Source organism: Danxiaibacter flavus, assembly GCF_041060425.1.
GTDB classification, from domain to species: Bacteria; Bacteroidota; Bacteroidia; order Chitinophagales; family Chitinophagaceae; genus Danxiaibacter; species Danxiaibacter flavus.
In genome coordinates this window covers 373400-431070 of the sequence record NZ_JAULBC010000007.1, presented here as the reverse complement: position 1 = coordinate 431070, position 57671 = coordinate 373400, and the positions used below count along the sequence as shown (strand labels likewise).

Genomic DNA, 57671 nt, shown 5'->3' with positions numbered 1-57671 from the left:
GGCAATAGCTTTGTTACCTACAGAGTCTTCATGTACCAGGCTGCCTTTAAGCGGTATGCTGATAATTTCCATGTTATCATGTGGGTGCGACCCGAAACCTTTTCTCCCGGGCAGCGTATCATCGTTTAGTACCCGCAATGCGCCAAAACCCATGCGTTCAGGATTGTAATAATCGCCAAAGCTGAATGTCTTTTTGCTATCCAGCCATTCGTGGTGATCATGTCCACGAGTGTCTGCCTTATGATAAATGTATTGTGCCATCGTGTATATGTTTTAATACCCGGATGGGTAATGATAAGTGATGTGCTGTCTGGAAAGTTGCTGTGCAGCATAACGAACAGAATACAGGCCGCCGGTATCAACTACCGGCGGCCCGATCGCAGCATGGTTATGCTTTAATAAATGCCAGCAGGTCACGGTTGATCGTTGCAGCCTCTGTTGTCGGCATTCCGTGTGGGAATCCCGGGTAAGAAATCAGCTTCCCGTTTTTTAACAGCTTAACCGCCTTAGCGCCTGAGGCAGCAAACGGAACGATCTGGTCATCTTCGCCATGCAACACAAGCACCGGGATGTCTACGCTCTTTAAGTCTTCTGTAAAATCTGTTTCTGAAAAAGCCTTGATACAATCATAGTGCGCTGTTATAGCTCCCATCATGCCCTGGCGCCACCAGTTGTCGCGAACACCCTGAGACACGTTCGCACCTTCGCGGTTATAGCCATAGAATGGGATAGTAAAATCCTGGAAGAATTGCTGCCTGTTTGTAGCTGTGCTATTGCGTATATCATCGAACACAGACAGCGGAACACCGTCAGGGTTGTTTTCATTTTGAACCATAATAGGCGTTACCGCGCTTACCAGTACTGCTTTTGCAACACGGCCTTTGCCATATTTGGCAGCATAGCGAATAACTTCACCACCACCAGTCGAATGTCCGATATGCACGGCATTCTTTAGATCGAGCGCTTCTGTGAGTGCTGCAACGTCGGATGCGTAGGTATCCATGTCGTGGCCAACAGCCGTTTGGCTTGATCTGCCATGTCCCCTGCGGTCAAGCGCAATAACACGGTATCCCTGGTGTAAAAAGAAAATCATCTGTGCGTCCCAATCGTCGCTTGACAGCGGCCATCCATGGTGGAATACGAGTGGTTGTCCGGTACCCCAATCTTTGTAATAAATTTCTGTTCCGTCTTTTACTGTGATCCTGCTCATAACTGTGTTTTTTATTTGGATTAAAAATGAGGAGTAAAAAATGCGTTTATGATGTACTTTCTTCTTTTACCATGTCAAGTTTTCCGGAAGTAAATGCCCAATAAGTCCAAAGACAGGCGCATACCAGTAATGCAATGACAGGATAAAAAAATGACAACAGGCAGGCCAGCACATGAATGGGTATACCATAGAGATAGTTTCTTTTGATGGCCCTGATATGTTGGCTGGTAAGACCCGGACGTAGTAAACTGCTGTCTTTGGACGCAAGCCACCACAGCAGGTTAAAAGAAAGGTTGATACAAACAAATAAGGCTGTATATAACGCAACAGCCGTGTTGATATAGGATGTGTTGATATATTCCGCCAACAATGCAGTTGGGAAGGATATGCAGGTAGCTAAGAACAAAATAAGGCCATTTGCAAACATCAGCGGCGAACTGCGTTTGTAGATCTGCTTAAACAATTTGTGATGGTTCACCCACATAATATAAATGCTGAAAAAAGACAGGCCGAAGGCAAGATAGGAGGGCCAGAGTGTTGTCAACGCTGCTGTCAGCCCGCCGGGTTGATGGCTTGCAGCCTCTATGGGTGGAACATGTAGTTCCAGCACCAGCAGAGTGATCGCAATTGCAAATACTGCGTCGCTGAAAGCTTCTATGCGGGATGTTTCTTTTTCCATGATATTTTTTCACAATTAATCGACGGTAATTATTTATAGGCTGCGGTGATGCCGAGCCGTTTCATTTTAGAATAGACCGTTTGGACAGGCATGTCTAATAGTTCTGCCGCGCCACCTTTGCCGGCTACCTTTCCTTTAGCAAGTGTGAGTGCGCGCATGATATGGTTTCGCTCCATTTCTTCCATTGTCTCGAGCATGGAAGTGGGCATCTTATTATCCAGGTGAACAGGTAACTCAACATGCTTCACTTCATCTTCTTCTGCCAATAGCACAAGGCGTTCAACCATATGTTCGAGCTCACGTATATTACCCGGCCACTGGTATTCGATCAGCGCGTCCATGACTTCGGAATTAACGCGTGGCTGAGGCCTGCCTGCGGCTTTGGAAAACTTTGCCAGGAAATGCTGTACCAGTGGTTCGATGTCTTCTTTGCGTTCACGTAAAGGCGGCAGTTCGATGGGGAAAACATTCAGGCGATAGTAGAGGTCTAATCGGAATCTGCCATCAGCCACTTCTTTTTCAAGGTTTCTGTTGGTGGCTGCTACAATACGCACGTCCACTTTTTCTGTAGTGTTGCCTCCAAGTCGCTGTACTTCTTTTTCCTGTAGCACACGAAGTAGTTTTACCTGTGCTTCCAATGGTAACTCCCCAATTTCGTCGAGAAAGATGGTCCCACCGTCAGCGAGTTGAAACTTGCCTGTACGCCGTGTATTGGCACCAGTAAATGCGCCTTTTTCGTGACCGAAGAGTTCTGACTCCAACAGCGACACCGGTAACGCGGCGCAGTTAACGATAACAAGGACATTGTTCTGTCGGTTCGAATTCCGGTGAATCGCCTGGGCGAACCGTTCTTTGCCGGTGCCGCTTTCTCCGAGCAGCAGTACCGACGTATTTGTCGGCGCCACAGTTTTTACCTTGCTCAGTGCCTTCATTACCGCTGGTCCGCGTCCGATAATTTCAGAAAAGTCGATATTCCTGCTGTCCGTAGCATTACGTGTAAGTATGCTGCCTGTTTCGATACCGTACCTGTAGCGGGCAATATCAAGCATCACCAGCAGGTCTTTTTCCCTGAACGGCTTTACAAGAAAGCCATACGGTTGGGTCGTCTTCGCTTCCTCAAGTGTAGCCTGGCTGGTATTAGCAGAAATGTATAAAAAAGGCTTTTTTTGTTCCGAGAGTTCTTTCCCCAGTTCAATACCTGACAGTGCGGTCTTCAATGTAATATCCAGCAGCACCCAGTCCGGTTTTTTTGCATCGATCAGCTTGCGCGCACCTTCCACGGAGGAGGCTATGCCGCAAACTGTATAGCCCGCCCTCATAAGCATAATGCGTAAATCGTTGGCAACGATAAATTCATCTTCGACAATTAGTATTTTTCCTAAAGACATCTATTACGCAATTTGAAGGGTGTTTGTTTGTAAAAAGCGACATTTAAAAGCCAGCGTAATCCGAACGCCGTTTTCTCCGGTTGTTAGTTGCAGTGTTCCATCCAGTTGGTCAGCCAGTCCATGCATCAGGCTCATGCCCAGGGAATCGCCTTGTTCGACATCGTAGTCCTGCGGCAATCCCACGCCATCATCTGAGATTTGCAACAAACAACCTCCCTCAGCAGCATGTTTCAACGCAAGGGTTATGGTTCCCGGTCGCCCGTTCGGGAATGCATATTTGATTGCATTGGTTACCGCCTCATTGATGATGAGCCCAACAGGCACCGCCTGTGCTGAATCCAGGCATACCTGCTTTACGTCTACCACGAAACGGATCTTATCGGTATATTCAAAGGATTCTTTCATGTATGTAATCAACTCCCGTACATACCATTCCATATCAATTTTACCCAGATTTTCCACCTGGTAGAGTCGCTGGTGGATAAGCGACATCGCATGCATCCTGTGCTGACTGTTGCGTATCGCGGCGATTGCATCGGCGTTGTTGAGATATTCGGACTGGGTATTGAGTAAACTGATCACGATCTGTAAATTGTTTTTAACGCGATGATGCACCTCCTTTAATAGCCATTCTTTTTCGTCGACCAGTTTTTTAAGTACCTCATTCTGCTGGTTAATTTTCTTCTGTTTACTCTCCAGTTTTTGATTGGAACGTGTCTTATACCGGTAGCGGTTATAGAGGAGAGATGACACTACGGCCAGCATACATACACCTACGACAAAAACATTGCGAAACATTTTTTCTTTTTGAAGAGATGCGTCCTGCAGCTTACTTTTTTGTGTCAGTATCTCGATATTCTTATCTTTTTGCTGTGTTTCAAACTGTAATTGCAACACACCAAGTTGCCGGGCCTGGTTGATGTTTGTCAAAGAATCAGATAGCATTTTGTATTGTTCGTGCCGCGTAATAGCAGCAGACAAATGACCGAGCGCAGAGTCTGTTCTAAAAAAAAGATAGGCGGCTTCGACTTTACGGGCGAGCGGCAGGAATGCACTGTCTTTGTCACGATCAAAGGCAGCCAGAAGTGGAATTGTTTCTTCAAAACGTTCACGCGCCTGTAAGTAGGCGACTGCCGACATACGTACAACCTGGTTCATGGTGCCGGACAGTTTATCATGCTGGTAAATCTGCAAGAGCTTCTTGCTATACTTATCAGCGTTGGCGTACCCCTTCAATGCCAGGTAGTTTTTCAGATAGGTCTGGTACACGTGTATTTTGTCATCATCCTCTGTTGTCGGGCCATAGGTTGCAGCCATAGCGAGTGTGTCCAGGCTTCGCCTGTGTTGTCCTTTACCACGAAGTGCATCGGCGATATTAACCAGCATATTCTGGATAACAGGTGTATCTCTGTTGTAGTGTGCGCCGGCAAGCGCTTTATTAAAATAGTCCAGCGCCTGGTCGAAATATTGAATGCTATAATAGTTCAACCCAACACGATTATACACCGTTGTCATCAGTTCGCCTGTGTCCTCCAGTTTTTCTCCGACATCAACGGCCATCAGGTTATAACGCAACGATTCAACAAAATCGTCCAGTCGGTGGTAGCTTTCTGCCATTACGGAATAGAGACCATGGAGTCTCGGGTACCCCGCTGACTGGTAAATAGCAAGTGTTTCATTCAGCATCGCGATTGATTCCCGGTTGCTGCCATTTAACTGCAGCAGCTCGGCGATAAACTCTTTTAGTTTTGCTTCTGAAAGCTTGTCACCCATCTGGCCGAGCATTTCTGCTCCCTGGCGATAGTAGTCTATTTTGACCGGCAGGTCTTGCTGGGTATTGGCGTAAGTTCCGCCAAGTTCAATAATCGCCTGGGCATAAAGCTGGCGAAGATTACTGTTCCGAAGCATAGCTACCGCTTCTTCACATAATTGCCGCCCTTGTTTTGAACCCGCTTCCCGGTACGCCTGTGCATGCAGCAATTTGCCCATTGCTTGTCCTTTGAGGTAATGTATGCCGGCGCTTATGGATTCGATCTTCGAGGCAAAGCGGTGCACCATGCCCATGTCATCAGGATTGGCCCCCGGTTTATATAGGAAAAATTCACCGGCACGTTGCAGTTCGCTGACGGTAGCCGTGTCCGCTTTTGCAGTCTCCAGTAAACGGCTGATATATTCCGGGTTGGCTTGCTGCTGCGCACCTAGGCTAAGCGGCAGGAGCAACAGGATGACAATCCGTATTATGAAGGAATAGTAACTCATTGATCAAATTTAGACGCATCCGATTCCCCATGCAAATAACAAATGATAATAGCGACAGCCGGCACGATAAGCACACTTAAACCCAACCACCCGGCAAGCAGTGCACCGGCGACACAGCCCACAAGAAAACCACCAATGGTAACCGACAATTTCTTTAAACTTTCCTGCGTGGATGGCTGGCTTGTGAAACCCTTGCGTAGCAAGCTTCCAAGATCAAGAGATGCTTGTGTAACGTTACCTGTCATCATCGTTGTCGGCCCATGCGTTTCTTTGGCAAATAACCTTCCGAAAGCATTTTGAAAACCCATCGCGACAACCGTACTCATTACAACAAAGTACATCAGCAATTTTTCTGTGCCGGCCGGGAACAACGGTAAAAACATGGCAGCGATACCGCATAGCATTAATACAATACTTTCTACCAACAGCAGGTTATACCTGCGGCTTGTATTGTCGGCGAGCCAGCCGCCGGCCATAACAGCCAGCACAAATACAGGGAAGGTCAGCAACTTTAACCAACCCCCTGCATGATACCCATTGCCTGCGATCTGTGCAGCAAACACGATAAAGTTGCCCGTTACATGCGCGGAGAAAATAGAATCACCCGACACAAATGTGACGGTATCACAAAAGCCGGCGACCGACGCCAGTAAAAAAGTTACCCGGTTAATATGTAGGCCTTGTTCTGCCATTGCCCTTTAATTTTAAAGTTCTGAAAATTGATACGCCATTGCGCTATTCGAGATGCGCGCGAAGCATCCATGCCATCTTCTCGTGCTGTTCCATCAGCCCGGTAATATAATCACTAGTGCCTGCGTCATGGAAAGCTTTTGCATATCCGTCGATATTTTCTCTTAGATGAATCAAAATGCTTTGATGATCTGATAATAGTTCTTTGATGAATCCCGCAGCATCGTTTTTTTCTCTTGTCTGCTCTGTCAAATGTGTTAATGCGAGAAATTCTTTCAGCGTAGCCGGTGGAAAATGCCCAAGCGTTCTGATGCGCTCAGCCACCTCATCTACCATCTCTTCCAATTGCTGGTACTGCGCTTCAAAGAAAAGATGTTTGCTGTGGAAATCCGGGCCGGTAACACACCAGTGTGCTTTACGTGTTTTAGTATATAGCACGAATTCATCTGCAAGTATTTTTCCGAGTGAATGCGCTACCTCGGCAAGGTGTTCTTGTTTGATGCCTATTTCTGTCTTCATTGTTTTAGTTCGTTAAATGGTTAAAAATTAAATGATCAATTGAGTATGTACCGGCGCCGAGCGCGAGGATCAGCAACAGGGAAAGAGTATACATGTATGGTACATCGCGTACTTCGATGTCATCTTTGCGGTGTACGACAAAGTAGCCAATGGCTGTTACTCCGATCGTTGGCAAGATCACCAACCGTGTTGCGATACCCAACATCATTAAAAAAGGAACAACGGTATCGGAGAAGGTGGCCACTGCCTTATTCAGTTTTTCGGGCAGATGCAATGGGTTGGGTACTTTTTCTCTTTGTCCCCCAACAACACGAAATTTCTTTAACCCATGCACCCGGAAAAGTTCCAGGCCGAGCAGGCAGCGGAATACCAGCAATGCAATATTGTTTACATCGTTACCGATATTCGAATAAAACACCCATTTGATTATATCGTTCATAGTGGTTTGTTTTAAAATGCAAAGCAGGAACAACCGAATGCACCCCAGAAAGCTGAATAGTTGTTAACCGGAATCGTGCTTTTGCGTGCAATATCATGATGGTGGCCATGCACGTCACAACTGCCCGCGCAGCAATGAATCTTATCACTTACATCAGCAGCATTCAGCGAAGCATTTTTTGCCCCTGGCAACGCGCCATTGTAATAACCAGGATAGTTGTGTACGGGTGACCAATCTGGCAAAATCGGAAGTGGAGGCGGCCCGTATGTCGCGAAATCATCTTTGCCATACACTATTTTTCCTCCAATGATAGTAAGTACCGACTCAATGTGTTTGATCGCTTCCCTGTCTACAGTAAAAAAGTCCCTGTCCAGTACGGCGAGATCGGCAAACTGGCCCGCTTGAATACTTCCTTTTTTATGTTGTTCACTTGAAAACCACGCGCTGCCCTTTGTATAGAGTGCAAGTGCGGTTTCTCTGCTAATTAAGTTACTGTCATCGTATAATTGCAAACCACCCACTGTTCTGCCGGCCGTAAGCCAGTATAGCGCTACCCATGGATTGTAACTACTCACCCTCGTGGCATCCGTTCCGGCACCAACAGGTACTTCCATCTCCAGCATGCGTTTTACAGGCGGTGTATGTGCTGCTGCTTTTGCACCATAACGGTCAGCAAAATATTCTCCCTGGAAGGCCATCCGACTTTGTATGGCAATACCTCCGCCAAGTGCCTTGACACGTTCTATGTTGCGTTCGTCAATAGTCTCAGCGTGATCAAATATCCATGGCAGGCCTGCGAATGGAATATCCCTGTTTACTTTTTCAAATACATTGAGGAAACGTGTAATGCTTTCATTATACGTTGCGTGTAATCTAAAAGGCCATCTTTTCTCTACCAGCAGCCGGACTACTTTTTCAAGATCGGCTTCCATTGTTTCAGGTAGGTCCGGCCGTGGTTGCAGAAAGTCTTCAAAGTCCGCTGCGGAGAATACGAGCATTTCACCTGCACCGTTATGGCGGTACATATCGTCACCCTGGTGCAACTTTACGGAACCCGTCCATTGTTCAAAATCTTCGTATTCCTGCTTTGGACGTTGCGTAAAAAGATTATATGCGATGCGCACGGTCAGCTGCTTTTTTTCGTTCAGCTCACTGATCACTTTGTAGTCATCAGGGAAATTCTGGAAGCCTCCACCTGCATCAATGACGCTGGTAATGCCAAAACGGTTGAGCTCACGCATAAAAAGCTTTGTCGAATTTACCTGATGCTCATAGGAGAGCCTGGGACCTTTGGCCAGCGTGGAATACAAGATCATGGCATTGGGTGAGGCAAGTAGTAAACCTGTCGGCTCACCTGATGCATTGTGTTGGATCTGACCACCTGGTGGAGCAGGGGTATCTTTAGTAAAACCTACGGCCCTGAGTGCTGCACGATTGAGCAATGCACGGTCGTAAAGGTGCATGATAAACACCGGTGTGTCCGGTGCAATCGTATTCAACTCATCAAGCGTCGGCATTCTTTTTTCGGCGAACTGGTGTTCAGTCCATCCACCCACCACACGTACCCACTGTGGGGATGGTGTGCGTGCAACCTGTTCTTTCAGCATGCGCAAGGCATCTGCTAAAGAGGGCACACCATCCCATCTGAGTTCAAGGTTATAGTTGAGTCCGCCGCGTATGAGATGTATATGAGAATCGTTCAACCCGGGAATGACGGTTTTATCTTTCAGGTCTATTACCTGCGTGGTTTTGCCTTCGTATTGGCGTAAAACAGGTGCGTCATCACCCACTGCAATGAACAGCCCGTCTTTAATTGCTACTGCTGTGGCAAAAGGGTTTGATTCATTTACCGTATGTATCCTTCCGTTATGTAAAATCAGGTCTGCGTAGTTCATGATACCTCCCTCTTGCTTTAATTATGAAATGATGCGATGGCTTCTTTGATACCTTCACCTGCCGTTGTAAAGAAGGCCGGGCCTGCCAGCAGTGTTATTTTTGTAACAGGCTTGTAGGTTGCCATCTTTTTGCTTTTTAGAAATGCCTGTGTGCGGTAGGCCGCAACGATTCCTTTAGTAACATTGCCTGCTACTAATGCTGTGGGAGAATCAATGCCTGCATCTTTGATGTCACTTGCAAAAGCAAAATGTGTAACACCGATATTTAATGCTTCACGCAGGGCTACACTACCAATTTGTATCATTAAATCTGCATTGAACTTGTTTCGGTCGCCGAGACCAATCAGTAATAATTTTTTTGCTTTAAGCGTTCCTGCCGGCGGTGTGATGAGTATTGTCTCCAGTGCATGCCCTGAAAATTTCCCGCTTTTGCGAATGTCTGTGATAAGGCCATTTAGTGCATGATCAAGATGCACCATGCCGTTCAATGGTTCAGGTAATGCGGGCGCATTGAAGATATCTCCTTCGGTATATTCAAATACACAAGCAACCTGTAGTTCGGCTTCTGCTGCCGATGGACCTTGAACCAACCCTTCTATGGCCATGCCGTCAACAGTGCCCCATGTTTTAGCGGTACCAACCGCTGTTGTTGCTGCGGGAGTTGAAGCTGTTTGTTGCGCATGTACTGTTGTTGCACATGTTATAACACAAAACATTGCAATAATGCTGAAGGCACGGATCAACATTTTGGGTGACGTTGCTGTATTACTTTTTGTATAGAACATAGTTTTAAAATTTAAAAGCGATTCTTGAATTAATAAATACACCGTTTTTATGATTGCTTATGACGTCATTGATAAAGGCACCTGTTTGGAAGTATTGTATGCCGCTCATAAGCGACAAGAATTTATTGAGGGTATAGCTCACGCTTGCCAGGTATGCAGTTCCGATGTATCGTTTATCTGAACTTGCACCCGGAAGATTGAGTGTGCCGCTTGGCCGGTAAACGCCATCCTGTAATGAATAACGCCAGTTGAAAACAATATCAGCCTGTATCAGCCATTTGCTTGTGAAATTGATCGTGGCATACGGATGTATGTCGATCAGGTTGACCGGTCCTATCTGCGGGTTAAAGCCAAAGTAGCCGCCTTTCGGATAAAGAGGATTGAAGGTTTCGAGGTTGCCGTCACCTTGTTTTTTATCCCCCGAAATATAATCGTTACGCAGGTTGATTGTTGGTTTCCCTTTTACATTTTCAAACATATAACCAATGTCTGCCGAGGCAGTCCAGGCGCGGATATTACCATCGCCAAAACGACCGAACTGGTACGCGGCTTCAAGATTGTAAATAAAACCACCGCCGTATTTCCAGAAGCGCCCGCCGATGGTGTGTCTCGTTTCCTTCGCAATGCCTTCTTCGAAAAGACTGGCTGGTCGTTGGATGCCGAGATAGTAAAAATCCAGGTTGCCCATCCGTTGGATGATTTGCCGTCCATAAACGCCCCATAGGTTAATCGACTTACTGGTTTTGTTGTCAAAACTGCCGGGGTTGATAGTATCGGCTTTCATCACGAAGGCTTCAATCGAAAGAGATGTTGCGTTATACATCATCTTCGCGCCCGTGAAATACAACCTGAGGTTAGGCCCTTCTCTTACAGAGATCAACCTGCCACTTCCATAGTCTAATTCTTGTCTGCCGATACGGGCGATCAATGTCTGTTTCTCTTTTTTTATGAGAGCAACATCTGCAAAAAGATTTTGCACGTTGAGCTTATCTTCATCAATAGGGCGCGGGCCATTTTTTCTGCCGCTTTCCCATGCGCTGCGTAGTTGTGCAAATACGCGTACCCGGTCACCCAAATGAATATCGCTGTGAAGATCGTAGCGCTGCAACAGGAAATTATTATGCCCGATGTTTAGCCTGCCCCAATCTTCATTGTTGAAGTCTACATACTCGATACGTGCTTCGCCTCCAAAAGACAGGTATATCCGCCCACGTTTTGTGAGCGGCATATACTTGATTTTTTCGTATACATTGCGCTGTGAGTCGGCGAGAGATACATAGCTTTCATCAAAGCGCATCAGTTTAAAGCCCTGTGCTGACGCAGGTTGCGCGGAGCAAAAAACACCACTCACAACTAATACAAACATGATAACCTTACAGGTAAGGCGCAAAAATTTGTCAGGCAAGCTGGTAGTGTTTAATGTTTGAGCATGTTGTGTGCATAATGGATGCCGATACCGTAAGCGCCACCGTATTTTTTCATGAGGCTGCTCACAGGAACGTATGTTTCTGTTCTTGCCCAGTCACGTTGTAGTTCCAGTAAATATTGGATGGAAGTAATCGGTTTTACGCCGGCCTGTATCATGCGTTGAACAGCCCTTTCATGCGCTTCTGTGCTTACATCTCCGCATGCATCTGTTATCACATACACTTCGTGTCCTTCTTGAAGCGCTGACAGCGCAGGGCCAACAATACACACACCAGTCCAGAGACCCGCCATGACCAGTTTTTTCTGTCCTTTCGCCTTTATGGCTTTATAAGCCGCTTCGTCCTCCCAGGTATTCATGGACGTACGGTCGATATAACCGGATGTGGCTTGCGGGTAGAATTCTTCAATTTCGGGAAATACAGGGCCGGAAAAAGTTTGTTCCGCTACAGTTGTGACAACAGTAGGAACATTGAAGATGCGCGAAGTGCCCGCAACGATAGCAGTGTTGGTTCTTAATTCGCTTAAAGCAATGCTTTTGGTTGCAAAGCCCATTTGGCCTTCAAAATCGATTAAAACCAATGCATGGTTATCCGGTGCTAAAAGGTCTGGAGATGGTTTCATAAATTTTGTGTTTGTACAACAGTATAGTCAATTGATGTGCCATTGGGTTAATGTATTGACAAACACTTGGTTATGGTTTTATTTCGTCTCTTCTTTTTTACGATATACCGTAAATTTATGAATAGGCATAATAATGAAAGCGCTTAAGTGCGTTTAGGGATGTTGATCTTTTGTTGCTTCAATCCTCTGCCGACGAACGGACGATATGCTCTTTTTGTATGCCGAGTTTCTGCATTCTTGATATGAGCGTTGTGGGAGGTATTTGTAGTTTGAGTGCTGCTCCATGTGGTCCGGAAATCCTGCCGTTATAGTGTTTTAAAACCGTAAGGATATACTCGCGTTCTACTTCTTCCAGTGACCGGACTTGAAACTCGCTGTTGTGTCCTGTCAGCGTTATGCTGCTTTTTTCGGGCAACTGGATATTCCGGATGATATGGCCGTTGGTCAAAAGGATGGTTCGCTCGATCATGTGTTCAAGCTCACGGATATTGCCGGGCCACGCGTAAGCTTCTAATTTATCCATGGCTTTACGCGATAGACCGTGTATTGTTTTGCCGTTACTGCGCGCGAATCGTTCGATAAAATGAGCCGCCAAAGAAGGAATATCTTGTTTTCTTTTGCGAAGGGGAGGCAACGTAATCGGAAACACATTGAGGCGATAGTACAAGTCAGAACGAAAACGCTGCTGGGTTACTTCTTTTTCAAGGTTCCGGTTAGTGGCTGCGATTACCCGTACGTCGACTTTGATAGTTGTTTTACCGCCGATTCTTTCAATCTCTTTTTCCTGTAGGGCCCGCAAAATTTTTGCCTGCAACTCCAACGGCAGTTCGCCTATTTCATCAAGAAAGAGCGTGCTGTTATGGGCCAGTTCAAATTTTCCAATCCTGCGCTCCGATGCACCGGTAAAACTTCCTTTCTCATGACCGAACAACTCACTTTCAATCAGGCTTGCCGGCATTGCTGCACAGTTCACCTTTATCATCAGGTTGCCATTTCTCGGAGACGCCTCGTGAATAGCACGCGCGACCAACTCTTTACCTGTTCCTGTTTCGCCGAGTAACAAAACAGTTGTCGATGAGTCCGCAACTTTCGATATAAGTGAGAAAACCTTTTGCATTTCCGGAGAGGTGCCAATGAGTTCTGCAAATCCTTCGGCGGCACGCTGCTCCGCTATCAGGTATGCTTTTTCCTCTTCCAGCTGTTGTTTGTAGCGATTGATTTCGGCAATCTGCTCTTCGATTTTTTCATTTGCCAGGATGTTGCAAATGCCCGTTCCGATCAAATCGGCGATTCCGCTCAGTAATCCAAATTGGCCTTGCGAAAAGGCACCTGTTTTATTTGCGTAGAGATACAGTACGCCTCTGTCTTCGTCGCCATTAGTGATTTTAACGACTAACATTTCCTGGATGCCCATCTTGGCCCAATATGGAATATAAACCGGGAGAGAAGGTTGTTTGAGCAGTGTTTCCATTTGGAATTGCACGGGTCCCGACGACTTTAGCGCATAGTCAAAAATGCCATCTTCGACCGGGTGATCATTGCGGATAATAGGATTTCCCGGATTGTCAACATCAAACTGTTCGTCTTTGCTATGAATGAAAGGGGAATGAAACCGACGGTCTTCATGCAGGAGGCATAAAGTATAGTAAACCCCGCCAAACAGCCCAAGTATGTCTTCGTTGATTACGTTCCATAAATCGGCACGCGTCCTGGCCGCCGCAATTCGCGCCGCTACGCACAGCAGTATTGATTGCTCATTTTCCTTCTGGTTGAGCAATTTCGCCAATATCGTGCGGTTTTCATTTGGTTTCTTCTCCGTAGCGGTAATTTCCTTGGCTGGGGCTTTTTTGCTCATTGCCGAATTTACGAAAATCGTAATCAAAATGACACGGTAGGTTGTAATAAATTACGATATATCGTAAGCTGTTTTATTTGAATTAAAATGCAAAGTGTTTACAATCATGTAATTGCAAAGTGGTATGTCGTCTGGTTTTCCAGTTTGCATCTCTCGGTTTTCACAGAGGTTTTAACCAGTCTATTTTTTTACTCCAAAAAATAACAATGAAACAAACGTCGAAACTAATTGCCGTTATGTTGCTCGTGACAGTGGGTGTGACAGAAGCCTGCACAGAAAAAAGTACGAACCATTTAAATACCGCAATAGGTACGATAGACAGTGCTCACGGTGCCAGAGCCGGGTATATTGAAGTAGAACCTAATTTTCGTTTACACTAAATGATCATGGAGAAGGTACCCCATTGTTTTGATCCACGGTTATCCTTTAAGTGCTGCCTGTTGGGAATATCAGTATCATGCTTTAGTGAAGGCTGGTTACCGCGTAATCGGAATCACCGTGCGGGGATTCGGACAGTCTGATAGGCCTTATGGAAAATATAACTATAATTAGTTTGCGGCTGATATCAGAGTTGTACCGGATAAACTTGACATTGAAGATGCCGTTCTCGGCGGACACCTGATCTTCCAATATTATCAACAAGCCAATTGATCGATATACTCAGCGTAAAATCGACCAACCTAAGGCAATAACAACGCTTTGCTACGTTGAATTTTAAAGGCAATACCCCTGATTTGACGAGGTATTATTTTGTCTTAACATAAGTATTTTCAAATTTACAATACGCCAGTTCATCAAATACGTTTGCTCCAGATGGAAGTTGTTTATACTTTCATCCAACTGATTTAGGCTTATATATAAAGGTTCGGCTCAATCAGCCGGGCCTTTGTCATTGTCACATAATAAGTAGAACGCGGCAACAATCAATACACAAATGATAGATGATTTTATAATAATTTCATCGGTGGCTAAGGTTCCCAATCGGATGGCGACAGTTATGAATATCATACAAGCGATACCGATTAGGATAAAGCTCATAATCTTAATCATAATTGAAAGTTTAAGGAGTACAAATTTAAGAAGTAGATAAAATTTAAACACATTGCGAATAAAGGGATCTATATCCTTATGATAATTTTTCTGTTGTTATGCTAGATGGTCCGCCTTAATTAGTCGGGCCATTTTTATGCATATTGATAGGCTGTTGTTATCATCTCACATTGGTAAACGGTTTTTATTTCCAAATGCTGTATATGGAAGTGACTCTTCATTGAATGCGCAATTGCAGCAATGACTCCCGGAATTTTATGGGATTTTGATCCTCTTATTTTTTCGGTTTCTACGCTGAGTATTATGCCCTGTTTTGTTTTTAAGTAATTAAAAAGAAAGCAATTAACAAATAAAAAATAATCAAAATGAGAAAGACAATTTATCTCCTGGCAATAACCGCAGCTACCATGTTCACATCAGCAATGGCCCAGGAGAATTTTCCTGAAAATGTGAAAGCGGCTTTTTAAAAAAATCCGAATGTGAAAGATGCCACCTGGAAAAAAGAAGAAGGAATGTACAAATCAAAATTTACTGAAAATGGAAAGAAGGTGACCGTTCATATGGATAAAAGTGGCAACGAAATGGAGAAGGGGTATTATATCGAACAATCTGAGTTGCCGCAGTTAGCTCAAGATTATTTAAAAAAGAATTGCACCGGAGCTAAATTCGAGGAAGTTTCAAAAAGTGGTTAGCCCGAAGGGAAAAACGCACTATGAAGCCGAAACTAAAGGAAAGGAAATTTATTTTGATGAAAAAGGAAGTTTTATCAAAGTTCAAAAGGAAAGAGATGAATAGTAACGGGGGTATGTTGTAAATTGGAAATATAAATCGGGCAACGACGGCTGTATGTTAACTACTGACCAGGGAAATTAAATGAAGTAAATAAAAGGGACTATTTCATTAAGTATGTAAACGTTTTAATTGGGTTTTGGAGGTGTTTGGACTGTACACAAAAGCAACAAAGATCCGTTTCCTTCCAAATCCTCTCGCCCATGACTATGATAACAACCTGAAATTGCACCTGGGCAATGGAAGTATATTCCGCCGGAAGCGCATTGCCGGCACGATGGGTAAGGGAATTTGATTAAATTCCGGAAGGAAGTTGAGGATAAAATAAAACGTATCAGCCTTCCGGCATTTGAAGATAATTTGTCTGCTAACGATTATATCGTTAGCTGCACGCTTATAGTTTTTCAACAAAAGCAACAATTAAGCAAAATGGAAGATGTTATTTATCAGGAGGGGCACCCTTTAATACTGAAATACATCATTTTTGGCCATAATAGATTCCAGGCAACTTATTCATTATAAGTCCGGTCCAACCTTTCTTTTCTTTAAAGGCTGAAGCAAAACTTTTAACCTGATTCCCCAGGAATTTGACTTGATCTTTAAATTCGGATCGGCTAAATCAACTTAGTTTTCTCCGGGCACTGTTCCCTCTTTTGTCTTCCGGTAATCTTTTGTTTCCTACCGTTTTTGTCCTGAAATCTAAAAATAACTGGTTAATTAACGCTGTCATCTTGAAAAAGATTGTCTGCCGAAACAGGTTAATTTCCACCCCAACAGACCGGTTAAGACGTTATAATTTGGAAATTATTGAATAATTAAACGCTTAATTAATCCTTTTCCTGATAAAAATGAGGATTAATTTCCTTATTAATCTTCTGGATATACCTAATGTTAACCTCACGGATGTTTCTTGCATTGTCTTTTATTAGATCAAAGCTTGTCAATGAAATACCCACATCGAGGCAAAACGCCCATCCATACCATCCCTGCAATGCAATTTGTAAGGAGAAACTATCTGCATCAAGTCTTCAATCAATTAAACTTTTTCAGAATATCTAAGTATTCAACGACTGCAATGGCACTCGTGCTATTGCAACGTTGACTATTGAATTCTTATTATTTACTACACCAAAAAGCTTCAAGAATGAAAAAACTGCTTTTTACGAATTTTAACCGTTCGTATCATGACTGGCGAGCACGAGGGTATATAAAACCCGCCGCGGTCATGTTGATTCTTTTCTGCTCGGCGCTTGCCCAGGCCCAGGCTCCTGTTAGGGGAAAGGTAACAGGAGACAAAGGAGAACCTATCCAGGGCGCAAGCGTTCAATTAAAACATTCAAATAAGGGCGTGGCGACTGATGCCAACGGTAATTTCTCTTTATCACTTAAGGTAGGTGATACCCTGATCATTTCTTCTTTAAGTTACAACCCTTACGAATATGTGGTTAGGAACACTAACTCAATAGCGGTATCCATGACCGGTCAGCCAAATGCCTCCAACCTTGGCGATGTGGTAGTGGTAGGTTTTGGTACGCAAAAAAGGGTGTCTGTCACCGGATCTGTTTCTACCTTAAAGGCAACAGAAATTGTAACTACCAAGAATGAGAATGTTGCAAACATGCTTACCGGTAAAATTCCCGGCTTGCGTATGGTGCAAAGAACTGCTGAACCTGGTGCTTACGAAAACTCATTCGATATCCGTGGTTATGGCGGAGCTCCATTGATAGTGATCGACGGTGTTCCAAGAGGCGGGTTTGAAAGAATGGACCCAAGTGAAATCGAAAGCATCTCTGTATTGAAAGATGCGTCTGCTGCGGTTTACGGTGTAAACGGAGGTAACGGTGTTATCCTCGTTACTACAAAGAAAGGTGGAAGTAAAGATGGCAAGTTTGACATTAACTATTCGTTCAACCAGGGCTGGCAGCAATTTTTGGGAATGCCTGAAGCGGTAGGTCCGGTTGACTACATGATGCTGACCAACGAAAAAACCAAGCGCGATTTTGGTAATAACTTTATCTCCAATGTGCCTCCTTCTTATTCTTATGATAACATTAAACCGTGGATGGATGGTACATATGCGGGAGCGAACTGGCCGGATGCTGCGTTTACAAAAGTATCTCCGCAGGTTCAGCACAACATCAACATTTCGGGAGGCACTGATAAGGTGAACACCTTCATCAGCCTGGGGTATATGAAACAAAGCGGTTTGTTGCAAACCAATAGTCTTAACTACGACAGATGGAACATTCGCTCCAACGTGAATGTGAAAGTTACCAATAACTTAAGAGCACAGTTATTGTTGTCCGGTGTATCCGATACCAAGAATGCCCCATACCAGGATCTGTGGACGATTTTCAAATATGCATGGAACCAGATTCCTATTAACCAGATCTATGCTAACAACAATCCGGAGTATCTGAATGTAATGCCGGATAATGTGAACCCGGTGGCGGTTGTGGATGCCTCAAAAGTTGGGTTTAAAAAGAATACTACCAAAAATCTTCAGGCACAAGGTAGCCTTGAGTGGGAGATTCCCTGGGTAAAGGGTTTGAAAGCAAAAGGTATGTACAATTATGGCTATACCATAAATGACAATACCGCGTATGCAAAAATGTATAACCTGTATGCTTACAATGCAGATGACAGCACCTACAAACCTACAACGGTAAGCGCAACAGGTTTGGCTGTACCTACATTGAACCGCGCTTACTATAGTGGAATAAGTACTTTGGGGCAATTATCATTAACCTATGCCAACTCATTTGCGGGCGTGCATAATATAAGTGGATTGTTTGTATATGAAGAAAGTCATAGTAAAAATGACAACATTTACGCGCAACGCAATATGCCTATTCCCACTCCTTATCTGTTTGGCGGTGTTTCCGGCACAGGTGAGCAGGGTGGCACGTACTCAAATGGGGTTGGGGAGTTTGCGACAAGAAGCTATGTTGGTAGAATAAACTATGACTATAGAGGAAAATATATTGCAGAATTCAGCTTCAGGGAGGATGCGTCAAACCGATTTAAACCAGGTGGTAAACAATGGGGCTTTTTCCCCGGGTATTCTGTAGGTTATCGCATCAGCGAAGAGTCATTCTTCAAAAACCTTGTTTCTCCCAATATCATTAGCAGTTTAAAGATCAGAGCTTCTTATTCTGCACTCGGTACATCAGATGACAGAGCTCAGTTCCAATATGTCTCCGGTTATACTTATCCCACGGTTGATCCCGCTGATAACAAGGTGTTGGGGTATATGATGGGGGGACAGTTTGTGACAGGTTTACAAAGCCGCGGCTTAACAAATCCGGATCTTACATGGTACACAAACTACATTAGTAACCTTGCTTTAGACTTCACATTACTGAAAGGTAAATTAGACGGTACCATTGAGGTATTCAGAAGGAACCAGGAAGGTTTGCTGAACAAAAGAACGGCTCAATTGCCAGGGACAGTGGGCTCTCCTTTGCCGTATGAAAATCTTGACTCTAGAAGAACACAAGGTATAGAAGGTATACTTACCTATAAAGACAGATTCGGCGCTTTGGGTCTTACAGTATCAGGCAATGCTGCATTTGAGCGTACTAAAAACCTGCATGTTACAGAAGGTCCCCAGGGCAACCAGTACCTGCAATGGAGAAATGGGGCATCTAACCGCTTCACCGGCATGGTGTGGGGTACAGACTATGGAGGACAATACACTTCTTACAATCAGATCTACAATTCAAAGGTCAACGCAGGTGGTGGCAACAACAGCGTGTTGCCTGGTGACTACTATATGGAAGATTGGAACGGTGATGGTGTAATCAATGCAGATGACTATCATCCGATCGCGGTACAGGATCTGCCTTTAATCAACTATGGTCTTACAATTGGTGCAACTTATAAAGGTTTGGATCTGACTGCATTGTTTGCAGGTGCTGCCGGCGTATGGACTTCGTACGGTGAACAATTGGGAGAGCCATTAATGTATGGAAGAAGCGCGCTGACAAAATTCCTTGACAGTTGGCATACAGTTAACCCTGACGATAACGTGTACGATCCAAATACACAATGGATCCCGGGAAAATATCCTTCTATGGGATATGCATACGGCCAGATCAGCCACTCAACTAAAGGTATTATCAATGCTTCTTATGTGCGTTTGAAAACCATTGAGCTTGGCTATACATTGCCGCATCAGTTGCTTCAAAAAGTGCGTATAAAAAATTGCCGCATTTATGTGAACGCATACAACCTGCTTACTATTACAGGTCTTGAGGATGGTGTAGATCCAGAGCACCCGGGTTCATTTCCTGATGCTTCCTTTGATCAGGCACTGGGTGGTTATAAATACCCGCTTAACAGAACATTTAATGTAGGCGGAACAATTACTTTCTAAACTTTTGAACATTACATTATGAAGAAACGACTTTTAAATATAGTAGCAGGTTGTTTGTTATTAGCATCGTGCCAGAAGCTGGACATACCGCCTGTAAATATTTTATCAGACCAGGATGTATTTACCAGTGAGGCTGGCATCAACGCTTATCTGGCTACGGTGTACAGAAAATTGCCAATTGAAGATTTCACTTATCGTCCTGATGGCCGTAACGATGGCGTGGGCAACGTAGGCTTTAACCTTCACCACGAATGGGAACACTTTTATTGCGAAGGCGCCGCAGACGGTGAGATGGTTGGACCTTACGGTGGCGTTGATATTGCCGGTGGCTTTGGTTACTGGCCATACGCAAGCATTCGCGACGTAAACTATTTCATCGAAACGCTTCCTAAATACGCGTCTAATTTTACAGGTGACAAAGTATCGAATTTGCTGGGTGAAGCTCACTTCCTTCGTGCATATTATTACTTTGCCATGGCTAAAAGATATGGTGGCATTCCAATTATTAAAGTAGTACAGCACTATCCGCAGCAAACCATTGAGGAACTACAGGTGCCGCGTAATACAGAAGAAGAGGTATGGAACTTTATCGGTGATGATCTGGATACCGCTTATCAAATGATGGGTGAAACAAGCGCAAAAGAAAGAGCCAATAAATATGTAGCGATGGCCCTGAAATCAAGAGCTATGCTATATGCCGGAAGTATTGCACGCTACGGTTCACAGGTATTTGTTGATGGTGAGGCGCGTTCACAGGGCTTTGTTGGTATATCTGCTGATAAGGCTGCCGGTTATTATCAAAAGGCTATTGACGCCGCAAAAATGCTTGAAGGTCATTATCAATTGTACAGAACCAAAGCTGATAAAATTGAGAACTATGTAAACGTATTTCTCGATCCGGCAAGTTCAGAGAATATTCTTGTCCGGTCATTCTATGCAGGGGATCCTGAAAGAAATCACAGCTTCGATGCCACCTTCTCACCAAACAGCGACATGAACTATATGACTAGTGGAGGTTTGTCAAGAGCTTATCCTACACTTGAGTTTGTTCAGCATTTCAATTCATTTGATTTTGTAACTAACGCAGATGGCACTCCCCGTCGCTACAACAACCAGGGTGATATGGCGCAGGGTTTGGAGCCTCGCTTAAGAGCCACCGTGTATTTCCCGGGCGACGTTTTAAGAGGCCAGGTGTTCGATGTACAGGCAGGGATCTATCCATCATTCTCCGGTACGGCAGCCGATGAAGTAGCAAAACCGGTGGGGTCAAGAAGCTTCATCCTTTCCGGTGACCACACTACATTGCGTAATGGAAGATTGATCATTGGTAAAGCAGGTATGTATCCTCCAGCATTTGGTAATGATAACAATACCCGTACAGGTTTTTATGTGCGCAAATACATTGATTACACAAAAAGTATTTCAGCAGTTAATCTCTTCACCAGCACTACACCATGGATCGAGTTCCGCTATGCAGAAATTCTGTTGAACCGTGCAGAAGCTGATATCGAAACAAATCAAACAGATGATGCGCTGAAATGTATCAATGACCTGCGGGACAGAGCGGGTGCCGCGCTGGCATCGGTTGGGGATATGACAGTTTCTACAGTTCGCAATGAAAGATGTAAAGAGCTTGCTTTTGAAAACCACTACTGGTGGGATATTAAAAGATGGAGAATTGCGGACCAGTTGCTGAACAATACGCACTTTCACGGTTTGATGCCTTATTATGTTGAAAGCGAAAACAAGTACATATTTCTGAAAGAGCTTGAGCTTTTCAACAGGAACTACTATTTCGATAAGAAGTTCTACTATGAGGCAATGCCCGGTGGTGAACTTGCAACAAATCCAAATTTGTATCCAAACAATCCGGGACATTGATACTGAGTAAAAATTCAACAGTTAAAATTCAGAGATCAAAAAAATGAAAGTTGAAATTTCATCTGAACAGATTAGCAATAAGCTGTTTGACTTAGCTTTTGTCCTTTTGAATGTTAACTTTTTACTTAACTACACAAATAGTGAATTATGAAATTGAAATCATTTAAAATATTGAGCCTTGTTGCTTCCCTGTTGTTCTTTGCTTCATCATGTGTAAAGACAGATAGTTATGCAGGCCCAGATGCATCTTTGCATGGAAATATTATAGAAGAGGGCTCAAAAAATAACGTACAAACCTGTACAGGGAACTTTTCTATCAGGCTTGAACAACTAAGCTGGGACAGCACACCTACACCACAGGACATTCCTGTTAGTTACGATGGTTCTTATCAGAACACAAAGCTGTTCTCTGGTCATTACCGGGTATCTATTCATGGTGGCGCCTTCTGGCCGGTAGCACCGGAAGAAATGGACATCACTTCAGCTTCAATAAAAGATTTTACACTTACGCCTTACGTGGTGATCAACAATTTTACCGCTGTAATGACGGACAGTACAACGTTGAAACTCAATTTCGACATTGATGCGCCTGTTGCTGGTATTCCTAAAGTACTGGAAATACAACCATATGTAAATACAACACAGGTTGTGGGACCAGGCGCTTCTATTTTCGATTTCTCTGATCTGAAAAAGATCACTGTAAATAAAGAATGGAGCGATTTTACCCCGGCTGACAAGTCAAGAGAGATTATTATTGAAGACATGGTTCCAGGTCGCATATTCTATGTGAGGGTAGGGGTGAAATTTGATAACAATGATAAAAGCTCAAACTTATCTCAGATAATTAAGATTACTGTTCCTGGCAGGTAGTTATACCGATGCAAGCCATAAAATTTTTCAAAATGAAATTATCAAAACTAATACTTATAACATCCCTGCTTGCAGTAGGAATATTTATTGCACACGGGTGTAAGAAAGAATCATATACTTCAAGGGACACAAGCGGCTTAAAGCCACCACCTGTTGAACCTCCTCCACCTGTAGACAGTTCACTGGTTACGTTCGATGCAGCCGATGACAAAGCCGGTTGGGAAACAGTTGGTGATCCTGTTGTTGTTAGCGCCGGACAAAAAGAAGGTAATGGTTACATTCAGGGTTCTATTACCGCTGGTAATGACTTCCTTCAATTTATCAAAACAAGAACTCCTGCCCTGGATGCTAAACTTACCAAAGATAATGGCCAGCTAATGTTTTGGCTGAACATTCCGGATGTTAGCAAATTGAAAAAAGATGGTCAGATTCAGATCAGTAGCTCTGGTCAGCCCGACTCAAAAAGATATGGCTGGCCTTTGGCTGATCTTATCCCAGCCCTGAGAAACGGATGGAATCAGATCATCTTAAATTTCAACGAAGCCAACGAGGCAGGCGATGGTGGTGCAGATATGTCTTCATTGAATTACTTTAAAATTTTCTTCTGGACAACTGATAAAGCAACAGCAAATTTCACATGCGGCATTGATGGTATTCAGTTAAGAAAACGTCCTGCAGGAGAACAAACCGGTGTAGGGATTGATAATTGTGATGATGCCACGGGCTGGGAAACGGTTGGTACACCGGTAATTGTTACCTCTGGCCAAAAAGAAGGTGCCGGTTATTTACAGGGTACCATTAAAAGCGGAGGTGATTTTCTGCAATTCATCAAAACATTGCCGGCTAACCTTAACACCAAAGCAACACTGTTAACGGGACAATTGCAATTCTGGTTCTATGTACAGGATGTATCTGTTTTGAAAGCGGATGGACAAATTCAGTTCAGCAGTTCAAAAGACCCGGATAAGAATCGCATTGGCTGGGCGCTTGCGCCAATCATTCCGACACTAAGAAACGGATGGAACCTGTTGAAATTAAACTTTGCCGACGGCGGTATAACAGGCGACGGCGGCCCTGATTTAACGGCAATGAATTATTTCAAGATCTTCTTCTGGACAAAAGATAAGGCAGCCGCAGATTACAACTTTGGTCTTGATGATATTAAAGTTGTATTGGTACCTCCACCAGCGCCGGTTGTTGTAGACGCTTGCGATGATGCTACCGGCTGGGAAACTGTGGGTACTCCTGTAATTGTAACCCAGGACCAAAAAGAAGGGGCTGGCTATTTGCAGGGTACAATTAAAGCAGGGGGTGACTTTTTACAATTCATCAAAACATTGCCGGACAATATTGATACCAAGGTGACTATTGATAATGGTCAGTTGCAATTCTGGTTCTATGTGCCTGATCCGGCAATCTTAAAACTGGATGGTCAGATACAATTCAGCAGCTCTAAAGATCCGGATAAAAAGCGTGTGGGCTGGCCTCTCGCAAAGGTTATTCCAAATTTGAAAAAAGGCTGGAACCTCGTATCCCTCAATATGTGGGAAGGTGAACAAACCGGCGACGGCGGACCAGACCTTACGGCGATGAACTATTTCAAAATATTCTTCTGGCCAACTGATAAGCCAACTGCCGATGTGAACTTCGGTCTCGATGGAATTATCGTTCAAAGAGGCAGGTAGCAAAAACTAAAGTAAAAATTAAAAAGTATGACAGAAGTGTGTCAGAACTAGCAATAGCCACTGGGCTCATTATTTTTTACTTTTTAATTTTTACTTTTTGCATTGGCTCGCGATGACATGAATTGTAGTGTCAGAAAACCACCTTTCATAAAAAAACTGAAATCATCATGCGGTTCAATTATTTAAAACTGATTACAAAAAGTACACTGTTCGCATCTGTTTTGTATGGACTACTAATGGGTGCTTCATGCAGTGCACAAAAAAAGAACACTACGAAACCAAATGGCAATCCAATTGTTCGTGATATCTATACGGCTGATCCCTCTGCACACGTTTGGGCTGACGGAAGATTGTATGTCTATCCTTCGCACGACGTTTCACCTGCCCGCGGCTGCGATTTAATGGACAAATACCATGTGTACTCAACAACCGACATGGTACACTGGCGAGATGAAGGTCAGATTCTTGAATCAAGCCAGGTTTCATGGGGCAGGAAAGAAGGCGGTTTCATGTGGGCTCCTGATTGTGCTTACAAAAACGGTACTTACTATTTCTATTTTCCTCACCCAAGCGGAACTGAATGGAACAGCACATGGAAGATAGGTGTCGCCGCAAGTAAATATCCTGCAAAGGATTTTAAAGTGCAGGGCTATATCGAAGGCCTGGAATCATTGATCGATCCTTGTGTATTTATTGATGATGACGGACAGGCATATTTCTATTATGGTGGCGGCGGAAAATGCATGGGTGGAAAATTGAAAGACAACATGATGAATGTTGACGGACAAATGCAAAAAATGGAAGGTCTTGAAGATTTCCACGAAGCAACATGGGTACACAAACGAAATGGTGTTTACTACCTGTCTTATTCAGATAATCATGACGCAGATGGTAAACATAACCAAATGCGTTATGCTACAAGTTCAGGTCCATTGGGGCCATGGAAGTATCAAGGCATCTACATGGATCCTACAGATAGCTATACCAATCACGGTTCCATTGTAGAATACAAAGGACAATGGTATGCCTTCTATCACAACAGTGAATTGTCTCATCAGGATTGGTTAAGATCAATTTGTGTTGACAAATTATTTTATAACGAGGATGGTACCATCAGGAAAGTAGTACAAACCACAGGAGTGACAGGGGAGAAGAAAGAAGTAAGTAAGAATTAGTTGAAAATGGAAACCAATTATTAATTACAGAAATGATTTGCAAAAGCCATTTTGGACTACTCGCTGTTCTTAGCCTCTTCACTGCATGTTCATCTCATTCCAAAGATGTGGTGCCTACAGGGGCGGGACAGCCAGACGTCTTTGTCCTTCAACATAAAAATCCTTTGATTACCAGCATGTATACCGCAGATCCTTCTGCACATGTGTGGGCCGATGGAAGGTTGTATGTGTATCCATCTCATGATATTAATCCCCCGCGTGGTTGCGATCTCATGGATCAGTACCACGTTTTTTCAACGGACGATATGGTACACTGGCACGATGAAGGCCAGATATTGCAGGCGAGCCAGGTTCCCTGGAGTACACCGGAAGGTAACTTTATGTGGGCGCCGGATTGCGCGTACAAGAATGGAACCTACTATTTTTACTTTCCTCATCCAGCCGCTGCACCATGGAACAATAACTGGAAGATAGGTGTAGCGACAAGTAAAAAGCCGGCAAGTGATTTTGTTGTTCAAAAATATATTGACGGACTTGAATCGCTGATCGATCCCTGTGTATTTGTTGATGACGACGGAAACGCCTATTTATACTACGGTGGTGGTGGAAAATGTATGGGCGGAAAATTGAAAGATAACATGATGGAAGTCGACGGCGGCATGAAAAATATGACCGGCCTTATTGATTTCCACGAAGCGACATGGGTGCATAAACGCAACGGTATGTACTATTTGTCGTATGCTGATAACTATAACTTAAATAACAGAGGGAACCGGATGCGCTATGCCGTTAGTGCCAATCCTTTAGGTCCATGGACCTACAAAGGTGTTTATATTGATCAAACGGGAAGTTCCACCAATCATGGCTCTATCGTAGAATTCAAAGGACGGTGGTACGCTTTTTATCATAACTCAGCCTTATCTGGTAACGACTGGTTAAGATCCATTTGTGCAGATACGTTATCATACACTCCAAACGGAAACATTAAAATGGTCATCCAGAAAAATTAATTTAAAAAATAAAACAGCATGAAAGAAATAGTTAGGCTATCTCTAAGCATATCGACTGCAATTATTCTTTTTGCAGCTTGTTCAAAGAGCACTCCTGTTACCAATCCAAACGGAAACAATGGTGGCAACAATGGAGGCAACGGTGGAGGAACAAATCCTATAACCTGGCCTTCGCCAGCCGGTGATGTGGTGGGTAAAATAACGGTGGGTTACCAGGGGTGGTTTGCCTGTACCGGCGACAACTCTCCGATCAATGGCTGGTGGCACTGGACGCAGGATTGGTCCAAAATTCCTTCACCAACAAACAAAGGCATGGTGTCGTGGCCCGACATGAATGATTACACACACAAATATCCTACTGCTTTTGCAAACCTGAATAGTGGCGAGCCCGCTACGCTCTTCTCATCTTACGATGACCAAACCGTTGATGTGCAGTTTTCATGGATGAAGCAATATGGTATTGATTGCGCTGCATTGCAGCGTTTTAATCCAACCGGTGGTGAAGGTCCCATCCGCGATGCAATTACAGTGAAAGTAAAAACATCTGCCGAAAAATATGGTGTGAAGTTTTACATTATGTACGACGTTAGCGGCTGGACAAACATGCAAACTGAAATGAAGGACGACTGGACCCGGAAAATGAAAGCCTACACTTCATCTCCCATGTATGCAAAACAAAATGGCAAACCTGTGGTTTGTATATGGGGATTTGGCTTTAACGATAACAACCACAACTTTACCACAACACAATGTCTCGATGTGATCAAGTTCTTCAAGGACGAGGGTTGTTATGTAATTGGCGGTGTGCCTACTCACTGGCGCGATCAAAACAGTGATTCAAGAGGAGGTTTTATCAGCGTTTACAAAGCCTTCAATATGCTTTCTCCATGGATGGTTGGTCGTATGGGAACAATTATTGATGAAGATAATTTCTACATCAACGTAAATACCCCGGACCTCGCATTCTGTAAGGCCAATGGCATAGATTATCAACCTTGCGTTTTGCCAGGCGACCTCCAGGCGAAACAGCGGGTCCATGGCGATTTCATGTGGAGACAATTTTACAACATGATTCGTTTAGGCGTACAAGGCATTTATATTTCCATGTTTGATGAATACAACGAAAGCAACCAGATTGCAAAGACGGCAGCAACGCAAGCGGACGTGCCTGCCGGAGCCGGCTTCGTTTCACTGGATGAAGATGGAACCGCTTGCTCATCTGATTATTATTTGCGTTTAACAAACGATGGAGGAAAAATGCTGAAAGGCCAAATTCCGCTGACTGCAACCAGGCCAACCAAGCCTGTTGAGTGAAAAAGGTGAAATAATTGAAAATAGGTTTGCCGGACGGATGAATACACTCGCTTTCCCTGATACAAGGCCTTAAAACGGCGTAAATCAGTTAGATCTGGTCATAACGTGCCGCGGGACAAAAAAAGAATCATAATGAAGAAAATATTTACCAGTGCATTGTTTTTTCTAAGCATAATTGCACAAGCCCAGGTGAAGCGCATTACCTGCATTGGCGCGAGCATTACGGAAGGTGCAAGGATTGATAATCGTAAGGATAATTCTTTTCCCGGTCAGTTGCAGGCATTGCTTGGGGAAAATTATATAGTCGGCAATTTTGGTGAGAGTAGTACCACCATGCTGAAGCATGGCAACTACCCTTACTGGAACACCGACGCTTACAAAGCGGCGCTAAAAAGCAGCCCTGATATTGTTTTCGTTGATCTTGGCGGAAATGATGCAAAAGCGATCAATCGTTCTTTCTATAACGAGTTGGAGCAGGATACGCGCGACATGATCCATTCCTTTACTTCATTGTCTTCTCATCCCAGGGTGATTGTGTTGTTGCCGCTCAAATCATTTGAAACAGATACCATGCAAATTTGGGATAAAACAATTGTGGAGGAAGTGATACCACGTATTCAAAAAGCAGCATACGGGGAAGGAGTGGAGCTACTTGACATTCACTCCCTGTTAACAGATAAACCGGAATTGTTCGCTGATAAAATTCATCCAAATAAAGATGGTGCGGAAATCATTGCTAAAAGATTGTTTCAACAGATTACCCAAAACATGGACGAGCAGTTTGATCTGTTCACGAACTTTAAACAACCATTCACTACTACTGATTTCAATGGTTATCGGTGTGCCGAATTTAAAATTAATGGACACGATTGTAAAGTTGTACAGCCAAAACGTGTGGCTAAAGGCAAACCCTGGATTTGGCGCGCGAGATTTTGGGCGCATGAGCCCCAAACGGATATAGCCCTGTTGGAGCGTGGCTTTCACCTCATTTACTGTGATGTTGCAGAACTCATGGGCAATAACGTCGCAATTTCAACCTGGAATAAATTTTATGCGACACTTCGTAAAGCTGGGCTTGGTCAAAAAGGAGTGATGGAAGGAATGAGTCGTGGCGGCGTGTATGCGCTTAACTGGGCTGCAGCGAATCCCGGCAAGGTAAGTGCGGTGTACGTCGATAATCCGCTGCTGGATTGCAGAGTGCTGGCAAGGGACATGGATAAAGATATTAGCCAGATGACAAAAGATTTCATGAACGCCTACCATCTTAAAACAAAAGAAGATATTCAGAACTTTAAGGGTAGTCCTATCGATAAAACAAAATTAATTTCGAAGGGACATTATCCTATTCTGATACTTTGCGCAGAGAATGATGAATACGTACCGCCCGGCGAACAAGCCATTCCATTTCAGGAAAAAATGAAAGCAGATGGCGGAGAAGTGAAAGTAATAATCAAGAAAGGATTCAGGCATCACCCGCATAGTTTTCCTAATCCTACACCAATTGTAGACTTTATCCTGAGTGCTGTTGACAAAGATTTTTATCTTTCGCAGGTTCGGTAACAAATACCCGCCTAAACATCCGCGCCTATTAAATAAATGGGCACCCGGAGTGTTTCGTCTTTAGAAAGTTAAATAATAGACAAGAAAATAAAATTTATTTTGTAAAATGACCGATCGGTCATTATTTTGTGAGGAAATTATTTTGTTTATATGTCTAAAGCTGCGCAAACAAGGCAATTCATAATTGAGCGATCGGCGCCACTTTTCAACAAAAAGGGGATCGAAGCTACGGCTATGAGTGATATTATGGCGGTCACGAAGCTTTCTAAAGGTAGTTTGTACGTACATTTTAAAGATAAGGAGCAGCTGGCGCAGGCGGTTGTTGACTACAACCTCCAGCTGCTCGATAAGAAGGTTTCAGCAGCAATCAGTAAAGTTCCTACCGCGAAAGGTAAACTTCTTGCATTCATAGATATATTGACCAATGTAATGTACCCTCCGGTGGAAGGGGGTTGCCCCATGATCAATTTTGGTATGGAGGCTGATGATACGAATCCAGCTATCAATAAGCAGATATTGACTGCGATAGAGCGTGCCCAAAAGACCATAGTTAATATCATTGAGCGGGGAACCGAATCGGGAGAGTTTTCGTCAGACAAGAGTCCCCGTGAGTTTGCCACCATAATGTTTGCCATGATAGAGGGCGGCGTGGTAATGTCACGGGTGGCCGGCAACAACAATAAAATGAAAATTATCGTCAAATATCTCAAAGCAATGATTGATGAGCAATTGAAATAATTTTTTTTGCTTACTAAATGACCGATCGGTCATTTATTTAATCACTCGATTTTGTAAAATTTAAATACATATGTTATGAAACCTAAAGTTTGGTTTATTACCGGAGCATCCAAAGGATTCGGATTTCAAATTGCCAAAGCGGCGTTGGCCAGCGGCGACCAGGTAGTAGCTACCGTAAGAAAGAATGCTGCAGATGTCTATAATCAACTGGATGCTGGTGAACGGCTGCTGGTCGTAACGCTGGACGTTACCGATGAGCGCCAGGTGCAGGCTGGCATTGATGCGGCGATTGAGCGTTTTGGCCGAATAGACGTGCTTGTTAACAATGCAGGTTATGGTCTATTGGCGGCCACCGAGGAAGCCTCTACAGAAGAAGTCAAAAAACAATTTGATACCAATATCTTCGGTCTGCTCAATGTAACGAGAAATGTACTGCCTCACATGCGTAAACAGGCAGCTGGTCATATTATCAACATTTCTTCGCTTTTTGCTTATCAAAACAACGTGCCGGGCTTCGGTTTGTATGGTGCAACCAAATATGCCGTCGAGGGTATCTCTGAGGGGCTCGCCACCGAGCTGGCACCGATTGGCATCAAAGTAACCGCTGTTGCTCCGGGGTTGTTTTCTACCGATTTTGTATCAACGGATTCCTACCAGGGCTCAGCCATCATCTTAGATGCCTACAAGGATACCGTAGGCGTCATCAGGGGACATATGACTCATTTGCATGGTAGCCAGCCTGGTGACCCGGCCAAACTTGCCGGTGTTATACTGCAATTAGCGGCCAGTAAAAATCCGCCGTTGCACCTACCGGTAGGAACGGACGCAGTAAAGAACATTCGTGAAAAGATCGAATTAATCTCCAGGGAAATCCAGGAATGGGAGGCGATCTCAACAAGCACGGATCACCAACGAGCAATAGCTATGTAAAATGGCTTTTTCCATCTGATTTAAAATATCAAGGATGCAAACACAGCCAGGCTTAAACGAGTCCGGTTCTATTAACAATTATCCCCAAAGCTTAGCATTAGCTGAGGCGGGCAATGCACGGAAACTTTTTTTGGAATTGGCAAAAAAAGTTTCCTTGTTTTCGACCGCAACAAATATATTATTGTACCTATTCAGGGCCGCGCGTGCTTCATCGTTGCCGCCAATCCATGCTTTCGCACTCATGCGGCCACTTAACTCGGTCATTGTGCCTTTGTAAGTAAGGGAGCAATTTTAGCACTCCTTCAATACGAACAGTTTACGTAGGTCACCAACTTCCTGATTTCTCCGGTATCCCAGGCTTTGACGTTGTCATTGATCGCAATAGAAAAATTGACTACCTGTCTCTCGTCTTTAATCGTTTTAACGGTTGCATCTGCTGTTAATCTTCCAAAGATTTCTATGACTTAAAATTTAAATGGTTACTAATGTTGTTTGGTACCCGGCACATCGCCTTCTACATTTTTTGATAGCTCATCCGGTAATTCTTAGGTTGACAATTTTTAAATTTTTTAAACTGCCTGTAAAAAAAGGGAATGCTTTCAAAGCCTGAGTCGTAACAGATCTCACTGATTTGCTTGTCTGTTTCTATCAGTAATTTGCAGGCCCTGTTTATTTTATACTCATTCAAAAATTCAAAAAAAGATTTCTTCATGGTCTTACTGAAAAACCTCGAAAAGGACTCTTCAGTCATGTTTACCTGCTTTGCAATATCTGCCAGGCAGATCTTTCTGTGATAATTCGTTTCTATGTATTTGTACACCTTGTTGATCCGTCCATTGTTGGTGTGGTTTAACTCATAGGTGAATCCCTGTTCGCATAAAATATGACGTTCTGTTGTCTCCGCCAGCTCCTGGAGAATTTTGAGGATAAGCAGCAGTCTGTCAAGCGACGACAGTTTGGTCAGTTCAAAAAATTGATCCTTTAGTCTTAATGCAACAGACTTATCAAACCTGATGCCCTTGCCGGATAATTCCAGGAGATTACGGATAGATCCGAACTCACCACTGTTCATCCAGGCCTTATCCATGAAATCTTCTTTTAAATACACAACAACTGCACTTGATGCTTGTTGCTGCTCCGGGGAATTGATCCAGCAATGTGGCAGGTTGGCGCCTACCAATACCAGGTCGTCCTCCGAAAAATTCTCGATGCTGTTCCCCACATACCGCATTCCGTGGCTGCTCACGATATAGGTAAGCTCGTATTCAGGATGAAAATGCCAGGGATAATCAAATTCCTTCGCGTTGCCCTGCAACACTGCTTTTAATAAGTTAGATTCATCAGATGGAATCGGTTTATAATGAGGTTTCATTAGTCAGTAAGCAGTTTCTCGTGTCAAAATAAAATTTTCAAGCCTATACAATATAAATTTAAGCATGCTCCCGGAAAAGTTAAATTGACCTGCTCGCTAAAAAAAACAAAATAGGCGAATGATTGGACGGTATCGGGTAATTAATGGCTATTTTATACATCTATTTTTGAGTAGTTACAAACCGAATACAATGACCAGGACTTCCATTTATATCATATTGCTTATTTTTTCAAGTGTAGTATATAGCCTTAGTTACGGGCAGACAAAAAGCAACCCGAACGCCGTATCCATCCAGTTGGATGGTGAAGCAAGGTTTCAGCAAATAGATGGCTTCGGCGTAAATGCAAATACGCGTGCCTGGGACGGTAAAGAGCTGGAACCTGCGCTAAACCTGTTGCTCGATTCAGCCAATGCAACCATATGGCGGGTAATTGTAGAAACAGTGTATAACTGGGAAGATAAGAACGACAATAACGATCCTTTTTCTTTTAACTGGGATTACTACAACGCCCTGTACGAAACGCCCAAATATCAAAAAGCCTGGGACATGATCGCTTACCTGAACAAGCGCGGCGTTACCAAAAACCTGATGATCAATTTTATGGGCCCGGTTCCTTTATGGATGGGAGGTAAAGTGGTCAAGGAAAAATATGAAGATGAATATATTGAAATGCTGGTGTCATTCTTTTACTACGCACGAAAAACAAAACATCTGCAGATTGGTTTGATCTCTATTATGAACGAACCGGATATTGAGAATGAAGGACCCACAGTTAATGCAACGCAGTATGTAAAACTGCAACGGAAATTCATCAACCGGATGGATAGCCTGGGCATGGGCGATATTCGCTATGTATCTCCCGATGTTGCCGGCATGAACAATGGGCTGAATACGTATATCCCGGAATTGATGAAGGACCCTGTGGTGATGTCTAAAATGGCACATGTGGGGCTGCACAGTTATGGCGGATACTACATAAACGTTGATTCTGCACTAAAGCATTCGCCTTATCCAAAAACAGATTACTGGATGACCGAATGGAATAACTGGTGCAATGGCTGCGACGATGGCATTTTAGGAGAATACAATTATTCTTTTGCAGCTAAAAGTATCGGTTATCTTTTTGAGTTCCTGCAACATGGAGCCACTGCCGGCATTATCTGGGAAGGGTATGACAGCTATTATGAACACCATGCGCCTTCGCCCTTTAGTTACTGGGGGATCCTGGTTTATGAACCGGCCACAAAAACCTATGCGGTACGAAAAAATTATTATGCATTTCAGCAGGTGGCGAGATTTGTATCACCCGGTTCCTTCCGGGTAGCTGTCTCTAACCAAAGTGACAGTGTCACTATCCTCGCGTTTTATAACGAAACAGCAAAAAAGATCAGCATCACGGGAATCAACAAAACGCATCATCCTATAAATCTGAGCGGAACATTAAACAATTTACCCGCTGTCGCCGGTTTTGAAAGTTGGGTTACCAACGAAACGGAAAATATGAGGCCTGGCGGCGCCGTGAAAATAAAAGGCAAGACCTTCTCTACAACCATACCCGCGGATTGCATATTTACGCTTGCCAGCGATTAATACAAGACAGGACACACGTTAAGGAACATCGGCTAAAAAAGATGAAAAAAACGAAACATGCATTCGAATGCTTCCTTGTGCCCATATGCGAACTGCTAACCATACTGACTAACATACTAAAACTTTACTTATGAATGTAATCTTAACACGCTGCAACAACATCCGGCGACAGATCCTTCTCCTGGCGTTGTGTTCCATCGTATGTGCATTTGCACTTGCACAGGAAAAAATTACCGTTTCCGGTAAAATAACCAACGGCGAAACGGCGCTGTCTAATGTGTCGGTGACGATCGCCGGTACAAAGCAGGGAACAACAACCGATGAGTCGGGCAATTTCAGGATGAGTGTCGCAAAAGGACAACAGCTTGTCTTTTCTTATGTGGGTTATGAAGATCAAACTGTGACTGTTTCCGCAGCGCGCGAAATAAACATCACACTAAAGATGGCAGAAAACAATGCCATGAATGAAGTGGTGGTTGTGGGCTATGGCACCAAAAAGAAAGTGAACCTTACGGGTGCCGTTGCTACCGTTTCGGGCAAAGAGCTCGAGGGCAGACCCATTACCAATGTATCCTCTGCTTTGCAGGGCACGATGGCGGGTGTAACCGTTACAGTAAACAATGGACAGCCGGGTGCAGACCAGGGAACGATACGCGTTCGTGGCATTGGTACCCTCGGCAATAGTGATGCGATGGTGCTGGTGGATGGTGTGGTATCTACTATGAATGATATTAATCCGGGCGATATTGAATCTGTCACCGTGTTGAAAGATGCCGCTTCTGCTTCCATCTACGGATCAAGAGCGGCAAACGGGGTGATCCTTATCACTACGAAAAATGCCCTTAAAGGAGAAGTACTCGCACACTACAATATGGATATCGGCCAGCAGTCGATGACCGCGAGGCCCGACTTTATAGAATCTTGGCAGGCGTCAACATTGTACAATGAAGCGCTGGTAAATGAAGGCAAATTGCCCAAGTACAGTGATGCGGAAATTCAGAAATTCAAGGATGGATCAGATCCGGAGCATTATCCCAATACTGACTGGTATGATCTGTTCTGGACAGGAAACGGCCTTCAGCAAAATCATGCCCTGGATGTCAGCGGCGGTACTGATAAAATGCAGAGTTATCTCTCCGTAGGATATCTTTCACAGAATGGTCTTGTAGAGGGCTCCAGCCTTAAACGTTACAACACGCGCTTTAAAACGGACCTCGCCATAAGCAAACGCATTAAAGTAAGCGGCAACCTTGCTTACTCGCAGCAACAATTCAGAGAGCCGATAAGCAATATTCATGGGCTGGATTTCGCGCAGCTGATCGGAACACTTAACCAGACCGGCCGCGTTGTGCCAAACATCATCAACGGGTATTACGGATATAGCGATGAAGGAAATCCTGTTGCCGTGCTTAAAAGTGGCTCCAACAATTATAATAAAACCCACCGGCTGTCAGCTATTTTACAGGCTGACCTGGAAGTTGTTAATGGCCTGCACATAAAGCCACTGCTGGGCTATACGGCCAACATTATAGAAGCGAAGTCGAGGGTGAACGATCTGCAATATTATGATCCGGTAACCGGGGCGCCGAGCCTTTGGGAAGGACCGAACATAGTAGCGAGCAATTCCAGTTTCCTGGACAATTTAACCCTGCAGGTGTTGGCACAGTATGACAAATCGCTCGGGGATCATGATCTAAGTGTATTGGGCGGCTATTCACAAGAACACAATAAGTACGACTATCTTTTCGGGAGCAGGCGCAATTACCTGAACAATGCATTGTCAGAGCTGGATGCAGGACCGATTCCGGGCCTGCAGAACAGCGGCAACGCTTCTGAATATGCACTGCAGTCAGTATTCGGAAGGATCAACTATGTCTTTAAGAAAAAATACCTGTTAGAAGGTAATATCAGGGATGACGGATCATCACGTTTTGCCAAAGGAAACCGTTGGGCCTTGTTTCCTTCTGCATCTGTTGGCTGGCGCATTTCGGAAGAATCATTCTTTTCATCTGCCAGCAAGCTTTTTTCAGATCTGAAGATCAGGGCCTCATGGGGGCAGCTCGGAAACCAGGATATAGGAACCTATCCTTACCAGGCAACGATAGCCACCGGTCAGAACTATACGTTTGGCGGACAAACAGTGGATGGTATCGCTCCTGTAAATGGTGTGAACCCGGATATTAAATGGGAAACCACAACAACAAAAGATATCGGCCTCGACGCCGTTTTACTCAACGGAATAATCACATTCACGGGTGACTACTTTATACGCAATACAGACAACATTTTATTATCGCTTCCCGTAGCAAATACTTTCGGCTTAAATCCGCCGGTGATCAATGCCGGAAGCGTACAGAATAAGGGCGTTGAACTGACTGCAGGCTATCATTTAAGAAAGCGCCGGTTCACTTTTAACGCACAGGCCAATGTTTCATTTATCACGAATGAGATCACAAGCCTGGCAGGTACTGGTCCTTTTCCCAACGGATCCACCATATTGGGTGAGGGTTTGCCGATCAATGCCTTGTATGGCTGGGTGTCTGAAGGACTTTTTCAGTCTGAGCAGGATATTGAAAAACATGCCAGCCAGAATGGAATGGGCGGCCCTGTGGGGCCCGGTGACATCAAGTACAAGGACCTGAATAACGATGGTGTAATTGACAGCAAGGACAGGCAGTACCTGGGTACATATTTCCCAAAAACAACCTTTGGACTGAATATGTCTGCCACATACAAGGGCTTCGATATCGCGCTTTTTTTGCAGGGCGCAGCAGATGTGAAGTCATTTGTATCCGGCCGCATCCTGGGTTCGCTGTATGACAAGGATGGCGACCCGACGAGTATCTGGCTTGACCGCTGGACACCTGATAATACAGACGCCAGCTTCCCGCGTGTGTGGAACTCAAATTCTCAAAACGACCCCGCCGCCACGCCTTCATCCTTCTGGGTGCGTAACGCAGGATACGTGAGGATCAAAAACCTGCAGGTGGGGTACACCTTCTCAAGCGGCTATCTTGCACGCAAAGGCATCAAATTAAGGGTATTCTATACGGGCAAGGACCTGCTCACCTTTACCACCTTTTACAAATGGGTGGATCCTGAATCGCCGCTGGGTGGCAACAGCTACAGCTACCCCATGGTAAAAGTAAACTCACTGGGCGTAAACCTCACTTTCTGATCATTCACCTTAACAAACGAATTATGAAAAACAGACTTTTAATCATATTGATGCTGTCCGTCGCCATAACCTCCTGCGATAAGAATTTTCTGGACAAGCAGCCATTGACAGAATATAGTGAATCCACTTTGTGGACCGGCCCCAACGATGCCATCGCCGCATGCAACGCGGCATATTCCAACTTCGAGGACGGGCAATGGGTGGTATATATGGACGACGCAAGTGATAACGGGCACAACCCTTATCCATGGGAAGGATGGCAGGAGTTTGGCAATATGCAACTGCTTTCTCCTAACAGCTGGAGGAGTAAATATGACTTTACCACCATTACCACCTGCAACTGGTTTTTAGAGAATATTGATAAGACACCGATGGATCATGACCTGTTAACGAGGTTAAAGGGCGAAGTGCGTTTTATCAGGGCTTATGAGTATTTTGAGAGAGCGCAGTTATATGGTGATTTTCCCCTGGTGACAAAAATGCTGACGACTACCGAAGCCAATGAAATACCACGTTCACCAAAGGCTGACGTAGTGGCGTTTGTATTAAATGAACTGGACACTATTGCGCCTTTGCTTCCAATAAAGTATGAGGGAGCAGATCTTGGCCGCATTACGCAAGGCGCTGCCTGGGCGCTGAAAGCAAGAGTGGAGCTGTTTAATGAAAAGTATGCGGAAAGTGCAGTTTCAGCCAAAAAGGTGATGGATCTCGGCGTATATAGCTTGTTCCCTAACTACCAGGATCTCTTCCGTATGAAGAATGAATATAATTCAGAGATCATCCTTGACCGCGGCTATCTTGAAACCGATCCTAACCTGACTGTCGGGCTGATGGTACTGGCGCCGGAATCAACACCGGGGGGCGGCTGGAGCTCTGTCAATATTACCCAGTCACTCGTGGATGCATATGAAATGGCCAATGGTAAAACGATCGACGATCCTGCTTCCGGCTACAATGTGGACAAACCTTTTGTGAACCGTGATCCCCGGTTGCTGCAAACGGTAATCATCCCCGGAGCGGAGTATGCAGGTATCATTTTTAATCCCATGGATCCGAACTCACTCGATTACTGGCCAACGTACAATTATACAGGTTATGTGGGCAGAAAATATATTCATTATAAATCTGATTTTGCGGATCTTTATAAGGCTGGCCTCAACATACCGCTTATCCGTTATGCCGAAGTACTGCTTACCTATGCGGAGGCTAAAATAGAACAGAATCAGATTGATCAAACCGTATACGATGCGCTTAACCAGGTGCGCGTGCGTGGCGGCTTGCCCAAAGTTGACCAGGCCAAATATGCAACACAGGCGCAACTGCGTACACTGCTGCGCAGGGAAAGAAGGGTGGAGCTTGCCATGGAAGGATTACGCTGGTACGATATACAACGCTGGAAAATTGGCAATGAAGTAATGAATGGACCGGTATACGGTGCCCGCCTTAGTAACATAGATGCTGCCGGAAATGTTACCTACACATCCAAAGACCATGCGAAGATTGAAGACAGGGTGTTTGATCCGGCTAAAAATTACCTGTGGCCGGTGCCGCAAAGCCAGATGGATCTTGGTAAGAATCTTACACAAAACCCCAATTACTAGTGTCATAAACCGATCTATGAATAAATATCTGCTGATCTTTTGTATTTGTTTTTTTGTTGCCGGATCAAGGGCTTCCGCACAAGGAAGTGGTAACGCAACATCTTTAAGGCCGGAACCGAAAGGCTGGTATACAGGGGATATACATGTGCACCTCAATTGCGGGCAGGGCACGATTGTACTGCCTGAGGATTCACTGGTGCGGATGATGGAGCGGAACGACCTCGATGTGATCAGCCTGCTGGCCGATATGGGCAATGGTGAAGTGGCCGACAGCAAAAGGGACCTTCCTAAGGTAAACGGCCGCGATGCAAGGCAGTCAAGGACCGGCCGCATTATTCACTGGGACACAGAATGGCATTGGGATGCTACCTACACCAACTTTAGCAAACAAGCACTCGGCGGGCATCTTGTTTTACTCGGCCTGAAAAATGCAAGCCAGATCTGGGAAGAGTCGCCTTATAAAATACTTGAGTGGGCAAGAAAACAAAACGCCATTGGTGGCTTTGCCCATCTCGAATATTTAAATGACAGCATACAGAATCAACTGAACTGTTGCATCCCTATTGATTTTCCCGTGGAAGCAGCATTGGGAACAATCGGTTTTGTGTCTGAAGATGTTTATGGAATGCGGTCTCCCAATAACGGCAACTACTTTAGTGAAGGTGTTGTTACTGCTTATTACAGGTTGCTGAACTGCGGTTTTCGCCTTGGCCTGGCGGCAGGAACTGATTTTCCATGCAACGAAAATGAACCGTTGGGAACGTTGCTCACTTACGTCAATGTAAAAGACAAACTCACCTACCGCAAATGGATCGATGGAATTAAAGCAGGGCGAACTGTGGTGTCACGTAACGGCCACGATGAGTTTCTTGAATTAAAAGTTAACAGGAAATATGGTCCGGGCGATGAGGTCAGGATGAAAAACAACGGCAAGGTCAGCATTAAAGCTACATGGACGGCAAACAAAGATCTTTCGGGTAGAATAGAACTGGTAAGCAACGGCAAGGTGATTGCAACCATGGCAGGCAATGCCAAACCAGGTGAACCACTGGTCTTTGATACAACTGCAGACTTCACCCAAAGTGGCTGGCTGTGTGCAAGAAGAATGGATGAGCACGGCCACGAAACACACACGGCACCCGTATATATAACTGTGGATAGTAAACCGGTGCGCGCATCAAAGGAAGATGCGGAATTCTTTGTCAGGTGGATAGAGAATATCCTGGAAAATATCAAGCCTGGCGGCAAATGGAACAAGTATTTCCCTAACGACCTGGCCACCGTCACAGAACGGTACACGAAAGCAAAAAATGTTTATCAGCAGATCTTAAAGGAAACTACAGACAAATAATCCCGGATTCCGGAAAAGAAAACCGACTTAAAAAAATAAAATGAAGTACTGCAATATGAGATCCATATCATCGCTCTTTTTGCCTGTTTTAATAATGCTCGCCGGCTATACAAAAGCGTACTCACAAAATCCGATCCTGGTAATTTCAGGTGAAAAAAGTTATGGCCCTTACACGGGCGAGATGCTTAAGACGGAAGGGTTTAGTGAATACCAGCTTGAGTCGCTCAGCGGAGAAAAGATAACCGATACTTTTTTACAAAGCTTTGATGTGGTGATACTGACAGCTGATTCATTAACGGATCAACAAGCTTCAACGCTCACGAAGTATGTGAATGAAGGTGGTAACCTGATTGCCTTCAAACCGGACAATAAACTGAACAATGTGTTTGGAATCACCACTACGGCCGGTGCCGTCGACACGGGATACATTGCCATCAATGCGGTAACTGATATCGGTCGTGGATTGACTTCGCAGCCCCTGCAATTGCATGTGCCGGCCAGCCAATACATGCTACAGGGCAGTCAGCAAATTGCAACATTGTACAGTAACGCCGTTAATACCACACCATACCCTGCCGTTGTAATGAATGATTACGGTAAAGGACATGCAATAGCTTTCGCTTACAACCTGCCACAAAACATTGTCTACACGCGGCAGGGCAACCTGCATAGTGCAGGTAAAGAAATGGACGGGATCACCGGCATCCGGGCCATGGACCTTTTTACCAATGGCTGGGTGGATACAACGAAGAACACGATTAACCAGGCAGATGAGCAGATGAGATTACTTTCTCACAGCATTGAAGTAATGAGTGCTTCTAAAAAGCCGCTGCCACGCTTCTGGTATTTTCCTGATACCCTGCAGTGCCTTGTTACGTTGAACAATGACGGCGAAGACACGAAGGAGGCGCAATTCACCAAACAGTTTGAAGATGTGGATGCCAAAGGCGCGAAGATGACCCTGTATGTTAAAGAGGTCGATTTTATTTCCAAAAAATGGATCCGGCACTGGGCAGATAAAGGCTTTGAAATTTCAGGACATCCCGATGATACCAAACAGGCCACTAACCCCGACTGGCAAACAATGGATACTGTTTTCAAAAATTTAAACAGCAAGCTTAAGAACAGTTATGGTGTTGAACCCATGCGCACGGTGACCAATCACTGGTTTGTATGGTGCGGAAAAAATGAGCATGGCGACCAGGACTTCTCGGCACAGGTGCAGCTTGAAAAGAACAATGGAATAGAGATGGACTGCAATTATGCGCACTATGACAACGGTTCAAGCCAGGGACATTTTTTGGGAAGTTTCGGTATCAACCAGGGTAATTATACAGGCAGCGGACTTACCATGAAGTATGCGAATCTGGAAGGCAACCTGATTGATGTGTACCAGCATTTTAATAATGTGTATGACCAGCAATACATGGAACATGATGATAAGGATGGATTCTTCAATTGTTTCAAGGGGCTGATGGACAGAAGCCTTGACTCGGGAGTCTATTCCTTCGTAAGCGTAAAAGCGCACAATGCCGAATACTTTTTTTCTGAGAAACCGCTTATGAGAATGCTGGATTATGCAAACAGCAGGAACATTCCCGTGTGGACGGAAATAAAGTTTCTCGATTTTATGCGGGCTAAAGATGAAGCAGCTTTTACCGGCATAACGTGGAAGGACAATACGCTGTTCTTTGACATCCGTTCATCGTTATCACACAGCAGCAATATCTCATACATGATTCCCCTGGTATACAACGGAAGAAAGATCAATGGAATAACCAGCAATGATACAAACCAGCCATACCTGGTAAGAACAATAAAAGAACGAGACTATGCGCTGCTTGCCGTACGCCCGGGTACTTCTTATCACGTAGCCGTGAGCTATGCTCAACCCAGGTAGTGTGTATCATGCTATTCATGCGACTAGCAAAAAAAACTTTTAAAAAATCATCTGATAAAAAAACAATATGGTACATGAATCGGATTTTGACCGTGACTTTCTGAAAGGCATTTCGCCGGATCTTTATACGGCTGCTATTTGCGATATACTGGATGAATTAGGCTACCGGAACCAGGCAATGCATCACCGGTTAAGACCACTCCTGCCCGATATCCGTAACTGCGGATTTGTGGGCAGGGCAAGAACATTGCTCTGGGAAGAAGTGGACTACGTGGATGAGGACAATCCGTATAAGCTCGAAATTGAAGTCATGGATTCGCTCCATGAAAATGATGTAGTGGTCCATTCTACAGATGTCAACAGTACAAATGCACCCTGGGGCGAACTGATGTCTACACTCGCAAAAAGAAAAGGAGTGGCAGGTTGCGTTTGCGATAGCCAGATCAGGGATTGCATCAAAATAATCGATATGAATTTCCCGGTATTCTATGCCGGCATCAGGCCCCTGGATTCAAAAGGAAGGGGACTTGTGATGGCATACGACGTACCTGTGACATGCGGACAGGTGCTGGTGCATCCGGGTGATTTGATCTTTGCAGATTTCGATGGCATTGTCGTGATCCCGCAGGCTGTAGAAAAAGAAGTGATTCAAAAAGCGACGGAAAAAGTGGGTGCCGAAAATTTGTCCAGGGCAGCCCTGCTCGCCGGAAAATCATTAAAAGAAGTGTACGATACCTACAAAGTTTTATAAAATAAGTTATCATGAAATTACAGAACCGGACAGTTGTGGTCACTGGTGGCGGATCGGGAATAGGGCGCGCCTGTGCCATCAAATGCGCCGAAGAAGGCGCGAATATAATTATTGCCGATATTAATGAAGAAGGCGCTAGTGAAACAGAAAAACTGATACAGGCAGCGGGCCGCAATGCCCTTGCCTGTAAAACCGATGTGTCTGATCCGTCAAGCGTTGCTTCGCTTGTTGAAAAAACAATACAACAGTACGGCAAGGTACATGCCCTGATAAACAGCGCAGCCATACAGGTGAACAAGACAGTAGAAGACACCAGTTTTGAAGAATGGAACAGGCAGATGGCGATTAACGTTGGTGGCATCTTTCTTTGTTCAAAACTGTTCCTGCCTCATCTGAAAGCGAGCCGCGGCAACATTGTGAGCCTGTCGTCCGTAAACGGGTTTTTTGTCGAACCCGCTTGTGCAGGATATTGTGCTACCAAAGCAGCCATTATCGGACTAACAAAAGCAATGGCAATAGATCATGGACATGAAGGTGTACGGGTGAACTGTATTTGCCCCGGCTATATTGATACCGGGCTTGCAGAAGGCTATTTTCAAATTCAGGCCGATCCTGCAAAGGCACGCGCCGAAGCTGGCAAGCTACACGCCTTATGGCGCATTGGAAAAGCAGAAGAAGTGGCGCAGGTGGCGGTATTTCTGGCCAGCGATGACGCTTCTTTTGTTACCGGTTCCGCTTATGTAGTGGATGGAGGCTTCGGCTCGGGCATGCCTCCCAAATAATTCTTTTATGCTCCATTAATAACAGAGATACTATGCTTAAAATGCAAAAGGCAAGCGACTGGATCCTGATCATTGTCGTAAATTTTATGTGGGCAACACAGGTGCCGGTCATTCGATTAATAGGTGATAAACTTGGCCCAATGACGATTGCATTTGTGCCGATGCTCATAAGCACCGTTTTGTTTATTCCTTTTTTATGGGTGCAGAACAAAAAAAGAAAAGCAACTGATCGCCGCACATGGAAGGATCTCAGGTATTTTATTATGCCCGGGCTCATCGGCATCTTTTTAATGCAGTACCTGTATACGGTTGGTTCTACACTTACACTGGCGTCAAACGCCGGGATCATTACGTTAACGATTCCTGTGCTTGTTGCTGTATTTGCTTCGGTTCTGCTGAAAGAAAAATTGAACGTTGTAAGAATAGCCGGCTTCATTATTGCCCTTGGCGGCGTTTTATTAACATCATTGCCGGATATTAAAGGCGCAAGTTTTTCGGAAGGCGCCTATTTCAAAGGCAACCTTATTTTTTTGGTTGCCTGCGCTTGCGCCGCTTTTTTTAATACATACAGCAAACTGCTGATTGACAAAAATTTTACCGAGCTGGAAATACTCGTGTATTGTTCCGTGATAGGAAGTATTGCCTGCATTCCCTTGTTGATATGGGTAGAGCCACTGCACTTATCCGCGATCATGCATGCCGGCGCTACTGTTCTTTTCGGCCTGCTGGAACTGAGTTTTATTGTGTATGGCGTATCCATGCTCCTCTTCTTTTACATCCTGAAAAGAATGGATGTAACACAGGCAATACTCGGTAATTACCTGCTGCCGTTTTTCATCGCACTACTCGGCATCCTGTTGCTTGGCGAAAAGATGACCGCAGCAATGGCCGCCGGTGGTGTGATCATTTTCGCCGGCACGCTGATGGTAACCGTATATGAAAGCAGGTTGCTGGCTTTCTTTCGTAAAACAAGTAAAGGCAACAGGATTAAAAGTGATCTAACACAAAAAAAAATTCACATCATTAATAAAAGTCACCAATGAAGATCACCAATGTAACAGCCACGGTGCTTCGTCTTCCAAATATTTCAGACGCAGCAGACGGCACCCAGGACGATTTAATTATTACTGTTGAGACTGATGAAGGCATCACCGGTTACGGGGAAGTAGATACCGCACCTTTTGTTGGAAAAGCGGTCGTTGACGCATACATGTCCCACGGCACCTGCTATGGGTTGAGAGAAGTGGTAGTGGGCAGCGACCCTTTTGATTATGAACAGATCTGGAACAATATGTGGGCAAAGACATATTACTACGGCCGCTTTGGCCCTGTAATGCATGTAATGAGCGGCATTGACATGGCGATATGGGATATTATGGGAAAAGCGGTTGGAAAGCCCGTACACAAATTACTGGGCGGAAGTTATGCAGATAAAGCCAGGGCCTATGCCAGCGCACTAATGCCGGAAAATGCAGATGAAGTAACCAGAATGGTGGAGAAGCATGCCGCATTGGGTTACACTGCATTAAAGTTCGGGTGGGGACCACTCGGATATGATGTTCATTTTGATATCAGCCTTATTAAGGCTGCGCGGAAAGCAGCCGGAGACAAGATGGATATCATGATTGATATTGGCAAACGCTACCGCCTGAAGGAGGCTATTTATGTAGCCAAAGCATTGGAACAACTGAATATTTACTGGCTGGAAGAAGCACTGCCTGCGGAAGATTATACTGGTTACAAAAAACTAACCGAAGCCACTACACTCAGGATCGCCACCGGCGAAGAAGAAAGCGGCAGACTGGCATTTGCGCGCCTGATCAATGAAACACATGTGGATGTAATTCAGCCTGACATGTCACGTTGCGGTGGTTTGACCGAGGCAAAAAAGATTGCGACGATGGCTGCGGACAAGAATATTTTATGTGTGCCGCACGCTTTTAAAACCGGCATCCTGGTGGCCGCCTCTATTCATTTAATTGCTGCTGTTCCCAATGCGCCGGTACTGGAATTTTCGGTGACAGAATCGCCTATACGTAAGGGTATACTGGAAACACCATTTGAATTAAAAGATGGATACGTAAGTGTGCCGACGGCGCCGGGACTAGGGATTACATTGAACCAGGAAGTGATCGACAAATATGGTGTGTCGATGTAATTAACAAGTCAATGCCGGTTAGTTAAGAATCGTCACGATCGACATTCGGGATAACGCTGCTGTCGTGCCAATGACTGATTATGGAACAGTGGCAGGTTTTCCCGTAGGGAATTAAGCTCAATAGAAATGGTCGAATCCTGGACATCGTAGCCCGTTAGGGCTTCAACCAAATAAAAAAGGTTAATGTCCTACGGACAAGGAAGCCCTTGCGTGTTTCAGCTTCTATTGAGCTTAAAGTCCTACGGACTATCGACGCCGCGGATACTATTGTTGCCTTTGATTCATTGCCGTCTGCCTGCCCGCTCTGCATTCAGGCGCGCTTTAGCTCAATGTCATTTAGCCGGGCAGACATTCTCAACTTTGGGAGATATCTCCTGTTGTCGATATGACGATGATGGCTTGTCAGAAAAAGTAATCACAACAGCATCGATAACAAGTATATAATATTGAGCAAGTCAGCAACCGCATTGTCACCTCGACGATAGGAGAGGTCTCCCAAATATCGAACAGATGGTGATATTTTACGAGCGTTTGGTATGACAACTCTCAACTAAAGCATAATGTCATTTAGTTAAGATACTTTGCTTGTGTTGCTCCGTAGGAGCTTCCTGTTTGTAGAAAGAAAAAAAATAGATTCTCTAGGCTCAATTGGGAGCTTCCTGTAAAGCGTTACAGGAGACTTCACTGGAGTCCGATGACATTTTTAAAATCCTGATCTCCTGCAAACAGGAAGCTCCGCTGGAGCTATAAATACGCTTGACTAAACGACATTGAATTAACAAACATTCAATTCAGATATCATCCTCTTAAAAAAAGTAATTTGGAAAACAGGATTCAAAAATTAAAAGCAATACAAAAAGCGAAGAAACTGGATGCATTCCTTATCACTTCTTTTGCTTCGCTAAAATATTTGAGTGGCTATTTTTTTTATTTTGAGCACGGCTTGTCCCCGTTTCAATTGTTACCCGCCGCCCTGGTTGTTGGACCGGAGCTACAGGCCGGCCTTATACTTGCGGATAATGAAACACAGCAGTTGCCTTTTATTCACCCCGCTATTTCTATCAGTACTTATGAAAGCTACGTGTATCAAAAGGACATTGACGCCGTTAATCAATTCGTTTTTCAACTGGATGAAACTTTCAAACAGCTTGGAATAAAGACAGGCAGGTTGGGTGTTGAACCAAATGCGCTTCCGGCAAGCCTGCTGCTTTTCCTGGGTTCGCGGTATCCCGCGGTTGAACTGGTTGATATAACCGCCGATATAGCCGGCCTGAGGATCATTAAAGACGCAGATGAAATAGCACTTATCCGGCAGAGTGCCAGGCTAAGTGATATTGGGCAGTCAGCTGTGTTACGGCTTGCCCGGAGCGGTATGAGTGAGCTGGAACTTTTTAACCTCGTTCGGCGCCAAATAGAAGAAGCTGCCGGTACAAGGGTGCCGCTTATGGCAGACTTTGTTAGCGGGGCTTCAACAGCCACTGGCGGCGGATTGCCCACGAATAAAATAATCAACGAAGGCGATCTTATTCTCAGCGACTTTACGCCTTGCCTCAACGGATATTGGGGCGATTCCTGCAGCACCATTGCGGTGGGAATGCCAACAACCGAACAACAAAACACTTTCAATCTTGTAAGGGAGGCGCTCGAAATTGGGATCAACACCATTCGCCCGGGCGTGCAGGCAAAGGAGGTGGATAGCGCCATGCGTCGCCATCTTCAGGCGGCCGGAAACTTTGAACATCACGGCGGCCATGGTGTGGGAGTTGTTTATCATGAAGAACCCCGCATTACACCTTACAATACAATGCTATTACAACCGGGAATGGTCATCGCCCTGGAGCCTGCGGTGTATAAAGATGACTTTGGAATAAGACTGGAACACCTGGTAGCGGTAACGGATGACGGGTGCGAAGTGCTGACAACATTTAACCACTCTTTTGAACAGCAAACACAACCATCAGCGCATGTATGAAAAAATAAGTTACGGGGGCTGGCCCAACTGCATCAGGCTCTACAATGATCGCGTGGAGTTGATTGTTACCACTGATGTAGGTCCGCGCATCGTGAAATTCGGCTTTATAAATGGCCAGGATTTTTTATACCTGGTGCCGTCACACCGGGGCACTGCAGGTGGAGATGAGTGGCGCATTTACGGCGGACACCGTTTGTGGCTGGCACCGGAGGCCATACCATTTAGTTATAGCCCGGATAATGATATGGTGCAGTATTTTGCGTGTGACAATAATGTCACTTTGATCCAGCACAGGGAATCCGTTACAGGAATAGTAAAAGAAATGGATCTCACGCTATCCCGCGATTCGGCCGAGCTCACAGTGGTACATCGCGTAACAAACCAAAACGAGCGCGATGTGCAATTGTCCGTGTGGCCAATCACCATGCTCTCCCCCGGAGGCACGGCTATATTGCCGCAGGAGCCGTTTGGGGAAGGAGATGCTTATTTGTTGCCCGCACGCTCACTGGCGCTATGGCACTACACAAAAATGAATGACCCGAGATGGACATGGGGAGAGAAATATATCTGCGCAAAACAGGATGCCTTATACACATCGGAACAAAAAATTGGTGTAACCAACAGGCAGGGCTGGATGGCTTACTGTTTAAATAATGAAGTGCTGATTAAAAAAATCAGTTTTGATCCGTCGGCCGTATATCCCGATTACAACTGTAATAATGAGATCTACATTAATGGAAATTATCTTGAAATAGAAACACTTGGTCCTTTGTCGACGCTGGCGCCCGGTGAGACAATTGAACATACAGAGCACTGGTTGCTGGCTGAAGCAACACTACCCGGAACAGAGCAATCGATTGATGATATTCTTCTTCCCCTGGTCCGTTCTTTCGTTATTCAATAAAACATCTTTTAGCTTCTAAATGAATCAACATGCGTGCAACGATCAAATACAGCATCTTCTTTATTTTACCTTGTTTGTTGGGACTGCGCGTGGGCGCGCAATATTATACTGACAACACACTTTGTGGACACATTGTACAATTGGACGACAAAGGGAAACTACTTCCATGGAAAAATAATGCATCGAACGCTTATGATCATTTCCTCCGGCTCCGCTGGAATTTTATGGAAACAAAGGTGCCTATGAGCCCGGGGCCAGCACCACGGTCTTCTTATCCACAGTATTATTTTTATTGCGCTTTTATCGATTCGGACCATGGGCTGATGCCGGATAGCTGGATGAATGATGTTGGTGAAAAAATTCCGAACTGGTTTGAATCCGCAGTTTCCTTCTATGCCTACACGGGCGATATGAAACCGCTGACCATTACGAAAGGCTTGATAGATTATAGCCTTGCGCATGGAATAACCCCTGCCGGCTATACCTGGCCAGGGTTTCCACAGACAGGATCAGACGCCGGCGAGACCGAGTACCGCGGTTTTACCACCGCGAAAAGATTTTCAACTGACGATGTGCAGGTAGACCATGCCGGCGATATAGGTGCAACCTTTTATCGCGCTTATCTTTTTTACGGAGATAAAAAATACAAGGAAGCCGCGATCAATGTCGCCAATGTGCTGGCGAAAAAAATTGCTCCGGGCAATGCTACCCGGTCCCCCTGGCCTTATGTGGTAAACATGCGTACGGGGAAAGTAGTGTCTGATTATGGCACCAACTGGTTTGGTTGTATCAGGCTGTTAAAAATGCTGATAGCAGATGATGCCGGTGAAACAGGTGCTTATAAAACAGCATTGGAAAATGTGAGAGACTGGTTGTTGAAGTATCCCGTACAAAACGGTTTATGGGTAGATGGACATACGGATAATCTTACACAGGGCACACGCAATCTCAGTAATATGAGCGCCAGCAATGCAGGACTGTTTATTGCTGATTCCAGGGATTTTGATCCCGGATGGAAGAACACCCTTCCGCGTTTGATAAAATGGACAGAGGATAATTTCATCACCAAGTCTGCGCCCGGCGAGCCTTCCACGCTGTGGGGAGCCAACCTTGTAAGTGAGCAAGTTGATTTTATGCCAAAGATGGATTACCAAACCGCAAGATATGCTGCCCAATGCGCGGCCTGGTATGCAGTTTCAGGCGATGAAGTTTATAAAGAAAAAGCGTTCCGTTCTCTGAACTGGGTTACTTATTGCAATGATGAAAGTGGTAAGGCCTTTGAAAGCCCTGTGAGTAAAGATGTGCATTCGTGGTGGTCCGATTGCTATGGCGAAGGCCCCAGGATGTTTTACCATGTGTTTGCCGCCATTCCCGAATGGGCGCCTGCACATGAAAACCATATTCTTTATTCAACAAGCGTTTTGACGGATGTGGTTTATAGCCACAAGAACGTTACCTATAAAGCGAGGGAAAAAGACGGCACGGATTACCTGCGCCTTTCTTTTAAACCAGTTGAAATAACCCTTGATGGAGAAAAGATTTTAGACACTTTAAGGGGTGGGCATGATAGTTATACAATAAAAAATCTTGGCAATGGTGATTATGCTTTACGGGTAAACAGGGTGCGCTCGGGCAAGGTTGTTATAAGTATTGTCAAATAGAAAATAGAAATGCATTCGACTATTAAGTCAAGTTACTATTAAAAACCATGAGCCACCACCGGCAAAGCATGCTGCTGGTTATGTTTGTTATCACCTGGATTTGCTTCGCTACAACCGAAGCCGATATTGATGTAATGTTGATTTGAAATTTGAAAAACAATATAATTGAAACGCAGATGAATAAGTTAATCGGAACACAAAAAAAGATATAAGGTCTCTCATTTATAAAGAACGCATATCTTTTTTTGAACAATTAAAAAGTCAATGTTAAAGTGATTTAAGATATTCCGCCAGGTCTTGTTTCTCCGATAGGGTCAAATGCAGACTCTTCTGATTATTATAATGGTTAATCACATCAGGGATTGTTGCAAACCTGCCATCATGATAAAAACCGCCTTTTGCTCTTGCAAATAACCCTGCTAATGGAGTGGTGCGGTACTTGCCGGTAGGAGAACGTTTTGCCTCAAAATCATCAATACCTGTTTCAGCAGGAGTATGCAAAATGGTTGCTGGATTTTTATATAACTGTGGTGAGTGGCAGGATGCGCATTGTGCTTTATTCATAAATATCCCCTTGCCACGGCCTGCTGCTGCTATATCAAAACTACCAGCCGGTGGCCTGGGTGCGTCAATAGAATGTTGATATGCTTTTAATGCAGGCAGTTTAGATGTTATAAGGTCAGGTGTATTCATTACATTGAAAAAATTATTTTCAACTGCAATCGGATATTTAACCGGGTCGTTCAATCGCGGGTCCGAGAAATTTCCTTTACCATGCATTTCCAGGTTAGCCACAAATGCATTCCAGTAGCTGATATCACCCCACCCGGTATAAGTGGTAAGTGCTACATCCTTTAATCCAAAAGCAGCCGGAATAAGATTAGCAGCAACTCCGCCATCAGGACGTAAAGCTTTTCCATCCATAAATAATATAGCTCCAAATTTACCCGGTCCCCACATTCCAAGAACTGTGCGTAGTGTTGTTTCATCAACATGCAACATATTCGCAATCGGTTGTGCATTGTCGGTTAATGAAATGATTTTGCCCACGTTCAGATCCCTGTTAGGCCACCCATCCAACCTTTTACCTATACCGGGTGCAAATGAATTGTCTACTGTTGAATGACAGGCTGCACACGTAATGCCGATTGATGTTAAAGAACCCTTTTCATTAAATGTACCCTTGACACCTACTACTGAATTAAATTTTAAAAGAACAAGTGTAGTTGCCGGATCATCCAGATTAACTGTGCCGGACCGGATGCCTGCCACTACATCTGCCGGCAACGATTCCGCATCCACTTTTAGGCCCACTGCCAGTGCTGTTCGTGGGCTTACCCCACCACCAAATCCGCCATTGGCTGCTCCGGCAATCGCTTTGTCAATATGAAGCAGGTTACTCCAAAAATCCTCATCACCGAAAGTGTCAAAGCGAAAAATATTTTTTCCATCGGTAACTAAACCAGGATCGGTATGTTCAGGACTGCTGTCGTTACTTTTTTTGCATTGAGTTAAGCAGACAACCGCTGAGGATATCAGTGCTATGATTATTTGTTTTTTGTATCTCATAATAGTATTGTTTAATTATGATTTCATCTATGCCTGGCCAATCTTTATTCCTGCCGTTTATCTCTTCATTAGAGATTTTGATGACAGAAAGGTTACATTCAATTCAGCTATTTTTTCTGTAGAATATCAAGGTTAAAATTTGACAGGGTATGAATTAAAAGACAAACGCTCCGCAGGAAGCGAAGCGTTTGTTGTCCATTATCAAAAGCAACCAACAATAACATACCAGCCACTTTCACAAAATATCACTCAACTATTATCTTACCTTTCATCACCGCATGCAGACTGCAGTAATAGTTTGCAGATGCTGTAACTTTCAGTTTCCAGCTTTGCTCTGGTTGCAGGGGAGACGAAGTCCATGCCTTTGAAGACGCTTCTGTTATATCGTGAGCAACAAGATCATGATTTATAAATGTTATTGAATCTCCCTTTTTCACCTTGATTTCTGCAGGTGAGAAAACCATTTGGCGTATTTCAACGATATGTGTTTGTGGTGCCCTTTCAGCTACAGGGCCTGCCTCGCCGTTTTTTCTACCCGAACAACTACCCAACACTACTAAGGCGAAGAGAAAATAAGTAACCCTTTTAAATATCCTATTCAGGTTTTTCATTCAACGATCTTTTTTTGTAACATTTCTGCATGTGAAAGATGTGTTTTTAATGCGGGTACTACATTCTGTAATAATGATTTTACTTCTGAATTATCTGTCTCCGGAATGAGTACTGTTTCTACTACTGAAATAACAGCTTTATGATAAGCCACTTCATTATTAATATAGGCCTTGTCAAATTCTTTCCCTTTCTTGGGACGTAATTCTTTCTTTGTTTTTTCGGCGTCATCCAACAATTTTTTAGTAAGACTGTTAGTTTGCGGCGTGACTTTTAGCTTAGTTACCAGGGCTACAGCCTGCGCAATAACTGCTTTGTGGTCATTTGTCATTGTCTTTGCAAAATTCAATACATCATCATTTTTTGAATTTGCCAAGGCGATCTGTGCATAGTCTATATCAATCTGATTGGCAGTAACAGCTACTGAAGCTACTTCAGGGTCGGATAGTTTGAGCGGTTGCTGGGCTATAGCCGGAATGGAGAACAACATTAAGCCAGTAATAGCAATTGTTGCTACAACCCCTACGGGTTCTTTTCTTTTCATTTTTAATTTATTTGTGTGTTCTTAATACTAATTAGAGTAAACAGAAGGAGAAAGGTTACAGGATGCCTGGGATTTTATTTTTCTATTTCATTGCAATGTGTATGAACATATACATAATTACAATGTTTCTTCATCCGCGTTTAATATCATTCCTGTTTCTGTTGTTTCTATAATTCAGTTGATGAGTGGGAGAGAAGGAAAAAGATTGCAAAAAATACTGCAGTATTTTTGTAACCTTTTTTTGTAGCACACACTCTAATACAAGTATCAATAACCAAAATGAATCACGAAGAAATGAGTGAAACAACCACCACATCAGACGGCGAGTTGATAACCAGGATATTACAGGGAGAGAAAGACCTTTATGCGTTTATTGTACGCCGGTATAACCAGCGGCTCTTCAAGGTGGGTATCTCTATCCTTAATGACGATACGGAGGTTGAAGATGTCATGCAGGTGACTTATATCAATGCTTATGAGAATCTTGGCAAGTTTGGCTTTAAAGCAAGTTTTTCCACGTGGCTTACAAGAATACTGATTAATGAGTGCTTATTACGTTTAAAAAAGAGGGGTAGCACCATCACAATGAATGATGATAATATGGAACGTGAATGGCAATATCGACTGGCAGGTGAAACCCAAACTCCAGCGACTAAAGTTCTTAACTCAGAACTGAAAACGATATTGGAGGAAGCTATCCGTAAACTGCCCGAAATATACAGAACCGTTTTTGTTATGCGTGAGATTGAAAATATGAATGTTGCTGAAACACAAGCGTGTCTTTCTATCAGCGAAGTGAACGTAAAGGTGAGATTAAACCGTGCCAAAGCATTGTTGAGAGACTTGCTTTCTAATTATTACAGAAAAGAAGATATTTTCAATTTTCACCTTTCCAGGTGCGACAGAATGGTAGACAAGGTGATGAGTCAAATTAAATAATTCTCAAAAGGTTATTAAAGCCTGTTCCAGGTCAAAGAGAGTATCTCCCGGGCCTTTCAATCCTGCACGCTCATCCTGAATTTCCTGCTGCTCATTCAACGCTCTCTTATGCTTCCGTAACTGTACTAACACATTACCTTGGTAATGTTGCATTCCCCGATCATATGAATGATGATGCAGGCCTTGCTTCCCGTTATTTTTTAAGTTTTATGGCAGCAGTAACGAAAGCTGGAAATTCACGATTCTAAGGTGGCGTAACTTTTTATCTTCTATTAAAACAGGCGTAATCTGCGGCACCACTGTTAGTAAAAATGTAGTGGCGGCTACAAAACAACAAAGCCAGCAAAAATAGACTTTGCTGGCTTTGTTGTTTTTGAATTCCTTTTGCGTTAACTAAATGGGTTGTTTCTTTATCTGTGAATTGGTTGCGAGAGCATCTGTTAGTGTTCTTGTAAGCTTTGAATTTTGGGTCGCTCTTTGCGGGATGGCAAGTGCATCCTGATAATGAAAAATGCCTGTTAACTATAATAAGCAACCTTCGCTTTCTCCATATCAAAGTCTATATCCTTTATTTCTTCATATACAACCTTTAACCCTTGTTCAAGTGGCGTTGTGGCATGCCAGTCAAGCGCATTGAGCTTACTTACATCCAGGAGTTTACGAGGCGTACCGTCGGGCTTGGATGTATCAAAGTATATATTTCCTGTGTATCCGGTGATCCCCGCAATAGTGAGAGCGAGGTCATGAATCGTGATGTCTTTTCCCGTGCCAATATTTATTACTCCGGCGCTATCGTAGGTATTCATCAAAAATATACAGGCATCCGCCAGATCGTCTACATGCATAAATTCACGCAAAGCTTTTCCTGTTCCCCAAAGCTCAACAAAGGGATCGTTATTTCTTTTAGCAAGAATAAACTTCCTCAATAATGCTGGCAGCACGTGTGATTTTTCCGGATCAAAATTATCGTTGGCGCCGTACAAATTGGTTGGCATTACTGAAATGAAATTGCATCCGTATTGCGCCCTGTATGCGTCGCAAAGTTCAATTCCTGCGATTTTTGCCACGGCATATGGCTGATTTGTTGGTTCCAGCATACCGGTTAAAAGATATTCTTCCTTTAATGGTTGTGGCGCCAGCCTTGGATATATACAGGACGACCCTAAAAACATCAACTTGTCAACGCCCGACAACCATGATTGGTGTATAACATTGGCTTCAATTGCCAGGTTATCGTAGATAAACTCAGCGCGGTAAGTGTTGTTTGCCATAATGCCACCAACCTTTGCAGCGGCCAGAAAAACATATTCCGGCTTTTCGCTTTCAAAAAAATCTGCAACGGACTGTTGATTCCGCAGGTCCAGTTGTATGGACGTTCTGGTAACAATATTATGGTAGCCCTGTTTATAAAGCAATCTTACCAACGATGAGCCGACCATGCCTTTATGGCCGGCTACGAATATTCTTGAAGAAGTTTTCATGGAAAGCGTTTTAGAATTGTTTATTTAAAGTGACGTTGTTCGTCCGGACCGGCCGGAAGAACGTCTTTCTACTGCTTAATTATCCGTAGTGATATAACTTCTTTGCCCTGTTGAATATTTACAATGTAAACTCCTGGCTGTAGATTTTCGCCGAAGCGTATTGCGCCGGTGATAACGCCCTTAGATGAATATACCGGTCTGCCCAGGATGTCGGAAACAGTTACTGTCACCTCCTTATCGTCTGTTCCTTTAACAACAAGACTGAAATCGCTGGCGCTAGGATTCGGTGAAACGCTGGCGTCAAATTTTGATGTGCTCGCTACAACAGAATCCATTGCGGAAGATTGCCTTATGGAAGTTTCTCCTGATCCGATTCTTGCACCGGCAATACATGGTGTATTTGATTGCGTGATTTTTACGTTTATGCTGGCAAGTGTTGGGCACAACGTTGTTTGGGCATATATGGTATATGTGCCTGCTTTAAGACCAGTAAATATTGGGCTTGCCTGGAATGTTCCTGTTGTGCCAAGGCGATACAGATAAGTTCCGCTTTGCCCGGTTGCAGATACGGTTACTGATCCGTTTGAACCGCCGGAGCAGCTTACATTTGTCTGGCTGGCTATGGAGAGTTTCAGCGCCGCGGGTTGTGATATCGACACTGAAAGTGCACTTGGAGAAACGCAGCCAACGTTGTCCATGGCATATATTTTAGCAGATCCTGCCGGTAATCCGGTAATCGTTGGTGAAGTTTGGAATGTTCCGCTAACGCCATTCCTGAATTGGTAAGGCGCTGTTCCACCGGTACCGGATACAGTGGCAGTTCCGTCTGAACCTCCATTGCAGGATGTATTTGTTTTTGAAATCAATACTGCCTTAACTACAGCGGGCTGTGTGATGGTTACGGTTAATGCAGTGGGAGAAATACAACCCACGGAGTCTTGTGCATAAACTTTGTAACTACCAGCGGCAAGATTACTGAAAGTAGGCGAGCTCTGGAATGTACCTGTGGTGCCAATTCTGAATGTATAAATTGATCCGGTTCCACCGGTGCCCGATACTGTCAGAGAACCTGTGGCCACTCCATAGCAGGTAAGATTTGTCTGACTAACCAGTACTACCTTGACCGCGGTTGGTTGTGTGATTGTCACAACTAAACTGCCTGTTCCGCCGCATCCCAGGTCATTTGCATAAACGGTGTAGCTGCCGGCTCTCAGGTTCATAAATGTCGGGCTTTGCTGATAAGTGCCTGTGCTACCCAGTTTATATTGATAAGGACCGGTGCCGCCGCTTGCGGTTACGGTTAATGTTCCGTTGGAACCTCCATTACAGGTTACAGCGCTTTTTGCAGAGAGGGCAACTGTAACAGTTGTGCTAACGGTAATTTTTGCTGAATCGGATGTAATGGAGCCTGCACTGTTCGACCACACGGCTCTGTATCGTGTACCGTTGATCGTTGTTGATGCAGTTACTGTTAGAATTGTGTCTTTTGCACCGGTTATATTGCTCCATGTTGTTCCGGTGGTGCTTGACTGCCATTGAACGGTTGGAGCAGGTGTTCCTGTTGCTGTGGATTTAAATGTAATTACTGCGCCGGGACAAGCAGCTTTTGATTGTGGCTGCAGTGTAATTACCGGTGCTGAGTTTGGAACCGGTACATTGAAGGTTAACGAATCGGGAGCAACCGGGCTGCTTGAACTGTTTGCTGCTTTATCTGCTGATGTAACACGGTAGTAATAGGTTGTTCCAAAAGTAAGACCGTTAATTACCATGGTATGAGAGGTGACTAATGCTGTGTCTGATACCATGTTGGTTAATGGCTGGCCGGCAGGAGCGTAGTTTACTTTTGAGCTGGCAGCTTCATTTGTAGTCCACTTAATGGTTGCGCTGTCTGCTGATACAGTGGCGGTAACGGCAGTAATTTGCGGAGCTGAATTGTCAGCAGTTCCATAGTTAGCTGTATAATCACCTGTTGTAGCAGTAAAGAAAGCGTAGTTTATACCCTTAATTACTTCGGTACGATAGGTAACAGCAGCTCCATTCCTTGTAATGCTGCTTAACATACCCGCTGCTGATGCATGTGGGATCATACATTGAAGGTTGCGCGCATCAGCTCCGGCAGTTAGCGTAAAAGTAAGCGATGATCCATTCCACGACATGTTG

General features: G+C 44.3%; 46 protein-coding genes (2 of these 46 running past the window's edge). 25 read left to right on the top strand and 21 right to left on the bottom strand.

Annotation, left to right across the window (positions count from 1 at the left end; translation table 11 throughout):
* The 13 genes from QTN47_RS21080 to QTN47_RS21020 all read right to left on the bottom strand — a co-directional run.
* Positions 1–261: the beginning of a pirin family protein gene (locus QTN47_RS21080; RefSeq protein ID WP_369331405.1), read on the bottom strand. The gene continues 468 nt to the left of window position 1, outside the view; the window shows 261 of its 729 coding nt (coding positions 1–261); it begins with the start codon at positions 259–261; its stop codon lies beyond the left edge, outside the window.
* Positions 262–388: 127 nt separating this feature from the next.
* Positions 389–1210, bottom strand: coding sequence for an alpha/beta fold hydrolase (locus QTN47_RS21075; RefSeq protein WP_369331404.1), 822 nt, complete (start codon positions 1208–1210; stop codon positions 389–391).
* Positions 1211–1256: 46 nt separating this feature from the next.
* Positions 1257–1889: a TMEM175 family protein gene (locus tag QTN47_RS21070; RefSeq protein ID WP_369331403.1), complete on the bottom strand. Its 633-nt coding sequence runs from the start codon at positions 1887–1889 to the stop codon at positions 1257–1259.
* A gap of 29 nt (positions 1890–1918) precedes the next feature.
* Positions 1919–3277, bottom strand: coding sequence for a sigma-54-dependent transcriptional regulator (locus QTN47_RS21065; protein ID WP_369331402.1), 1359 nt, complete (start codon positions 3275–3277; stop codon positions 1919–1921).
* A 3-nt stretch (positions 3278–3280) separates the two neighbouring features.
* On the bottom strand, positions 3281–5536 hold the full coding sequence (locus QTN47_RS21060; RefSeq protein ID WP_369331401.1) for a histidine kinase dimerization/phosphoacceptor domain -containing protein: 2256 nt from the start codon (positions 5534–5536) through the stop codon (positions 3281–3283).
* Positions 5533–6228, bottom strand: a complete 696-nt coding sequence (locus tag QTN47_RS21055) for a YoaK family protein (RefSeq protein ID WP_369331400.1) — start codon at positions 6226–6228, stop codon at positions 5533–5535. Before QTN47_RS21055 ends, QTN47_RS21060 begins: the two co-directional genes overlap by 4 nt.
* A 43-nt stretch (positions 6229–6271) precedes the next feature.
* Positions 6272–6745 (bottom strand): Dps family protein, encoded by a 474-nt coding sequence (locus tag QTN47_RS21050; protein ID WP_369331399.1) that lies wholly within the window; start codon positions 6743–6745, stop codon positions 6272–6274.
* Positions 6746–6749: 4 nt separating this feature from the next.
* On the bottom strand, positions 6750–7184 hold the full coding sequence (locus tag QTN47_RS21045) for a DoxX family protein (protein ID WP_369331398.1): 435 nt from the start codon (positions 7182–7184) through the stop codon (positions 6750–6752).
* Between the two features lie 11 nt (positions 7185–7195).
* Positions 7196–9079: an amidohydrolase gene (locus tag QTN47_RS21040; RefSeq protein WP_369331397.1), complete on the bottom strand. Its 1884-nt coding sequence runs from the start codon at positions 9077–9079 to the stop codon at positions 7196–7198.
* Positions 9080–9096: 17 nt separating this feature from the next.
* Complete coding sequence (locus QTN47_RS21035) at positions 9097–9864, bottom strand: M17 family peptidase N-terminal domain-containing protein (RefSeq protein WP_369331396.1); 768 nt, start codon at positions 9862–9864, stop codon at positions 9097–9099.
* Between the two features lie 4 nt (positions 9865–9868).
* Complete coding sequence (locus QTN47_RS21030) at positions 9869–11269, bottom strand: alginate export family protein (protein WP_369331395.1); 1401 nt, start codon at positions 11267–11269, stop codon at positions 9869–9871.
* 11 nt (positions 11270–11280) lie between these two features.
* Positions 11281–11913, bottom strand: a complete 633-nt coding sequence (locus QTN47_RS21025; RefSeq protein WP_369331394.1) for a hydrolase — start codon at positions 11911–11913, stop codon at positions 11281–11283.
* A 178-nt stretch (positions 11914–12091) separates the two neighbouring features.
* A complete protein-coding gene (locus QTN47_RS21020) occupies positions 12092–13768 on the bottom strand; it encodes a sigma-54-dependent Fis family transcriptional regulator (protein ID WP_369331393.1) in 1677 nt (558 codons plus the stop codon).
* A 408-nt stretch (positions 13769–14176) separates the two neighbouring features.
* Between QTN47_RS21020 and QTN47_RS21015 the strand changes: the two genes are divergently transcribed.
* From QTN47_RS21015 to QTN47_RS20960, 12 genes are all read left to right on the top strand, one after another.
* Positions 14177–14320 (top strand): alpha/beta fold hydrolase, encoded by a 144-nt coding sequence (locus QTN47_RS21015; RefSeq protein WP_369331392.1) that lies wholly within the window; start codon positions 14177–14179, stop codon positions 14318–14320.
* Between the two features lie 977 nt (positions 14321–15297).
* Positions 15298–15510, top strand: a complete 213-nt coding sequence (locus tag QTN47_RS21010; protein WP_369331391.1) for a hypothetical protein — start codon at positions 15298–15300, stop codon at positions 15508–15510.
* A 1241-nt stretch (positions 15511–16751) separates the two neighbouring features.
* Positions 16752–19985, top strand: coding sequence for a SusC/RagA family TonB-linked outer membrane protein (locus QTN47_RS21005; protein ID WP_369331390.1), 3234 nt, complete (start codon positions 16752–16754; stop codon positions 19983–19985).
* A gap of 18 nt (positions 19986–20003) precedes the next feature.
* Complete coding sequence (locus QTN47_RS21000; RefSeq protein WP_369331389.1) at positions 20004–21866, top strand: RagB/SusD family nutrient uptake outer membrane protein; 1863 nt, start codon at positions 20004–20006, stop codon at positions 21864–21866.
* A gap of 147 nt (positions 21867–22013) precedes the next feature.
* Entirely contained in the window at positions 22014–22736 is a 723-nt protein-coding gene (locus QTN47_RS20995; RefSeq protein WP_369331388.1) for a DUF3823 domain-containing protein, read from the top strand.
* Positions 22737–22768: 32 nt separating this feature from the next.
* On the top strand, positions 22769–24421 hold the full coding sequence (locus QTN47_RS20990; RefSeq protein ID WP_369331387.1) for a hypothetical protein: 1653 nt from the start codon (positions 22769–22771) through the stop codon (positions 24419–24421).
* Between the two features lie 167 nt (positions 24422–24588).
* Complete coding sequence (locus QTN47_RS20985; protein WP_369331386.1) at positions 24589–25596, top strand: family 43 glycosylhydrolase; 1008 nt, start codon at positions 24589–24591, stop codon at positions 25594–25596.
* 32 nt (positions 25597–25628) lie between these two features.
* Positions 25629–26606 (top strand): family 43 glycosylhydrolase, encoded by a 978-nt coding sequence (locus QTN47_RS20980; protein ID WP_369331385.1) that lies wholly within the window; start codon positions 25629–25631, stop codon positions 26604–26606.
* 18 nt (positions 26607–26624) lie between these two features.
* A complete protein-coding gene (locus QTN47_RS20975; RefSeq protein WP_369331384.1) occupies positions 26625–27920 on the top strand; it encodes a glycoside hydrolase family 99 protein in 1296 nt (431 codons plus the stop codon).
* Between the two features lie 132 nt (positions 27921–28052).
* Positions 28053–29480 (top strand): GDSL-type esterase/lipase family protein, encoded by a 1428-nt coding sequence (locus QTN47_RS20970; RefSeq protein WP_369331383.1) that lies wholly within the window; start codon positions 28053–28055, stop codon positions 29478–29480.
* Positions 29481–29630: 150 nt separating this feature from the next.
* On the top strand, positions 29631–30218 hold the full coding sequence (locus tag QTN47_RS20965) for a TetR/AcrR family transcriptional regulator (RefSeq protein ID WP_369331382.1): 588 nt from the start codon (positions 29631–29633) through the stop codon (positions 30216–30218).
* Between the two features lie 75 nt (positions 30219–30293).
* The gene (locus QTN47_RS20960; protein WP_369331381.1) at positions 30294–31148 is read left to right on the top strand and encodes an oxidoreductase; all 855 of its coding nucleotides are present in this window, start codon (positions 30294–30296) and stop codon (positions 31146–31148) included.
* A 78-nt stretch (positions 31149–31226) separates the two neighbouring features.
* On the opposite strand, the gene QTN47_RS20955 is transcribed toward QTN47_RS20960, so the two are convergent.
* From QTN47_RS20955 to QTN47_RS20945, 3 genes are read right to left on the bottom strand one after another with little or no spacing between them, the layout of a single operon-like run.
* On the bottom strand, positions 31227–31412 hold the full coding sequence (locus QTN47_RS20955) for a hypothetical protein (RefSeq protein WP_369331380.1): 186 nt from the start codon (positions 31410–31412) through the stop codon (positions 31227–31229).
* A 38-nt stretch (positions 31413–31450) separates the two neighbouring features.
* Positions 31451–31603, bottom strand: a complete 153-nt coding sequence (locus QTN47_RS20950) for a single-stranded DNA-binding protein (RefSeq protein WP_369331520.1) — start codon at positions 31601–31603, stop codon at positions 31451–31453.
* A 59-nt stretch (positions 31604–31662) separates the two neighbouring features.
* A complete protein-coding gene (locus QTN47_RS20945; RefSeq protein ID WP_369331379.1) occupies positions 31663–32520 on the bottom strand; it encodes an AraC family transcriptional regulator in 858 nt (285 codons plus the stop codon).
* A gap of 190 nt (positions 32521–32710) precedes the next feature.
* Here QTN47_RS20945 and QTN47_RS20940 point away from each other — a divergent pair, with 190 nt between their 5' ends.
* From QTN47_RS20940 to QTN47_RS20885, 12 genes are all read left to right on the top strand, one after another.
* Positions 32711–34111 carry a glycoside hydrolase gene (locus tag QTN47_RS20940; RefSeq protein ID WP_369331378.1) on the top strand — a complete coding sequence of 467 codons (1401 nt, stop codon included), beginning with the start codon at positions 32711–32713 and terminating at the stop codon, positions 34109–34111.
* Positions 34112–34241: 130 nt separating this feature from the next.
* Positions 34242–37289, top strand: a complete 3048-nt coding sequence (locus QTN47_RS20935; RefSeq protein ID WP_369331377.1) for a SusC/RagA family TonB-linked outer membrane protein — start codon at positions 34242–34244, stop codon at positions 37287–37289.
* 23 nt (positions 37290–37312) lie between these two features.
* Positions 37313–38890, top strand: a complete 1578-nt coding sequence (locus QTN47_RS20930; protein ID WP_369331376.1) for a RagB/SusD family nutrient uptake outer membrane protein — start codon at positions 37313–37315, stop codon at positions 38888–38890.
* Between the two features lie 16 nt (positions 38891–38906).
* On the top strand, positions 38907–40241 hold the full coding sequence (locus QTN47_RS20925) for a CehA/McbA family metallohydrolase (RefSeq protein ID WP_369331375.1): 1335 nt from the start codon (positions 38907–38909) through the stop codon (positions 40239–40241).
* A gap of 55 nt (positions 40242–40296) precedes the next feature.
* Positions 40297–42141 (top strand): hypothetical protein, encoded by a 1845-nt coding sequence (locus QTN47_RS20920; RefSeq protein ID WP_369331374.1) that lies wholly within the window; start codon positions 40297–40299, stop codon positions 42139–42141.
* A 67-nt stretch (positions 42142–42208) separates the two neighbouring features.
* Positions 42209–42892, top strand: coding sequence for an RraA family protein (locus QTN47_RS20915; protein ID WP_369331373.1), 684 nt, complete (start codon positions 42209–42211; stop codon positions 42890–42892).
* A gap of 11 nt (positions 42893–42903) precedes the next feature.
* Positions 42904–43674: an SDR family NAD(P)-dependent oxidoreductase gene (locus QTN47_RS20910; protein ID WP_369331372.1), complete on the top strand. Its 771-nt coding sequence runs from the start codon at positions 42904–42906 to the stop codon at positions 43672–43674.
* 32 nt (positions 43675–43706) lie between these two features.
* On the top strand, positions 43707–44717 hold the full coding sequence (locus QTN47_RS20905; RefSeq protein ID WP_369331371.1) for a DMT family transporter: 1011 nt from the start codon (positions 43707–43709) through the stop codon (positions 44715–44717).
* Entirely contained in the window at positions 44714–45832 is a 1119-nt protein-coding gene (locus QTN47_RS20900; RefSeq protein ID WP_369331370.1) for a mandelate racemase/muconate lactonizing enzyme family protein, read from the top strand. The genes QTN47_RS20905 and QTN47_RS20900 overlap by 4 nt, the downstream gene beginning before the upstream one ends.
* A gap of 820 nt (positions 45833–46652) precedes the next feature.
* Positions 46653–47804 (top strand): M24 family metallopeptidase, encoded by a 1152-nt coding sequence (locus QTN47_RS20895; protein WP_369331369.1) that lies wholly within the window; start codon positions 46653–46655, stop codon positions 47802–47804.
* Positions 47797–48708 carry a hypothetical protein gene (locus QTN47_RS20890; protein ID WP_369331368.1) on the top strand — a complete coding sequence of 304 codons (912 nt, stop codon included), beginning with the start codon at positions 47797–47799 and terminating at the stop codon, positions 48706–48708. The genes QTN47_RS20895 and QTN47_RS20890 overlap by 8 nt, the downstream gene beginning before the upstream one ends.
* A gap of 29 nt (positions 48709–48737) precedes the next feature.
* Positions 48738–50369 (top strand): hypothetical protein, encoded by a 1632-nt coding sequence (locus QTN47_RS20885; protein WP_369331367.1) that lies wholly within the window; start codon positions 48738–48740, stop codon positions 50367–50369.
* 267 nt (positions 50370–50636) lie between these two features.
* Here QTN47_RS20885 and QTN47_RS20880 read toward each other — a convergent pair whose 3' ends face one another.
* The 3 genes from QTN47_RS20880 to QTN47_RS20870 all read right to left on the bottom strand — a co-directional run bounded on the left by QTN47_RS20880 (position 50637) and on the right by QTN47_RS20870 (position 53091).
* Entirely contained in the window at positions 50637–51938 is a 1302-nt protein-coding gene (locus QTN47_RS20880) for a hypothetical protein (RefSeq protein WP_369331366.1), read from the bottom strand.
* Positions 51939–52183: 245 nt separating this feature from the next.
* On the bottom strand, positions 52184–52549 hold the full coding sequence (locus tag QTN47_RS20875) for a plastocyanin/azurin family copper-binding protein (protein WP_369331365.1): 366 nt from the start codon (positions 52547–52549) through the stop codon (positions 52184–52186).
* Positions 52546–53091 carry a DUF4142 domain-containing protein gene (locus QTN47_RS20870; protein ID WP_369331364.1) on the bottom strand — a complete coding sequence of 182 codons (546 nt, stop codon included), beginning with the start codon at positions 53089–53091 and terminating at the stop codon, positions 52546–52548. The genes QTN47_RS20875 and QTN47_RS20870 overlap by 4 nt, the downstream gene beginning before the upstream one ends.
* A 279-nt stretch (positions 53092–53370) precedes the next feature.
* Here QTN47_RS20870 and QTN47_RS20865 point away from each other — a divergent pair, with 279 nt between their 5' ends.
* Positions 53371–54030: an RNA polymerase sigma factor gene (locus QTN47_RS20865; protein ID WP_369331363.1), complete on the top strand. Its 660-nt coding sequence runs from the start codon at positions 53371–53373 to the stop codon at positions 54028–54030.
* Positions 54031–54548: 518 nt separating this feature from the next.
* Here QTN47_RS20865 and QTN47_RS20860 read toward each other — a convergent pair.
* On the bottom strand, positions 54549–55511 hold the full coding sequence (locus QTN47_RS20860) for a GDP-L-fucose synthase family protein (protein WP_369331362.1): 963 nt from the start codon (positions 55509–55511) through the stop codon (positions 54549–54551).
* Between the two features lie 68 nt (positions 55512–55579).
* Positions 55580–57671, bottom strand: partial view of a N,N-dimethylformamidase beta subunit family domain-containing protein gene (locus tag QTN47_RS20855; protein ID WP_369331361.1) — the end only. The gene runs 4292 nt beyond the window's last position; 2092 of the gene's 6384 nt are visible here — the last part of the coding sequence; its start codon lies beyond the right edge, outside the window; it ends in the stop codon at positions 55580–55582.

Coding starts and splice junctions, on each gene's coding strand:
- QTN47_RS21075 (WP_369331404.1), bottom strand. CDS start 1,210: ATGAGCAGGATCACAGTAAAAGACGGAACAGAAATTTATTACAAAGAT.
- QTN47_RS21070 (WP_369331403.1), bottom strand. CDS start 1,889: ATGGAAAAAGAAACATCCCGCATAGAAGCTTTCAGCGACGCAGTATTT.
- QTN47_RS21065 (WP_369331402.1), bottom strand. CDS start 3,277: ATGTCTTTAGGAAAAATACTAATTGTCGAAGATGAATTTATCGTTGCC.
- QTN47_RS21060 (WP_369331401.1), bottom strand. CDS start 5,536: ATGAGTTACTATTCCTTCATAATACGGATTGTCATCCTGTTGCTCCTG.
- QTN47_RS21055 (WP_369331400.1), bottom strand. CDS start 6,228: ATGGCAGAACAAGGCCTACATATTAACCGGGTAACTTTTTTACTGGCG.
- QTN47_RS21050 (WP_369331399.1), bottom strand. CDS start 6,745: ATGAAGACAGAAATAGGCATCAAACAAGAACACCTTGCCGAGGTAGCG.
- QTN47_RS21045 (WP_369331398.1), bottom strand. CDS start 7,184: ATGAACGATATAATCAAATGGGTGTTTTATTCGAATATCGGTAACGAT.
- QTN47_RS21040 (WP_369331397.1), bottom strand. CDS start 9,079: ATGAACTACGCAGACCTGATTTTACATAACGGAAGGATACATACGGTA.
- QTN47_RS21035 (WP_369331396.1), bottom strand. CDS start 9,864: ATGTTCTATACAAAAAGTAATACAGCAACGTCACCCAAAATGTTGATC.
- QTN47_RS21025 (WP_369331394.1), bottom strand. CDS start 11,913: ATGAAACCATCTCCAGACCTTTTAGCACCGGATAACCATGCATTGGTT.
- QTN47_RS21020 (WP_369331393.1), bottom strand. CDS start 13,768: ATGAGCAAAAAAGCCCCAGCCAAGGAAATTACCGCTACGGAGAAGAAA.
- QTN47_RS21005 (WP_369331390.1), top strand. CDS start 16,752: ATGAAAAAACTGCTTTTTACGAATTTTAACCGTTCGTATCATGACTGG.
- QTN47_RS21000 (WP_369331389.1), top strand. CDS start 20,004: ATGAAGAAACGACTTTTAAATATAGTAGCAGGTTGTTTGTTATTAGCA.
- QTN47_RS20995 (WP_369331388.1), top strand. CDS start 22,014: ATGAAATTGAAATCATTTAAAATATTGAGCCTTGTTGCTTCCCTGTTG.
- QTN47_RS20990 (WP_369331387.1), top strand. CDS start 22,769: ATGAAATTATCAAAACTAATACTTATAACATCCCTGCTTGCAGTAGGA.
- QTN47_RS20985 (WP_369331386.1), top strand. CDS start 24,589: ATGCGGTTCAATTATTTAAAACTGATTACAAAAAGTACACTGTTCGCA.
- QTN47_RS20980 (WP_369331385.1), top strand. CDS start 25,629: ATGATTTGCAAAAGCCATTTTGGACTACTCGCTGTTCTTAGCCTCTTC.
- QTN47_RS20975 (WP_369331384.1), top strand. CDS start 26,625: ATGAAAGAAATAGTTAGGCTATCTCTAAGCATATCGACTGCAATTATT.
- QTN47_RS20970 (WP_369331383.1), top strand. CDS start 28,053: ATGAAGAAAATATTTACCAGTGCATTGTTTTTTCTAAGCATAATTGCA.
- QTN47_RS20965 (WP_369331382.1), top strand. CDS start 29,631: ATGTCTAAAGCTGCGCAAACAAGGCAATTCATAATTGAGCGATCGGCG.
- QTN47_RS20960 (WP_369331381.1), top strand. CDS start 30,294: ATGAAACCTAAAGTTTGGTTTATTACCGGAGCATCCAAAGGATTCGGA.
- QTN47_RS20955 (WP_369331380.1), bottom strand. CDS start 31,412: ATGACCGAGTTAAGTGGCCGCATGAGTGCGAAAGCATGGATTGGCGGC.
- QTN47_RS20945 (WP_369331379.1), bottom strand. CDS start 32,520: ATGAAACCTCATTATAAACCGATTCCATCTGATGAATCTAACTTATTA.
- QTN47_RS20940 (WP_369331378.1), top strand. CDS start 32,711: ATGACCAGGACTTCCATTTATATCATATTGCTTATTTTTTCAAGTGTA.
- QTN47_RS20935 (WP_369331377.1), top strand. CDS start 34,242: ATGAATGTAATCTTAACACGCTGCAACAACATCCGGCGACAGATCCTT.
- QTN47_RS20930 (WP_369331376.1), top strand. CDS start 37,313: ATGAAAAACAGACTTTTAATCATATTGATGCTGTCCGTCGCCATAACC.
- QTN47_RS20925 (WP_369331375.1), top strand. CDS start 38,907: ATGAATAAATATCTGCTGATCTTTTGTATTTGTTTTTTTGTTGCCGGA.
- QTN47_RS20920 (WP_369331374.1), top strand. CDS start 40,297: ATGAGATCCATATCATCGCTCTTTTTGCCTGTTTTAATAATGCTCGCC.
- QTN47_RS20915 (WP_369331373.1), top strand. CDS start 42,209: ATGGTACATGAATCGGATTTTGACCGTGACTTTCTGAAAGGCATTTCG.
- QTN47_RS20910 (WP_369331372.1), top strand. CDS start 42,904: ATGAAATTACAGAACCGGACAGTTGTGGTCACTGGTGGCGGATCGGGA.
- QTN47_RS20905 (WP_369331371.1), top strand. CDS start 43,707: ATGCTTAAAATGCAAAAGGCAAGCGACTGGATCCTGATCATTGTCGTA.
- QTN47_RS20900 (WP_369331370.1), top strand. CDS start 44,714: ATGAAGATCACCAATGTAACAGCCACGGTGCTTCGTCTTCCAAATATT.
- QTN47_RS20890 (WP_369331368.1), top strand. CDS start 47,797: ATGTATGAAAAAATAAGTTACGGGGGCTGGCCCAACTGCATCAGGCTC.
- QTN47_RS20885 (WP_369331367.1), top strand. CDS start 48,738: ATGCGTGCAACGATCAAATACAGCATCTTCTTTATTTTACCTTGTTTG.
- QTN47_RS20880 (WP_369331366.1), bottom strand. CDS start 51,938: ATGAGATACAAAAAACAAATAATCATAGCACTGATATCCTCAGCGGTT.
- QTN47_RS20875 (WP_369331365.1), bottom strand. CDS start 52,549: ATGAAAAACCTGAATAGGATATTTAAAAGGGTTACTTATTTTCTCTTC.
- QTN47_RS20870 (WP_369331364.1), bottom strand. CDS start 53,091: ATGAAAAGAAAAGAACCCGTAGGGGTTGTAGCAACAATTGCTATTACT.
- QTN47_RS20865 (WP_369331363.1), top strand. CDS start 53,371: ATGAATCACGAAGAAATGAGTGAAACAACCACCACATCAGACGGCGAG.
- QTN47_RS20860 (WP_369331362.1), bottom strand. CDS start 55,511: ATGAAAACTTCTTCAAGAATATTCGTAGCCGGCCATAAAGGCATGGTC.